50 protein-coding genes, 2 tRNA genes and 1 pseudogene are annotated in these 45,706 nt (G+C 61.7%); 9 read left to right on the top strand and 44 right to left on the bottom strand.

The window, feature by feature from the left end:
* Positions 1 to 123: 123 nt before the first annotated feature.
* Both PV762_RS11820 and ligD read left to right on the top strand, forming a co-directional pair.
* Positions 124 to 324, top strand: coding sequence for a DUF3606 domain-containing protein (locus PV762_RS11820; RefSeq protein ID WP_421035238.1), 201 nt, complete (start codon positions 124 to 126; stop codon positions 322 to 324).
* Between the two features lie 4 nt (positions 325 to 328).
* Positions 329 to 3,733 (top strand): DNA ligase D, encoded by a 3,405-nt coding sequence (ligD, locus tag PV762_RS11825; protein WP_421035239.1) that lies wholly within the window; start codon positions 329 to 331, stop codon positions 3,731 to 3,733.
* Positions 3,734 to 4,950: 1,217 nt separating this feature from the next.
* Here ligD and PV762_RS11830 read toward each other — a convergent pair.
* The 6 genes from PV762_RS11830 to PV762_RS11855 form a co-directional block, all read right to left on the bottom strand.
* A complete protein-coding gene (locus tag PV762_RS11830; protein WP_421035240.1) occupies positions 4,951 to 5,604 on the bottom strand; it encodes a glycosyltransferase in 654 nt (217 codons plus the stop codon).
* Positions 5,605 to 5,759: 155 nt separating this feature from the next.
* Positions 5,760 to 6,200 carry a PPC domain-containing DNA-binding protein gene (locus tag PV762_RS11835; RefSeq protein WP_421035241.1) on the bottom strand — a complete coding sequence of 147 codons (441 nt, stop codon included), beginning with the start codon at positions 6,198 to 6,200 and terminating at the stop codon, positions 5,760 to 5,762.
* Entirely contained in the window at positions 6,197 to 6,514 is a 318-nt protein-coding gene (locus PV762_RS11840; protein ID WP_421035242.1) for a hypothetical protein, read from the bottom strand. The genes PV762_RS11835 and PV762_RS11840 overlap by 4 nt, the downstream gene beginning before the upstream one ends.
* A gap of 830 nt (positions 6,515 to 7,344) precedes the next feature.
* Positions 7,345 to 8,364, bottom strand: coding sequence for a hypothetical protein (locus tag PV762_RS11845; protein WP_421035243.1), 1,020 nt, complete (start codon positions 8,362 to 8,364; stop codon positions 7,345 to 7,347).
* Positions 8,365 to 9,185: 821 nt separating this feature from the next.
* Positions 9,186 to 9,983 carry an SDR family NAD(P)-dependent oxidoreductase gene (locus PV762_RS11850; protein WP_421035244.1) on the bottom strand — a complete coding sequence of 266 codons (798 nt, stop codon included), beginning with the start codon at positions 9,981 to 9,983 and terminating at the stop codon, positions 9,186 to 9,188.
* Positions 9,984 to 10,011: 28 nt separating this feature from the next.
* Positions 10,012 to 11,190 carry a zinc-dependent alcohol dehydrogenase gene (locus PV762_RS11855; protein ID WP_421035245.1) on the bottom strand — a complete coding sequence of 393 codons (1,179 nt, stop codon included), beginning with the start codon at positions 11,188 to 11,190 and terminating at the stop codon, positions 10,012 to 10,014.
* 135 nt (positions 11,191 to 11,325) lie between these two features.
* Between PV762_RS11855 and PV762_RS11860 the strand changes: the two genes are divergently transcribed.
* Positions 11,326 to 11,691 (top strand): response regulator, encoded by a 366-nt coding sequence (locus tag PV762_RS11860; protein WP_421035246.1) that lies wholly within the window; start codon positions 11,326 to 11,328, stop codon positions 11,689 to 11,691.
* 74 nt (positions 11,692 to 11,765) lie between these two features.
* Here PV762_RS11860 and PV762_RS11865 read toward each other — a convergent pair whose 3' ends face one another.
* Positions 11,766 to 12,119 carry a hypothetical protein gene (locus PV762_RS11865; RefSeq protein WP_421035247.1) on the bottom strand — a complete coding sequence of 118 codons (354 nt, stop codon included), beginning with the start codon at positions 12,117 to 12,119 and terminating at the stop codon, positions 11,766 to 11,768.
* A 415-nt stretch (positions 12,120 to 12,534) separates the two neighbouring features.
* On the opposite strand from PV762_RS11865, the gene imuA reads away from it, so the two are divergent.
* The 3 genes from imuA to PV762_RS11880 all read left to right on the top strand — a co-directional run bounded on the left by imuA (position 12,535) and on the right by PV762_RS11880 (position 17,867).
* The gene (gene imuA / locus PV762_RS11870; RefSeq protein WP_421035248.1) at positions 12,535 to 13,386 is read left to right on the top strand and encodes a translesion DNA synthesis-associated protein ImuA; all 852 of its coding nucleotides are present in this window, start codon (positions 12,535 to 12,537) and stop codon (positions 13,384 to 13,386) included.
* The gene (locus PV762_RS11875) at positions 13,316 to 14,632 is read left to right on the top strand and encodes a Y-family DNA polymerase (protein WP_421035249.1); all 1,317 of its coding nucleotides are present in this window, start codon (positions 13,316 to 13,318) and stop codon (positions 14,630 to 14,632) included. Before imuA ends, PV762_RS11875 begins: the two co-directional genes overlap by 71 nt.
* Before the next feature lie 145 nt (positions 14,633 to 14,777).
* Positions 14,778 to 17,867 (top strand): error-prone DNA polymerase, encoded by a 3,090-nt coding sequence (locus tag PV762_RS11880; protein ID WP_421035250.1) that lies wholly within the window; start codon positions 14,778 to 14,780, stop codon positions 17,865 to 17,867.
* Between the two features lie 170 nt (positions 17,868 to 18,037).
* Here PV762_RS11880 and gmtX read toward each other — a convergent pair whose 3' ends face one another.
* From gmtX to PV762_RS11900, 4 genes are read right to left on the bottom strand one after another with little or no spacing between them, the layout of a single operon-like run.
* Positions 18,038 to 18,688, bottom strand: a complete 651-nt coding sequence (gene gmtX / locus PV762_RS11885) for a gamma-mobile-trio protein GmtX (protein ID WP_421035251.1) — start codon at positions 18,686 to 18,688, stop codon at positions 18,038 to 18,040.
* Complete coding sequence (gene gmtZ / locus PV762_RS11890) at positions 18,672 to 22,367, bottom strand: gamma-mobile-trio integrase GmtZ (RefSeq protein ID WP_421035252.1); 3,696 nt, start codon at positions 22,365 to 22,367, stop codon at positions 18,672 to 18,674. Before gmtZ ends, gmtX begins: the two co-directional genes overlap by 17 nt.
* Positions 22,368 to 22,377: 10 nt before the next feature.
* Positions 22,378 to 23,700 (bottom strand): gamma-mobile-trio recombinase GmtY, encoded by a 1,323-nt coding sequence (gmtY, locus tag PV762_RS11895; protein ID WP_421035253.1) that lies wholly within the window; start codon positions 23,698 to 23,700, stop codon positions 22,378 to 22,380.
* Between the two features lie 18 nt (positions 23,701 to 23,718).
* Entirely contained in the window at positions 23,719 to 24,273 is a 555-nt protein-coding gene (locus PV762_RS11900; protein WP_421035254.1) for a thymidine kinase, read from the bottom strand.
* Positions 24,274 to 25,034: 761 nt separating this feature from the next.
* On the opposite strand from PV762_RS11900, the gene PV762_RS11905 reads away from it, so the two are divergent.
* From PV762_RS11905 to selD, 3 genes are read left to right on the top strand one after another with little or no spacing between them, the layout of a single operon-like run.
* Positions 25,035 to 25,913 carry a ProQ/FINO family protein gene (locus PV762_RS11905; RefSeq protein WP_421035255.1) on the top strand — a complete coding sequence of 293 codons (879 nt, stop codon included), beginning with the start codon at positions 25,035 to 25,037 and terminating at the stop codon, positions 25,911 to 25,913.
* 7 nt (positions 25,914 to 25,920) lie between these two features.
* Positions 25,921 to 26,544 carry a tRNA-uridine aminocarboxypropyltransferase gene (locus PV762_RS11910; RefSeq protein WP_421035256.1) on the top strand — a complete coding sequence of 208 codons (624 nt, stop codon included), beginning with the start codon at positions 25,921 to 25,923 and terminating at the stop codon, positions 26,542 to 26,544.
* A 25-nt stretch (positions 26,545 to 26,569) separates the two neighbouring features.
* Positions 26,570 to 27,652 (top strand): selenide, water dikinase SelD, encoded by a 1,083-nt coding sequence (gene selD / locus PV762_RS11915; protein WP_421035263.1) that lies wholly within the window; start codon positions 26,570 to 26,572, stop codon positions 27,650 to 27,652.
* Positions 27,653 to 27,698: 46 nt separating this feature from the next.
* Here the strand turns inward: selD and PV762_RS11920 are convergent.
* The 33 genes and pseudogenes from PV762_RS11920 to PV762_RS12080 all read right to left on the bottom strand — a co-directional run.
* A tRNA-Met gene (locus PV762_RS11920) sits at positions 27,699 to 27,775 on the bottom strand.
* Between the two features lie 118 nt (positions 27,776 to 27,893).
* Positions 27,894 to 27,970, bottom strand: a tRNA-Met gene (locus tag PV762_RS11925).
* A gap of 67 nt (positions 27,971 to 28,037) precedes the next feature.
* On the bottom strand, positions 28,038 to 29,936 hold the full coding sequence (dsbD, locus tag PV762_RS11930; protein WP_421035257.1) for a protein-disulfide reductase DsbD: 1,899 nt from the start codon (positions 29,934 to 29,936) through the stop codon (positions 28,038 to 28,040).
* A gap of 190 nt (positions 29,937 to 30,126) precedes the next feature.
* Positions 30,127 to 30,516, bottom strand: a complete 390-nt coding sequence (rplQ, locus tag PV762_RS11935) for a 50S ribosomal protein L17 (RefSeq protein ID WP_421035258.1) — start codon at positions 30,514 to 30,516, stop codon at positions 30,127 to 30,129.
* A 92-nt stretch (positions 30,517 to 30,608) separates the two neighbouring features.
* Complete coding sequence (locus PV762_RS11940; RefSeq protein WP_067278809.1) at positions 30,609 to 31,601, bottom strand: DNA-directed RNA polymerase subunit alpha; 993 nt, start codon at positions 31,599 to 31,601, stop codon at positions 30,609 to 30,611.
* Positions 31,602 to 31,742: 141 nt separating this feature from the next.
* A complete protein-coding gene (gene rpsD / locus PV762_RS11945) occupies positions 31,743 to 32,366 on the bottom strand; it encodes a 30S ribosomal protein S4 (RefSeq protein WP_088404622.1) in 624 nt (207 codons plus the stop codon).
* 257 nt (positions 32,367 to 32,623) lie between these two features.
* Positions 32,624 to 33,028, bottom strand: coding sequence for a 30S ribosomal protein S11 (gene rpsK, locus PV762_RS11950; RefSeq protein WP_088404621.1), 405 nt, complete (start codon positions 33,026 to 33,028; stop codon positions 32,624 to 32,626).
* 26 nt (positions 33,029 to 33,054) lie between these two features.
* Positions 33,055 to 33,420 carry a 30S ribosomal protein S13 gene (gene rpsM / locus PV762_RS11955; RefSeq protein ID WP_421035259.1) on the bottom strand — a complete coding sequence of 122 codons (366 nt, stop codon included), beginning with the start codon at positions 33,418 to 33,420 and terminating at the stop codon, positions 33,055 to 33,057.
* Between the two features lie 36 nt (positions 33,421 to 33,456).
* Positions 33,457 to 33,570 (bottom strand): 50S ribosomal protein L36, encoded by a 114-nt coding sequence (rpmJ, locus tag PV762_RS11960; protein ID WP_058933616.1) that lies wholly within the window; start codon positions 33,568 to 33,570, stop codon positions 33,457 to 33,459.
* 118 nt (positions 33,571 to 33,688) lie between these two features.
* The gene (gene secY, locus PV762_RS11965; RefSeq protein ID WP_088404618.1) at positions 33,689 to 34,999 is read right to left on the bottom strand and encodes a preprotein translocase subunit SecY; all 1,311 of its coding nucleotides are present in this window, start codon (positions 34,997 to 34,999) and stop codon (positions 33,689 to 33,691) included.
* Positions 35,000 to 35,025: 26 nt separating this feature from the next.
* Entirely contained in the window at positions 35,026 to 35,457 is a 432-nt protein-coding gene (gene rplO, locus PV762_RS11970) for a 50S ribosomal protein L15 (protein WP_421035260.1), read from the bottom strand.
* 25 nt (positions 35,458 to 35,482) lie between these two features.
* Positions 35,483 to 35,665 (bottom strand): 50S ribosomal protein L30, encoded by a 183-nt coding sequence (gene rpmD / locus PV762_RS11975; protein WP_067278823.1) that lies wholly within the window; start codon positions 35,663 to 35,665, stop codon positions 35,483 to 35,485.
* Positions 35,666 to 35,681: 16 nt separating this feature from the next.
* Positions 35,682 to 36,200: a 30S ribosomal protein S5 gene (gene rpsE, locus PV762_RS11980; RefSeq protein ID WP_067278825.1), complete on the bottom strand. Its 519-nt coding sequence runs from the start codon at positions 36,198 to 36,200 to the stop codon at positions 35,682 to 35,684.
* 18 nt (positions 36,201 to 36,218) lie between these two features.
* Positions 36,219 to 36,578, bottom strand: a complete 360-nt coding sequence (rplR, locus tag PV762_RS11985) for a 50S ribosomal protein L18 (RefSeq protein WP_067278827.1) — start codon at positions 36,576 to 36,578, stop codon at positions 36,219 to 36,221.
* Positions 36,579 to 36,589: 11 nt separating this feature from the next.
* A complete protein-coding gene (rplF, locus tag PV762_RS11990; RefSeq protein ID WP_421035261.1) occupies positions 36,590 to 37,123 on the bottom strand; it encodes a 50S ribosomal protein L6 in 534 nt (177 codons plus the stop codon).
* Between the two features lie 18 nt (positions 37,124 to 37,141).
* The gene (gene rpsH, locus PV762_RS11995; RefSeq protein WP_058933609.1) at positions 37,142 to 37,537 is read right to left on the bottom strand and encodes a 30S ribosomal protein S8; all 396 of its coding nucleotides are present in this window, start codon (positions 37,535 to 37,537) and stop codon (positions 37,142 to 37,144) included.
* A 23-nt stretch (positions 37,538 to 37,560) separates the two neighbouring features.
* On the bottom strand, positions 37,561 to 37,866 hold the full coding sequence (rpsN, locus tag PV762_RS12000; RefSeq protein WP_067065192.1) for a 30S ribosomal protein S14: 306 nt from the start codon (positions 37,864 to 37,866) through the stop codon (positions 37,561 to 37,563).
* A gap of 8 nt (positions 37,867 to 37,874) precedes the next feature.
* The gene (rplE, locus tag PV762_RS12005; protein WP_067278833.1) at positions 37,875 to 38,414 is read right to left on the bottom strand and encodes a 50S ribosomal protein L5; all 540 of its coding nucleotides are present in this window, start codon (positions 38,412 to 38,414) and stop codon (positions 37,875 to 37,877) included.
* A gap of 10 nt (positions 38,415 to 38,424) precedes the next feature.
* Complete coding sequence (rplX, locus tag PV762_RS12010) at positions 38,425 to 38,742, bottom strand: 50S ribosomal protein L24 (RefSeq protein ID WP_067278835.1); 318 nt, start codon at positions 38,740 to 38,742, stop codon at positions 38,425 to 38,427.
* A gap of 25 nt (positions 38,743 to 38,767) precedes the next feature.
* A complete protein-coding gene (gene rplN, locus PV762_RS12015) occupies positions 38,768 to 39,136 on the bottom strand; it encodes a 50S ribosomal protein L14 (protein ID WP_058933605.1) in 369 nt (122 codons plus the stop codon).
* 258 nt (positions 39,137 to 39,394) lie between these two features.
* On the bottom strand, positions 39,395 to 39,904 hold the full coding sequence (locus PV762_RS12020; protein WP_421035262.1) for a peroxiredoxin: 510 nt from the start codon (positions 39,902 to 39,904) through the stop codon (positions 39,395 to 39,397).
* A 160-nt stretch (positions 39,905 to 40,064) separates the two neighbouring features.
* Positions 40,065 to 40,334 (bottom strand): 30S ribosomal protein S17, encoded by a 270-nt coding sequence (gene rpsQ / locus PV762_RS12025; RefSeq protein ID WP_067278841.1) that lies wholly within the window; start codon positions 40,332 to 40,334, stop codon positions 40,065 to 40,067.
* Complete coding sequence (gene rpmC, locus PV762_RS12030; protein WP_088404614.1) at positions 40,331 to 40,528, bottom strand: 50S ribosomal protein L29; 198 nt, start codon at positions 40,526 to 40,528, stop codon at positions 40,331 to 40,333. The genes rpsQ and rpmC overlap by 4 nt, the downstream gene beginning before the upstream one ends.
* Positions 40,529 to 40,542: 14 nt before the next feature.
* The gene (gene rplP / locus PV762_RS12035; protein WP_067278848.1) at positions 40,543 to 40,959 is read right to left on the bottom strand and encodes a 50S ribosomal protein L16; all 417 of its coding nucleotides are present in this window, start codon (positions 40,957 to 40,959) and stop codon (positions 40,543 to 40,545) included.
* Positions 40,960 to 40,971: 12 nt separating this feature from the next.
* A complete protein-coding gene (gene rpsC / locus PV762_RS12040; protein WP_088404613.1) occupies positions 40,972 to 41,781 on the bottom strand; it encodes a 30S ribosomal protein S3 in 810 nt (269 codons plus the stop codon).
* A 15-nt stretch (positions 41,782 to 41,796) separates the two neighbouring features.
* Positions 41,797 to 42,126, bottom strand: a complete 330-nt coding sequence (rplV, locus tag PV762_RS12045; RefSeq protein ID WP_067283213.1) for a 50S ribosomal protein L22 — start codon at positions 42,124 to 42,126, stop codon at positions 41,797 to 41,799.
* Between the two features lie 11 nt (positions 42,127 to 42,137).
* Positions 42,138 to 42,416: a 30S ribosomal protein S19 gene (gene rpsS / locus PV762_RS12050; protein WP_058933599.1), complete on the bottom strand. Its 279-nt coding sequence runs from the start codon at positions 42,414 to 42,416 to the stop codon at positions 42,138 to 42,140.
* Positions 42,417 to 42,429: 13 nt separating this feature from the next.
* Positions 42,430 to 43,254: a 50S ribosomal protein L2 gene (gene rplB, locus PV762_RS12055; RefSeq protein ID WP_088404612.1), complete on the bottom strand. Its 825-nt coding sequence runs from the start codon at positions 43,252 to 43,254 to the stop codon at positions 42,430 to 42,432.
* Positions 43,254 to 43,568: a 50S ribosomal protein L23 gene (gene rplW, locus PV762_RS12060; protein WP_067278857.1), complete on the bottom strand. Its 315-nt coding sequence runs from the start codon at positions 43,566 to 43,568 to the stop codon at positions 43,254 to 43,256. Before rplW ends, rplB begins: the two co-directional genes overlap by 1 nt.
* Positions 43,565 to 44,185, bottom strand: a complete 621-nt coding sequence (gene rplD, locus PV762_RS12065) for a 50S ribosomal protein L4 (protein WP_088404611.1) — start codon at positions 44,183 to 44,185, stop codon at positions 43,565 to 43,567. Before rplD ends, rplW begins: the two co-directional genes overlap by 4 nt.
* The gene (gene rplC / locus PV762_RS12070) at positions 44,185 to 44,856 is read right to left on the bottom strand and encodes a 50S ribosomal protein L3 (protein ID WP_088404610.1); all 672 of its coding nucleotides are present in this window, start codon (positions 44,854 to 44,856) and stop codon (positions 44,185 to 44,187) included. Before rplC ends, rplD begins: the two co-directional genes overlap by 1 nt.
* A 308-nt stretch (positions 44,857 to 45,164) precedes the next feature.
* Positions 45,165 to 45,479 carry a 30S ribosomal protein S10 gene (gene rpsJ, locus PV762_RS12075; RefSeq protein ID WP_067278868.1) on the bottom strand — a complete coding sequence of 105 codons (315 nt, stop codon included), beginning with the start codon at positions 45,477 to 45,479 and terminating at the stop codon, positions 45,165 to 45,167.
* Between the two features lie 134 nt (positions 45,480 to 45,613).
* A pseudogene (locus PV762_RS12080) lies at positions 45,614 to 45,706 on the bottom strand (elongation factor Tu); the annotation flags it as partial.

Below are 45,706 nucleotides of genomic sequence, written 5' to 3' on the forward strand. Positions count from 1 at the left end.
GAGCGTCTGGGCGACACCCAGTCTTCTCTTCGCCACTTCAGCGCCTACCGTCGCCTTCATCGAGAAGAAAGTGTCTAGCCGAAGCGCTTGCCAAAGCCGTTCACCACCCAAAAGGAGTTCCACATGTCTGATGACAAGAGTAAGTCCGGCGGCCAGGACCGCACCCGTATCAACGTCAACGAGGATTACGAGCTACGTGACTGGTCCAAGAAGTTCGGTGTGACGCCCGAAGAGCTGAAGCGCGCGGTGAACGCGGTCGGTACCAGCGCTGCAGATGTCGAGGCTCATCTGAAGCGCAGTCAATCCGGCGACAAGACGCGGTGATGCCGTGCTGGTCGCGACCTGGAACGTCAACAACGTTCTCAAGCGGCTCGACCAGCTCCTGGCTTGGTTGGATCACCGCAAGCCGGACGTCGTGGCCCTTCAGGAGCTGAAAGGGACGACGGACAGCTTCCCCGTCGAGGCTCTACGCGCGGCGGGATACGAGGCGCTTGTCGTCGGACAGCGCACCTGGAACGGCGTGGCGCTGCTGGCTCTCGGGCACGACCCGCTATCGGTCGCCATCCAGCTGCCCGGGGATCCCAAGGACAGGGAAGCTCGCTACCTTGAAGCGGCGATCAACGGCGTGTTGTTCGCTTGCTTGTATCTGCCAAACGGCAACCCCCAGCCGGGCCCGAAGTTTCAATACAAGCTGCGGTGGATGGAGCGACTCCGCCAGCGTGCAGAAGCCCTGTGGGCCACGGGACAGCCGGTGGTGATGCTGGGTGATTGGAACGTCGTACCCACGGACCAGGACATCTACAAGCCCGACACCTGGCGAGACAACGCCCTGCTGCAACCGCAAGCTCGTGACGCGTTCGCCGCCATCCTCGATCAGGGGTGGGTCGACGCGCTGAAGAAGCTTCATCCGGACGAAAAGCTGTTCACGTTCTGGGACTATCGCCGCCAGCGGTGGGAGCGCAACGCAGGGCTTCGCATTGATCACATCCTGGTCGGTGGCGCACTGAAGGTCGTCGACGCTGGCGTGGATCGCGACGAGCGTGGCCAGGAGAGCCCCAGCGACCATGCACCGGTCTGGGCCGAACTCGCGCCAGCGAAATCTGGGAAGACGGCGAAGGCGGAGGGGACGAAGGCCAAAACCGCCTTGGTGGGCAACAAGCCGAACGCTGCGCCACCGGTCGCGGTGGTTGCGCCACTGGCACGCTACAACCAGAAGCGGGACTTCAAGAAGACGTCGGAACCTCCTGGCGCGCTGCCGGTGTCGGCCACCCCCATCTCACGGAGCAAGGCGCAGCCGCTGGGCTTCGTCATCCAGAAGCATTGGGCGAGCCGCCTTCACTACGACTTCCGACTGGAGCTTGACGGTGTGATGCTGTCGTGGGCCGTGCCCAAGGGCCCATCCTTCGACCCTGCGCGCAAACAGATGGCCATCCACGTCGAGGACCATCCGGTCAGCTACAACGAATTCGAGGGCGACATTCCGAAGGGCGAGTACGGCGGCGGAACGGTCATCGTCTGGGATCGGGGCTCCTGGGAACCGATCGGGGACCCACGCGAAGGCATGAAGGTGGGCAAGCTGCTCTTCAAACTCCATGGGCAGAAGCTCGCTGGTCTCTGGGAGCTCGTGCGAATCTCCAAGCCAGGCGAGAAGAAGCAGGACCAATGGATCCTGTTCAAGAAGCGTGGTGACGCCTGGGTCAGAGCTGCGGCGGACTACGACGTCATCACAGCGCTACCGGATAGTGTCGTGGCCAAGCCGCTAGGTCTGCTGGAAGAACGCGAGCCGCGGGAGGTTGCGCCACTTCCGGCCACGCGGGCTGCGGACGAGGACATGCGGGCAGCGAAGCAGGCCCCGCTGCCGTTAAAACTGGCGCCGCAGTTGGCCACCTTGGCGTCCTCGGTGCCAGACGGCGACTGGATCGTCGAGTCCAAGTTCGACGGCTACCGACTCCTCGCTCGCGTCGAAGCCGGCGAGGTGCGGCTGTTCACGCGCAACGGAAACGACTGGACTGCCAAGTTCAAACCGCTTGCGGCGGCTATTGCGGATATCGGTGTGGACAGTGCTTGGCTGGATGGCGAAATCGTCGTCATGGGCGATGCAGGAGTACCGGACTTCAACGCGCTGCAGAAGGCTATCGACAACGCGCGGAATGAGGACATCGAGATTTTCCTGTTCGACGTGCCGTTCCTAGGCGGGATGGACCTGCGCGATGTGCCGTTGGCAACGCGCAGGCACCTGCTCCGGGAGCTTCTTCAAGATCGATCATCCGACATGATTCGCTTCAGCGAATCCTTCGAAGCGCTGCCGCATCAGATGCTCAACGCGGCGTGCCGGATGGGGCTGGAGGGCGTCATGGTGAAGCGCGCCGACTCGCCGTACGCATCGGCCCGCACCGAGACCTGGTTGAAGCTCAAGTGCCAGCAGCGGCAGGAGTTCGTCGTCATCGGCTTCACCGATCGCGCCGGATCCACGGCGGAAGTGGGGAGTCTGCTTCTCGGCTACTACGACGAGGGGCAGCTGCGAAGCGCAGGGTCGGTCGGCACGGGTTGGAGCGCGTCCACCGGCAAGGAGCTCCACGCGATGCTCAAGAAGCTGGAGTCATCCACGCCGACGGTGGATCGCGCCGAGATCAAACCGGGTCGCTGGTCGAAGCGCTCACCGGGAGCCGAGCGATGGGTCAAACCGAAAGCCGTTGTAGAGGTGGCGTTCTCCGAATGGACGCCTGACGGGCAGATTCGTCATGCCTCATTCCGCGGCGTGCGAACCGACAAGCCGGCCAGTGCGATCGTACGAGAGCGTCCGAAGGAACTCGCTGTCAGCTCCACCGCAACTGCTGCGCGCAGCAAAAAAAGGATTGCCCCGGCCATCAAGGTCACCAATCCGGAGCGGGTAATCGATCCTTCAACCGATTTCAAGAAGGTCGACCTGGTACGGTATTACGAATCGGTGGCCGACTGGATCCTGCCTCACCTCAAAGGTCGGCCGATCTCGTTGGTTCGAGCGCCCCAGGGCATCACGGGCCAGCTGTTCTTCCAGAAGCACCCGGAGACCAAGATGCCGGGTCTCACCGAGCTTGCCGTCGAGCTGTGGCCAGGCCACGCCGCGCTCATGAGCGTGGATACACCGGAGGCATTGCTTAGCGCGGCCCAGATGAACACCGTTGAGTTCCACACCTGGAACTCCCTGGCGAAGAACATCGACCATCCGGATCGCGTCATCTTCGACCTCGACCCTGGCGAAGGAGTGAACTGGGCGATGCTTCAGGAGGCCGCGGTGTTGATGCGCACGCTGCTTGGCGAACTGCAGTTGGAGAGCTGGCTCAAGACCAGCGGCGGCAAGGGTCTTCACGTTGTTGTGCCACTGACGCCCAAGCTCCCGTATGACGAGGTAAAGCGCTTCTCCCAGATCGCCGTGCAGCACATGGCCAAGACAATCCCCTCGCGGTTCGTGGCGAAGTCAGGCGGCGGTAACCGCGTCGGACGCATCTTCATCGACTACCTGCGGAATGGACACGGTCAAACCACCGCCGCAGCGTTTTCTGCCCGCGCTCGTCCCGGCATGGGCGTATCGATGCCTGTGGCGTGGGAGCAGCTCAAGGATCTAAAAGGCGGCGCCCAGTGGACCATCGCCACCGCACGCGAGTACCTGTCATTCCAGCGAACCGATCCCTGGGCAGCCTATTGGAAGAAGCGTCAAACCTTGAGCAAGGCGATGAAGGCGCTCTCGCCATGAGCGCTCGGGAAACTGTCGGTGCCGGGTATCCGGTGACGCCAGATGGCCGCTACTTCGTCGTCCGTGGAAGGCTGTGGCGCGCGGCAGATCCCGCACTTCGCGAGGATCAACGGAGCATGCTGGTCAGCGCCTTGATGTCGGCGCGCAGCATGCTTCGAACGAGCGCCGCAGGCTCAGATGCGCGCGCGTCTGCCCGGACGGCGATCCACTCCGCAAAGGTTCATCTCGGTGAACGCGGACCCGTGTGGTGGACGGACGGCGCACCCGACTACAACAGGCGCATGGTGAAAAATACGCCTTATGCCAGCTGGTACGAAGGCCTTCCCATCGAAGCTCGGCGATAGTCCCCGTCGGCTGCACTGCTCCGGCGGTAGTGACTACTCCCGACTGCGGAACGAGTCCTGTGCTGATCGGCGGCACATGGATGCGTGGATGCCCCCCCAAAGGCAAGCACCGGCGGCTTGCGCCGCCGGCGTTGCACGCGATTGACCAACGTCCAGTTGATCGCTTTGCTCCCCATGCCGCCGTGGTGGTGGGGTGGTAAAGCGGCAGTGGTAGAGCGGTCAGGCGGTGGCAATCGCCGTACCTGAATGAGTGGTCGACAGGACGGAGATGAGGCGGTGTCGCGCCCGCAGTGAACGTGCGGTATCGAAGCAGTCAGATGAAGCGAGCTGCCGCAGCCTCTCCTACACCTAGCTTCGCGGCGGCCTTCGGCTCACCCCGTGAGGCACCATCCCGCTTGCTCCAGTCACGTTGTTCAAACGCCTCCCGCCGCGCGTCGTCGCGCCGCCTCTCAACAGGCTTCGCCCACTCCAACCAATCCTTGCCCTGATTGCCGTACATATCCACTCCTAACGATTGCTGGACAGTGCAAGGCAAAAGCGCCTCCTTCAACTCCCTCGGACCGGAAGCTGCTACTCATGTTGTAGATGGCACCAGCACGGATCTTGCCAATGTTTGGACGAGGAGTTCCAGTCCAATCTCGATCGATGCCTCGGTCTCGGTCTCGGTCTCGGTCTCGAACGAGTGAAGCAAACCAAAAGGGGTATCCATGAAGGTCGAGAAAGACGTGCGAGCGTTGCGGCGGGAAAAGCGTAGGCCGTTGAGCCAGCAGGTGTCGCATCAGGAGCGTCATGTTGAGAGAGCGGCCGCGTTCTCCGAACGAGATCGAGAGCTCGCTGAGCGCACGCGACGAAGTGCTAGGACCTGAGCGTCGATCAGGCGGATCGCAGGCGACCCATGTGCGCGGAGAATCCATCCGGTGCTCGGCCGTCCTGCCGAGCACTCGTCACCACGCGTACGGTGTTCGTCCAGGCGATACGCATGCCTAGCGCGCAGAGACGATCTACGAATGCCACGTCCTCGCGTGTGCAGAGGTTGGGGAAGCCCCCTGCCTGCTGGTAGGCGATCGCACTCACGCCGAGGTTGGCGCCGTGGATGTGGCGGTGATTGTCGGAGTCGTTGTAGCCCCCCTCGTAGGCGGCACGTTCCTCGTGCGTGAAGCCTGCCCAATCGTCTATCTCGACCACACCGCAGACGGCCTCGCTGCGCAGTGCGAGCTGGCGCGCGAACCAGCAAGGCGCCACCACTGAATCCGCATCGGTGAACGCGAGCCAGCGCGCACCTTGCTCGATCAGTGTCTTGGCTCCCGCAGCACGTGCGAAGCCGACATTGCGCGCATCAACGGTGAGGCACTGGACGCCGAAAGCGCGGGCGACTTCACCGGTCCGATCGCCGCAGGAATCCAGCACCACCAGGATGCGCACCTCTTCACCTTGCAAGTCCGGATGTTCCGCAGCGACCTGCAGTGCCTTCAAGGCGCGGCCGATGAGCGCTTCCTCGTCGTGGGCGGGAACTATTGCGCCGATCACGACGGTAGGCTCTCGGCTTTGAGCAAACCAACGGTCTTCCGCATTCCAACTTCCGAGAGGGCGTTCAGTTTCCTCGCTGGCTCAACGCCGCCCGCCTGCTCTTTGCGCGAGCTTTCGGCGAAGCTATCTGCACCGGATAAGCGAAGCGGCATGGCTCAGCTCGCCTTCGGGTCGATGAGGCTGATGCCTGAAGCGGCGTCGAAGCGCCGACGCAGGTGAACCGGCGCGTCGTTGGCAATGACCTCAAGCGTAGGACGCACGAACGCCTCAAGCAAATGCCCGCCGACGGTGGATCCGTCGCGTCGCCCGAGCACGGCATGGAGATGGACCTTAGGCATTTCCCCGTCCAGTGCAATGTCGCCTAGGAGCGAGAGCACCTCGACCTGCTCATCTACGGGGATGCGCAGGTACTCCTTCTTCTCCCAGTCGAAGTAGCCCACGACGGCGTGTTCGAATGCGCCGATGGCACGGAGACTGCAAGCCGTCAGAGAGTTTTCTTCCGCAAAACGCTGCAGTACGGACATCACCTCGTCGCCGGTCTCAAAGACCAGCGCGAAACTCCGTTCTGGGAGATCCGTCAGCTTCCTCGATTTCATCGTGTACTCCGCCAGGTATTGAACGCCGACCGATAGAGCAAGCCAGAAACCCGTAGGTACAACGCGCTACCCCCTCTCGAATCCTCTTCGTTCTTGCGCACGCCCCGCAGATTCAGCACGAACAAGCCGACCTGCAGCACGATCAAGGCGTAGGACTGGGTAGATGCACCCCAGATGCACCAGAGCACATTGCTGAAGACAAACATCCAGAAGCCCCAGGTCCTGCGTCGAGCGCTTCGAGCGCCGACCAGCCAAGCCGCAACAAGCGTGATGACCATCGCGGGCCATTGAAGTGCATTGAGCAGGTCATCCATGCCTCGCTGAGGCAAGCGGACTGCCCTCGGCTGACGATCACACGCCGCGAGTGCGCTTTCGAAGTTAGCCGCGCGCACAACAGGAGACTGTGCGCAGGCCGTTGACCGGTGCCTCATCCGCCGCCGATCGCTTCCTCCGAGTCTCCCGGAAGCAATGACTGAGGAATTTGGCTGAAGCGCCCTGATCCCCGCGCAAAAGAGATCGACCAGGTCACGTCGAAACGGTGGGCAGGCCACTGGGCGGGGATTCGGTCGTCGGGCAGGAGCTCGCTTGCCAGACGCGGGAGCTGATCATGTCTCCAGCACACCAGGACGGTACCGTCGAGGCTTCGCAGCGCATGGGCTAGAGCCTGGAGATCATCCCCATCGGACCAGCTGTCGTCTATCGTCAGGCCAAGGAAGCCGGCCAACGATTTGACGGTGTCCCGAGGTCGCGTTGAGGGATGCCGGTTCGTCGGCCGGGCGGCGACGATGTGCCGAGGGCAGTGGACAGGCCCGTCGCCACTATCGACTGCAGTTCCGAAATACCGCACCAAGGCTCCGGCCCGGCGCCAGCCGGGCACGCTGAGCGATCGAGAGTCATGCATGCCAGCTTCATCCACACCGCCAAAGTTGGCGGAGGGCTTCTCCGCATGTCTGATCAACATGATGCATGTCGACATCGCCCGACCATTTCATATCGCGCCTGCGATGGTCCTGCCTGCGACGCGTTGTAGACGTGAAATCCGCAGCCCCGCATCGCTCTCCCTTCCGGCAAGGAATGGGCGATGCAGATGACTGCGGACTGCGCAAAGCGCCGAATGCTGCCTGTTGGGGCAGCAAATCGATCACTACTTCGTCTTGCTGGACGAGGTGTCCGAAGAGCCGCTCGCGGCGCCAGGTAGGGTACCGCTCGATGCACTGGACAGGCTTCCGCTGCCCGACGCCGTCAACCCGCGATCATCGTGGGCGCCGGTTCCACTGCCGAGCGAGTTTCCGCCCTGGCCGTAGCGGGTCGCATCTTTGGTGTCCTGACCAGCTTGCTGCGAGACGCTGCCGCTTGATCCAGCGCCGCTACCTCCGGCGCCCTGGCGCGTCGAGCGTTCCGAGCGCCACTTGTTGAAGTCCTCGCTGAACTTCTGGTATCGCTCCTGACGCCAGCCGTGATAGTCGTTGTCCAGCGTGCGCATCTGCTCGTGGCGCCACTGTTCGTAGTCGGGGTCGTAGTGCTGTTGACGTCCTTGCGACTGCCATTGGGACTGACCATATCCGCCCTGATGGCTTCCTCGATAGTTGCGCTCTTCGTGGGTGCCGCCGTAGTGCTCACCCAGCGAGTTGGCATAGCTGTCCGCGCCGGAGGCGGCCATGCGCCCGTAGTCGCCTCGCCCGCTGTCTTCACGCCAGCCTTCATGACGAGGCCCCTGGTCGCGATAGCGACCCGAACTGCCCTGACCATAACCACTGGAAGTTCCATAGCTCGGGCTGCCATAGTTTCCGGACCCGCTGTAACTGTCCTGTCCACCGAAGCTGCCACCGCCGTAGTTGCCGCTCATCGAGCGATCGCGATCAGCACCCCAACCATCGTTCTGGTAGCCACCGCGATAACCGCCCTGGCTTTGCAGATCGCCATGGCTCCGGTAATCCCGGCGGTAATCACCACGGTATTCCTGGCCACCGCCATATCCGCCGTAGCCGCTGCCACGCGGTTCATCGCGGTCGGCCTGGAAGCTGCTGCCCTGATAGGCCGGCTCGTTCCGGTCGCGCGACGGATCGGATCGATAGCTTCCGTAGTTGCCGCGATCGCGGTCTTCATCGTCCCAGGCATTTCCCGGGCGTTGGTCTTGTCTTCCTCGTTGTCCATACTGGTTCATGGCGACTCCTTTAAAGCCTCAAACCGGTTGTCGAATCCGGCGGCGCCCGCCGCCGGCTCCGTGGTTCAGCTGGCAAGGAATGTGCCGCTTCCGTTTCTGCCCTGCGCATGAACAGCATCTTCAGATGCGGCACTGCAGCGCAAGTGTCTTCTGTGGGATCGCAGCCCTCTCACCTTGAGGCATCTTCGGTCACATGTCAGTTGAGGCGGGATGAAGATGTCTACCGTCCTTTATGAAAGGTACAGGCTGTAAGGCTTGCCAGCTGTACACATCTCGTACGCTGGATAGGATTTGCAGGACATGTCAGCGCAACCATCAGTTCTTGTTCTAGATGACTATCCAGACGCAGCGGAAGCGGTGGCGGCGTGGCTCTGCCTAGCCGGGTGGAACGCCATCTGTACCACCACCGTCGAGGATGCCCTCTCTCGCTTGCGCCTGCAGCGGCCGTCCGCCGTCATCATGGAACCATATCTTCGGGCTGGAAGCGCTTTGCCTGTCGCAATGGCTGCCAGAAAAGCCGACGTCTGTCCGTTGTTAATCGCGCTGACATGGAGCGCTCGTACTGGCGATCACACCGCGTATGAGCCAACTCTTTTCGATTTCAACTTTCCCAAACCCGTGTCGATGCAGAGGCTAGCTGCTGCGCTTGAATCCATCCAACGGCCCAGCGGTCGAATTTGTTAGCGCGCTGGCGTTCGGCAGCTCGCTTGTTTGAATAGGCCGATGTCGCCGATATTGTTGACACTCTCGAGACGCACGACGCTGTGGTGCCTCGGCCGCGTGACTCTTGGGCACTCCGCTCGCAGCGATGTCGCGTATGTCTAACTGCTCGTCGCGCCTCCCGGCTCTGCCATCTTCCGGTGCTGCTCGGCCAAAATTTCAGCCGGCGTGACGTTGGCAAGCACCGCCTGGACCTTGTTCTTCCAGCCAGCAACCACGGAACTCTCTCCCTCCTCCATCGCGTCAAAGCCCGTCTTGGCGACTTCTGCAGGGGGCTGCTTCTTGTCGCTGCCAACCTTGGTATCGGTCAGGTCTGCGCGACGGAAAAACTCCGTGTCGGTCGGTCCGGGCATCAGCACTGTGACAGAGACATTGGTGTCCTTCAGCTCGTTGCGAAGTGCGTACGCAAAGGAATCGATGAACGCCTTCGTACCGTTGTACACGGCTTGGAACGTACCCGGCATCAAGCCAGCGATGGATCCGGTGATCAGGATTTTTCCGGCGTTTCGCTCGCGCATGCTGCGCCCGATGCGCTGAATCAAATCCAGTGTCCCAGTGATGTTGGTATCGATGACATGCCGCACCGCCTTGAAGTCCTGATCGAGGAAGGCGTGGCCCAGTCCGTGTCCAGCATTGGCCATCAGCGCCGCCACTTGGCTACCGCCGATCGCTGCATGAAGCGCGTCGACACCGTGCAGGGTGGACAGATCCGCATCGACCGTCTTGACTTCGGCGCCCAGTGCGCGACATGCCTCAGCAGTCTCCTCGAGAGGACGGTCCGCCGCGATCAACAGGTTGTAGCCATGACGTGCGCATTCCAGCGCGAGCTCCCGGCCGATGCCGCTCGACGCGCCAGTGACCACGGCCAGCGGCCTTCCAGGGATGTCGTTGATGTTCATGTTGGCTCCATGGTTGAGGTGAGAGCGCTCAAGCTCCGCTGAACGGCGTCAGCACAACCTTTCGGCAGTTTTCTTCCTTCTTGTTGAAGATGTCGTAACCGCGCGCAGCTTCCTCCAGAGGTAGGCGATGACTCACGATCAGCTCCGGTTTCAACTCCCCGCTCTCGATGTGACCAAGCAGCCCTGGCATGTGGCGTTGCGCGTGCGTTTGGCCGCTCGCGAAGCTCAGCCCCTTCTCGAAAGCATCGCCGAATAGGAAACCATGGATGAAGCCAGCGTACACCCCGGGCACACTCACGATTCCGCCGCGGCGCGTCGCGGCGATCGCCCACCGCAGCGCCGTTCCGCTCGAGCCTTCCAGCTTCAGCGTGGACAGCACCGTTTCGACCGTGCTCCCCTTGGCCTCGAAGCCGACTGCGTCGATTGACGCGTCTACGCCGCGGTGGTCGGTCTGCTCGATGATGAGCTGCGCAGGATCATCGATCTGGTCAAAGTCGATCGGGAGAACGCCGTACGTCTCTTTCGCAAAGGCCAGACGATAGGAGTGATGGTCCACCATGAAGATGCGGTCCGCTCCGAGCAGGCGCGCGCTGGCCGCTGCCATCATGCCTACGGGCCCGGCACCGAAGATCGCGACGCTGGAGCCCGGGGTGATCTGCGCATTCAGCGCGGCTTGGTAGCCAGTTGGCAAAATGTCTGAGAGGAACAGGACCTGCTCGTCGCTCAACCGCGTATCGGGAATCACCAGCGGTCCGACATTCGCCTTGGGAACGCGTACGTATTCGGCTTGCCCTCCTGCATACCCGCCATAGAGATGGCTGTAGCCGAAGAGCCCGGCGCCAGGCCGGATGTCCTTTTTGTTGAGGATTGCCCCTCGTCCGGGATTGGTCGTCTCGCAAGCGGCGAAGAGCTTTCGTCCGCAGAAGAAGCAGTCGCCACATGAGATTGTGAAAGGCACAACCACGCGGTCGCCCCGCTTGACGTTCACAACGCCTCGTCCCACCTCCTCGACGATGCCCATGAACTCGTGGCCCAGGATGTCCCCGGACTTCATGTCAGGGATCTTGCCGCGGAAGATGTGCAGGTCGGATCCGCAGATTGCAGTCGCTGTGACGCGAAGCAAGATGTCGTCGTCAGCGGCAAGCACGGGGTCGGGGACGTTGTCGACACGCACGTCGTGTGCGCCGTGGTAAGTAAGAGCGCGCATGGCAGGCCTTTCACCGGGAGGATTGTTTGTGCGGCTCTCCGAGGCAAAGTTGGCGCCCGAAACTTGTCCGATACAGTTAGCCGATGAGCAAAACGCTGCTGCTGGTGGACGACGCGATGGTTCAACGCGAACGCGTTGCGAGAGGCCGTGCGGGAAGTCCGGCCGGCGATCACCGTCCTGGTCGCCGAGAATGCCGCGCGGGGCCTACGGCTGCTGCAGAATGACCGCCATGATTTCGCAGCGGTTCTTCTGGACTTGGCTTTGCCTGACTTGCCTGGTCTGGAACTCTTGATGGACCTACGTGCTGCAGCGGAAACGAAACGAATTCCTGTGGTGGTGCTCACACGGTCGGAACTCGACGCGGACCTTTGGGCCAGTTACAAGGCCGGCGCCAACGCGTATGTCGTCAAAGCGCTCCCGGGCGAAGCACTCGTACGGCAGCTACGCCTCACGGCGGAGTTTTGGTGCAACCACAACGTAAGAGTGCCCGGCTTGCGCTGAACGTCGCCGGTGCATCCACCTTGGCGGCGCAACGCGCCTGCTGGTTGCGTTGGAGCTCTTGCGGGAAGGCCGATCTACTGCATATAGGTCGACTTCGGATGTTCCCCATGCTGGTCTAGATCCCGCGACTCCAAGAACTGAACTCGCCGACCGATCCGGTTCAACCATGCTTGAGTCTGGTCATTGAGTGCCTTTAGTTGGTGAGGCTGGATCTGCCGAACCGAGTGCTCGATCTGCTCCTCGAAGCACCTTTGCAACTGCAACGGTTGAGGGTGGGTGTCCACGGCCGCGCAGAGCAATGCCTGAAGGTTGGTAGCCTGCAGATGGAGCGCGTACAGCGCTTCGGTCATCGCCTCCATCTGGCGGTGCATTGACTGCAACGCGGCAAGGACCGAATCATCTTCGGTAGGTTGATTCGCTTGTTCCATCAGAGCCTCCGTCCAGATCCGTTTGGTAGCTGTTTCTGGCAGGCCGGGTGCCTGCCAGATTGGCAACTCGGAGCGGGGTCATAGGCTGCCGGGAAGACTGCGTTTGCCATCAAACCACGAGGTTGTTAAAAGCGCGGCGGCCTGATCGCTGCGATTCAAGGAGGCACTCTTCATCGGAACCGTCCCCTGTCAGCTTCCGTCGGACTTTTGCGGCAAGGCTCTTTCCGACTTGGTGGTCTGCCGGAGCCAGACGCCCTGACCGGTAGGCGCGCCACACCTTGCCCTTTCAGGCCGTCCGCTTCTGTGATCGATCTCGCACCGAACCCCAGCTGAGCTAGAGCGTCCCCCACCCTGGCTGGACATCAGCTAGGCTTGCATATACTGTATGCATATACAGTCTTGTTGCCGAAGAACGATGTCACCCGCACCGCTCGGGCTGGCGGGAGCGTCGCCTCCCGTCGCCCTGACCTCCCCCAGTCAGAACACGATCGCCGGTGCCCACGCCACGGTTCATGAACCTTTGGCGGCCACAGTCGAAGCAGCGCTGTGGCGAGGGAATCAACTCGGAGGTTTGGGCGCTGGCGTGGAGCCCTCGGGGTTTGCGCAGCTGGATGTCGTGTTGCCCGGTGGGGGCTGGCCGTGTGCAGCGCTGACCGAGGTGCTGGTCAGTCAGTTTTCCGTCGTGGAGTTCCGTCTACTCGCGTCCATGATGGCGGCCATTACCCAGCGAGGTCGTACCGTTGCGCTAGTGGGACCTACGCTTTGGCCGCATATGCCCGGCCTTCGTCACCATGGGGTGGACGATCGCCATCTGGTCTGGGTGGATGTCGATGCCCCGAAGGATCGCTTGTGGTCGACCGAGCAACTGGTGAAGGCCGGCAGCTGCGGTGCGGTCATCGCCTGGCTGCCGCTGGTGCGTGCAGAGCAAGTCCGCCGGCTGCAGGTGCTCGCTGCGCGCTGCACAGGCCCAGTGTTCCTTTGCCGGCCGGAGTCGGCGGCACGGGATTCTTCTGCTGCGCCGCTGCGCGTCGTGTTGCGGGTGGCGACCGACTGGCAGATCGCCGTTCAAGTACTCAAGCGCAAGGGCTCTCCCGTGGAGGGGCAACTTCAGTTGCCGTCCATGCCCGGCGGCTTGAACAAGATCATGACCCCGAGGCTGCGCTACCCGAGTCGCCTCGTTGCCGTCGAGCCAAGCCATGCTGTGGACAGCCCTGTTGCTGCCGCCGTGCGCCAGCCAGAACCCGTCCTTGAGCCTTCCCAGTCCTGACGCACTTCGAGCCGTGGCCGTCTGGGCGTTGCAGTTCACGCCCCGCGTCGCCATCTCTGAAGATGCCGTCCTGATGGAGGTCGAGGCTAGCACTCGCCTGTTCGGCGGCAAGCGAGCATTGCGCGACCGTGTCGTGGCTGAAGCTCAGGAGCTTGGAGTCGTACAGGTCGCTTGGGCGGCCACCAGCTTGGGCGCTCACGCCTTGGCTCGCTCACGCATCGAGAACGGCTTCAAGAGGCCGCTTGAAGAAATGCTCGACGCGCTGCGCATGGAATGCCTCACCGCGGTCCGGCCGCATTCGACGACCCTCGCGCAGACGGGCTGCAGGAGTCTGGGCGACGTGCGCGCTCTGCCGCGCGGCGGCCTCAGTCGGCGGTTCGACAAAGAGCTTCTGCAGGCCCTCGACCGAGCTTACGGCCGTGCGCCGGAGGTGCACGTCTGGGAGGTGTTGCCGGACACCTTCAATGCCAAGCTCGAGTTGCCATTCCGGGTGGAGCATGCGCCGGCGCTGTTGCAAGGCGCGCGACGGCTGCTTGTGCAGATGTGCGGATGGCTCGCCGCGCGCCACGCTGGCGTGACCGGTTTCACCCTGCGCTGGTGGCACGACGCAATGCGGTCGAAGGATGCGGGCGAGGGCGGCTCGCTGAGCGTAGGCACCGCCGATCCGAACCGGGACGTGGAGCACCTGTGCAGGCTTCTGGCAGAAAACCTGACCAAGGTCGAACTGCTGGCGCCAGCTGGCGACTTGGCGCTCATCGCCGATCAAGTCCACGACCTGACCGGCAGCAGCGGCTCGCTGCTGCCCGACGCAGTGCAGGACGGGGAGTCGCTCCATCTCGTGCTCGAACGGATGGCGGCCAGGCTAGGCCCGGACAAGGTGCGACGCTGCGTCACGCGTGAGGACCATCGCCAGGAATGGATGGGGCACTGGCAGCCCGCCATGGCGCCGCAGCCGCGCAAGCTCAAAGCGAGCACGTCGCTGCCACAGCCCACCTGGGTGCTGCCCGAGCCGCTGAAGTTGGCCGTACGCAAGAACCGCCCGGTGTATCAGGGCGAGTTGCAGCTCCTGGCTGGGCCGCAGTGCGTCGAGGCCGGCTGGTGGGATCGCGACGAGACGACAGATCAAGGTCGGCTCGTCGTGCGTGACTACTGGTTGGCCGAGTCCCGGCACGCCGGGCTGCTCTGGATCTTCCAGGCGAAGTTGGACGACGGAACCGCGTGGTTCCTTCACGGCGTGTTTGGCTGAGGGCACGCATGGGTTACGACCTGGCTCCCCCGGGCACTGCCGCAATGTTTAGGGATCATCCTGCGCATCGCCACCCCACACAGCGTTGCGTCACGCTCGGATTTCCCTGCATGTTCTCCTCCCGATGTCTGGCGGAAGTCTTGCCATGATCCCGGAATACGCGGAGTTGCGCTGCGCCTCGAACTTCACGTTCCTCAAGGGTGCGAGTAAGCCTGAAGAGTTGGTGCAGCGAGCCAAGGCGCTGGGGTACAGCGCCATCGCGATTACCGACGAATGCAGCATGGCCGGCATCGTGCGTGCGCACGTCGCGGCCAAGGAAGCTGACATCAAACTGCTTGTGGGCAGTCAGTTCAAGGTGGCCGGTGCTGCGACTTTCACCCTCGTTGTGTTGGCCACGAATCGGAACGGCTACGGCAACTTGTGCGAGTTCATCACCCGCTTGCGCCGGCGCTCTCCCAAGGGCACCTACACCCTTGTCCTTGACGAGGTCGACAGCAAGACCCTCTCCGACTGCGTCGTGGTGGCCGTCCCTGACCGTGAATGCAGCCTGCAGCAGATGGAAGGCATCGCTCAATGGTTGCTAGGGAACTGGGTGGGTTGCTGCTGGCTGGGATGGGAACAGCTCCGCCGTATGGACGACGAGGTGCAGCTCTTCAAGCTGCGCGAGTGCAGCGATCTCACCGCGGTGCCGGTGGTGGCAGTGGGAGACGTGCACATGCACGTGCGCTCGCGCAAGGCGCTTCAGGATGTGCTCACCGCCACCCGGCTGGGCCTGCCGCTCACCGACTGCGGTCTGCAACTCAAGCAGAACGCCGAGCAGCACCTGCGCACGCGCAGGCGCATCGCCGAGCGGTGCCCGGCTGAACTCATGGAAGAGACGCTGCGTGTGGCAGCGCGCTGCGATTTCTCGCTCGATGAGCTGAAGTACCAGTACCCCGAAGAAGTCGTGCCGGCCGGTGAAACACCCCAGAGCTTTCTGCGCCGCATCACCTACACGGGCGCGGGACGGCGCTGGCCGCGCGGCATCCCCGCCAAGGCTCAAGACCAGATCGAGCACGAGCTAGGGCTCATCAGCGAGATGAAGTACGAGCACTACTTCTTGACGGTCTACGACATCGTCGCCTTCGCGCGCTCGCAGGGCATCCTGTGCCAGGGGCGAGGCTCAGCAGCCAACTCGGTCGTCTGCTACTGCACTTTCATCACCGAGATCGATCCGTTGCGCAGCAGCATGCTGTTCGAGCGCTTCATCAGCAAAGAGCGCGGCGAGCCGCCCGACATCGATGTCGACTTCGAGCACGAGCGGCGTGAGGAGGTCATCCAGTACCTGTACCGCAAGTACGGGCGAGAGCGCGCGGCGCTGACCGCGATCGCCACGAGCTACCGCCCGCGCAGCGCGCTGCGCGACGTGGGCAAGGCCCTCGGGTTCGAAGAGACGACGCTGGACCAGTTGAGCAAGGGCCTGAGCCACTGGGACCTGGACATCAGCGAAGAGCTGCTCGCGGAGGTAGGACTGGACAAGGAAAGACTGGACGTTCGGCAGTTGCTGCTGCTGAGCGAGCAGCTGATGGGTTTTCCGCGTCACCTGAGCCAGCATCCCGGCGGCTTCGTGCTGACCAACGGCCCCCTGTCGCGCATCGTCCCGATCGAGAACGCCGCGATGGAGGATCGCACGGTCATCCAGTGGGACAAGGACGACCTGGACCTGATGGGACTGCTGAAGGTGGACGTGCTAGCGCTGGGCATGCTGACCGCGCTGCACAAGGCGCTCGACTTCATCGGCACGCGCAAGGGTCACGTCTTCGAGATGCAGGACATCCCGGCCGAGGATCCCGCCACCTACGACATGATTTGCAAGGCCGACACCGTGGGCGTGTTCCAGGTGGAGAGCCGCGCGCAAATGAGCATGCTGCCGCGCCACCTCCCCCGATGCTTCTACGATCTGGTGGTGCAGGTGGCCATCGTACGCCCTGGGCCGATCCAGGGCGGATCAGTGCACCCGTACCTGGACCGGCGCAACGGCAAGGTCCCCGTGGTCTACCCAAGCCCGGAGATCGAACAGGCATTGGGGCGCACGTTGGGCGTGCCGCTCTTCCAGGAGCAGTGCATGCAACTGGCCATCCTGTGCGCGGGCTTTACCGCCGGCGAGGCAGACGGGCTGCGCCGAGCGATGGCGGCCTGGCGTCGCACGGGGAGCCTAGACAAGTACGAGCCCCGCATCATCAGCGGCATGCTCGAGCGTGGCTATACCGAACCCTTCGCCAAGAACGTCTTCGAGCAGATGAAGGGCTTCAGCAGTTACGGCTTCCCGGAGAGCCATGCGGCGAGCTTTGCACTTTTGGTCTACGCCTCGTGCTGGGTCAAGAAGCACCACCCGGCAGAGTTCCTGGCGGCGATGCTCAACAGCCAGCCGCTGGGCTTCTACAGCCCCAGCCAGTTGGTGCAGGACGCGCGTCGAGCCGGCGTTGAAGTGCGCCCGGCCGACGTCCTTCACAGCAACTGGGACTGCACGCTGGAAAACATCGAGCATCACCCCGCCGTGCGACTCGGCCTGCGACTCGTCCAAGGCCTAAAGGAAGAATCGGCGAAGCGCATCTCCACGGCCAGACAGACCGTCTACTTCGAGAGCGCGGAGGAGCTTGCCCGCGTGGCAGAGCTTGAGCAGCACGAGATGCGCCAGTTGGCGGCGGCCGACGCGCTGAGATCACTCAGCGGTCATCGCCGCCAGCAAGTCTGGGACGCTGCGGCGCTCAGGCGTGCTCCGCAGCTGCTGCGCCAAGCGCCCGTGGACGAGCCCGTGCTGGACCTCGTACCCGCAGCCGAAGGTGAAGAGGTGATCTGGGACTACCGCGCGATGGGGTTGACGCTGCGCAGTCATCCGCTTGCGTTGCTGCGGCCGCTACTGGCCAAGCGAAATCTGTGTACGGCGAAGGACTTGGCGGCGATGCCAAATGGACGCTCGGCGCATTACTGCGGCATTGTGACCCTCCGCCAGCAGCCCGGCACCGCCAAGGGCGTGGTGTTCCTCAGCTTGGAGGACGAGACAGGCAATGTGCAAGTGATCGTCTGGCCCAGCGTCAAGGACAAGCAACGCAAGGAGCTGCTGCGGGCGCGGCTGATGGCGGTGCATGGCACATGGCAACGTCAGGGGGACGCTTGCAGCTTGATCGCGGGCCGACTGGAGGATCTCTCCGACCTTTTAGGGCAGTTGGAAACCAGTAGTCGGGACTTCCGCTGAACGACAGTTGCGAACTAGCGCGCCGAAGGCTCACAACGTTGAACTGAGCAGATAGAAAGCGCCAGACCCCTGTATTGGCCGCCCGCGACGTTGGGGCTGGAGCAGCAGAGAGCCTGCGCGACAGACCCACGACACTGAACCATCGCCGGAAGTGCCGAGGAGTGAGGCGGCTATAAATTCCTATCCGTCTCGCCAAGCAGCTTCCTGAGGCCAACCGCAAATCCCGGATCAAAAATCGTCCGGCCGCGCTCGTTTACGATCTCGCCGAACTTCAATTCTTCCCAGCCGTGCCGCCGAAGAAACTCAGGAGCGATCGCCTTGAGCAATGCCTTTCGCTCAGAGTCAGTCAGCGAAGCAGATGCGTGCGCCCCCTGCTGCCCTGTATCCGAAATAGGACGCCTATCGACCGTAACTGTCTTTGCGCCCTTCAGGGTATTGAGTTGCGCCTGAAGTCGGTTCCTCTCGGCGATCACAGAACGAAGGAGCATCCGAGCAGCCGGATCAGCGACTCCTTCAACGTAGTCCTCCGCAGCACTGGACTTCGTAGATGCTTTCGCAGGCGCGGGCCCTGCAAGTCGACCCCAAGAGTCGATCAGGCGGCGATAGTCTGCTGCAGGCTCGTTATAGAGCCCCCGACCCTTCATCACCTCCTGGGCCTCTAACAACTTACCAATAGTGGAAAGCGAGAAATCACGTGCCCCAGCGTCATATTGCGCACGACAAAGTTCGTGAATTGTTCGCAGATTCCGAATCTTTTGTGGTCTCGCGCCCGCTGCAAGGATTTCGCGCAGGACCGCTTCAGGATCATTTGAAGGAGTCATTCTTGCCAATTCGGAAAGTGCGTGGGGGCGTGGCCGACCCTGGGGTCAAATCAATTATGGTTCGAGAGAGATCAAGGCCGAGTGCCTCGCCCAGTTTTCCGCCAGCGTCCATGATTCCGACTACAGCGCGCTGTCCCAGATAGAGATCCGAAGGCTCCGCCGCTTGCGAAAGCCTGCGCATGAAGGCATTGCCCACCTTCAATTGGTCTTCTTCGTTAAGTCTGAGAAACATCGGGGGAAGACCATCATTCAGGAGCGCGGAATCTAGCAGCTGACTACGGCGGATTACCGCTTTACTGGCGTCAAGGTCTGGGTATAGCTCGACGCTGTCGCAAACGCCACACAGCTGCAACAGTTCCGAATCTGTCTCCTCAAACAGCGCCTTCACGTCAGTGATAGCGCCCTGCAAAAGGAGTTGAGCTCCGTCGGAGGGGGCTGCATTTAATAGATCTTTGCAGCGCTCGATCAAGCGCCAACAGGCGACCAGATCTTCGGCACGGTCACTGAAGTTCTTCATACTGGTTTCGCTTATCCGCTCGGCTTGAAGGAAACGCTGTAACTCAGTGAAGACATCACCAGCGGCTTCCTGACTCGCTTTCTCACGGCGAAGCTGCTGGAGCCTGTGCTCGTTATCCATGGCACTGTTCCTAGCCTCGTCGAAGCGGTAGGCTGCGGTATTGAAATGAGCCGCCAGAGCTGGAAGATAGTGCGGCTCAGTGACAAACCATCGGCAGCGGATGCAGTTGCGACTACCACCGGGAACTGCGGCGAAGTCGCCCTCACCGGGTCGTCCAAACTCGGGGCCTCCGTTATAGCAACCGCCAATTTTTCGGTTGTCTTCTATTTCACTGACATTCCCACCGACGAGACATATCCCATGGTGCATGAGCATCCAACCCGCCGCGTTTCTCTGCGAAGGATGCACTGGAACTGCGATTGCCAAAGCGCCAGCGCTGTTGGAGATAGCCCTCTCAACCAGCACGGCATGCTCCGTATTCAGCAGGAAATCGTAAATGCTTGCCGCTCCCTTACCGCGGAGACGATCCGCAGCCTCCGACAGCACTTCCGAAATTCGTGTCGCGCCCGGCTTGGTGTAGTAGAGCGTCATGAGAAGCCGTGAGTGGCCCACGAGCTTTTGAAGAATCGGGAATGGTACTTGGCCGTCTAGGGCGAACGCTGTGATGAGCGATACGCGCAGGCTGTGCAGCGGAAAAAGAGCGTCATTCCTACCTTTTTCACTCAGTTCAACGAGCTCGATAAGCGCGCCTCCGGGATGGGTCTCTCCGCGCGCAGCTATTTTCTCCTGAAGTGCTTTGAGCAGACAGGCCCAAGCATGACTCAGTACACCATCAGAAACCGGAAACAGTCGTTCGGCCGAGCCATTTTCAGGCATACGAAACAAAAAACAGCACTCAGGATACTCTTCCAACTGTGCCGAAGTCTTCGCATTGATATGGCGACCGTCGAGTTCTCGCCAATGGACTCTTCGAGGGGTTGGATTGTACTTAGACTGCCAGTTCCTGATCTTTTCAAGCCAGTAGAAGACATCTTCAGTTTGCCCCGGAGCCCGGAACCAAGGCATTACATAACCTTTCTCCGGCCCTGACTTTTCTTGATCTGCAGTCTTATTAGTATTGATGAAGAGGAGACTTGATATTGCCACGCGATCCGCAGGATCTTGATTGCGTCTGAACACACCTTGCTGCCAACCATTCGGACCACTCTTCGCCAGTTGACTGACGTTCTCGACCCATTCTCCTTGAACATAGTTGATAGTGTCGGACTCGCCCGAATCCAAGAGGCGCACTTGTCCCGTTCTTAGGGGCAATAGGAGCTTTATGAGGAGAGCGACCCAGCGAACAGGGCTCCACATCTGAAAGACGCTGTGTCTACGCTTATTCCTAGCGAAAACGCGCTCTCTCCAAACGCAATCTGGATCAGATTCATCGATCTCAGACCATTCGACGTCATACCAATCTCGAGAAGGCTTTCCGAGTTCACCCAACACTGCGCCTTGGGCATTCTGAGCAAAGGTCCAATCTCTGAGATGCGGCCCCTGAGCCAGCATGCTCCTCAGTTCGTGGATGTATCCATAAGGCAGCGGCGTCCTTACTGTTTGCCAGTGCCGACTGGCTCGCCCCTGCTGCATTCGCGATCCCGGATTTCTAAACTCCGGCGAGATTACTAAAGTATCGTCATCGGCGTCAATGCTAAAGTCGCGGAGCAAAACCCAGTCGAAGAAACTGTGCAGTTGATTGCTCCGTGAATGTCTAGCTGTGGACGTGCCAATGACCTCGCTCAAATCAGGCAATTGCGAGCTTCGTCGAAAGAAGTCAACCGGCTTCCTGAGAGCATCTGGACGGCGCAGATAGAGGTCAAAGAACGAATTGATCGTTCCGATGCGAGACTGTAGCCCCTTCTTCGTAGTCGCGAGCCACTCAACTGCAGCTCGCCGCCAGTCCTCAAGCTCTGGAAGGTCTCTTCGTACCCACTCCAGTGAAGGGTCGTGTGATTTTTGGCGTCTTGCCTCAGTCAACGGTGGCACTTGATCAAGGTTGCGTAGCCACGGGCGCGCATACTCATCCCAGGCTGCGACGATATTGCGCAAATCTGGAGATATCGAGCGTCTCAATGTGGTCTCTGCGATAATCCCCTGAGCCGCAAGCTCTTTACCGATGGTCTTGATCGAAAAATCAAGCAATCCTTTGGAGTGCTGTAGGAAGCAAACACGATGAATCCTGAGCGCAACGCGCAAAGTATCGGCTCGATCAATCTTTCCTCTGACGCGGCGAAATACTGCGTGGGGATGCGTTATCGATGTCCCCTCCGCTTCGCTGATCCACAGTGCGTCCGATTTTTGCTGCCAAGTCCTCAGTAGTGCTGCGATCTTTTCGTTTGAGCTTAGCCGGTTCGCGAGTTTTCTGTCAGTCGACACACCAGCCTCAATGAGATCAGCTGCGACCGAAATTGTTCCAAAGTCGATTTCCCCCCGAGCGAATCTTGCCTCACAAACAATCTGAATTTGCTTGAGATAATTCGTGAATTCAGTGGATATCTGCGGACTTCGAAGCACTTTGGCCAGCTTGTCCTCGGGCGGCATCAAATCGTCGTCAGTATTCACGCTATGGCCGCGCGCGGTTGCCAGCGCTCCCCATGCCGCCGTGAGTTCATAAAATGCACGCGGCATTCGGACAAGATTTAACGGAAATCTGGTCGCCTGGTTGATGCGGCCGATGGCCTCGGTCACTACCGAACGCCCCGAAAAATTTACATCACCTCTATCAAAACGCTCTTTACAAATTCTGTGCACGGAGCGAAGTACTGCTGGCTGCTGCCACTTACGATGTACTTGAAGTAGTCTACGAAAAACTCTGTCTGGATGGTTTTCGGGAGCATCTGGGCAAGGCGGAAAGTCCAACGAATCAGCGAAATGCTGCCATGCGTTGACTAGCGCCGGATACTCTGGCCCGTCCGCGCTGTCGAAAGTGCGGTTGTTCGCAATTCCAACGCTCTCCAATTCTGTGCGCATGACAGCAATATTAAATTCATGATTCCCTTGGGCGAATCTATCGGAACAGAAAGAGTGAATCTTCCTTAGGCGATCTCGTTTGGGAGATCGTATCTTTGGATCACTAATAATGCGCTCGAATACGACGTCGGGGTGAATTTCGCTAGCCATGGGTTAAAGCCTAGCTTCGCGAGCTCTCAGCAAGTCGTTGGGCGCCTGCTTTAAGCGCGGCGGCGATTTCGGCACCGGTTGGCTGGGTATAAACCTCTTGACTCTCAACCGATATGTGATGCATGCAAATCTGAATAAAGTACGGACTGATTCCGGCGTTCTTCAGACGTTGCCCGTACGCATGACGGTGTCCGTGAGGAGTGGTGCCTAATTCCTTAGCGACCGCCAGGCCTATGCGACGGCAAGCCCTCGCGTGTGCGTCATTGAACTGACCTAGCTTATACATCTCACCCCTGGGCTCTCTTCCGAGGTTCGCAAAGGCAAAGGGATGGTTTCTTTCCACCTGCACAAGCTTTTGCAAGTAAAGCTTCCAGTGGTGCAAAAAAAGTCGCCCATATTCTGGCTCAAACCAACGGACTTCCATGTAGTAGGGTTCATCACACCGAACGCCCTTCCAGCCTGCATTACTTTCCGTGGTCAGTTTGTCGCGGGGCTTCAGACCGAAGCGCTCCATTAGATAGGCGGCACGCGTCAATCCAACTTTCGGCGATTGTCCATCAGAGGGATGATGAATCCTGACCAGAGCCATTGAAGCGTCGCGTGGGTCACTTATTACATCTTCGACAAACAGATGAAATGGCTCACACGGCCTAACCCCGGCGCCATGTAAAAGAAGCGTGATACAGATTCCACGATGATCTTGCCGGTTGCCTACACGAAAGCCCGATTTGATTAGCTCCTCGAATCTGTCCTCTGGAAACGCCGGGGGATCCGCCCTTCGAGTTGGGGGGGGCGGCTTAGGTCGCACTCGTCGGGTCTCGTGGCTAGAGGCGTCGGCAGGGGACCATAGATGTCCAAGTAGCCGTCTTTCCCTTCGATAGCGTTGAGCAGCTTCGCTCCATCGCGCCTCGACGCTATTCGCAGGCACTAATGGGTTTAGCTCTGCAGCCAGGGGGCTGTTTGCGCCAATCCAATCAAAGAAATGGGTGAGATTAGTGATGATTGAAGCGGCCTCTGTGGCCCTACGCGGCTTCCAATACAGTTGGGAATCATCTACACCGGTCGTTCCATCCACAGTCCCAGAGTAGAGCCGTTTCGCGAAGTTCTCGAATAACGTACGGCCATCCTCACACGGATTGGCATGCATATATTCCAGAAAGAGCCTGACTGATCTCTCTACCTTGTCCATCCAGGACAAGCTTCTGGCGATATATCGGGCTAAAAAGTAGTCAACCAAAGGGGAAAATGGCCCTTTAGGGGTAAGTAACCCAGGGATATCTATCGTATTTCCCGAGTTATCCAGAGCCACCTTCAACTTGACTGAAACGAACATTTGACAGTCGGGTTGTATTTAGTTGTAGAAGCAGCGCGCACAAACCTGCCTGTATCGACCATTACCTCCAATTAGAACTTGACTACCCTCTTGAACTCTCTCACCGTTTTCATTAATTCGAATATTCATTGTCGCTTTCTTGCCGCATCGACAGGCAGTGCGAATCTCTTCCAAATTGTCAGCCAAAGTCAGCAAGGCCGCAGAGCCTGAAAATGGTTTCCCTTGGAAATCGGATCGCAAACCGAAGCACATCACCGGGATGCCTCTGGTATGCACCCACCTATGGAGCTGATGAGCCTGCTCGACTGTCAAAAACTGGGCCTCGTCAATCAGGACACAAGCTACATTGACATGCATCAAACGCTCGAGGAAATTCGTCCGTGGGCTGTACGTCTCTGCGTTTCGCTTTAGGCCTATACGAGAAGAAATAACTCCATCGCCATCGCGATCATCAAGCGCCGAGGTAAGAAGAAGAACGTTCTCACCGTTCTCTTCATAGTTGTGAGCGACCTGCAATAACGAGCTTGTCTTGCCGGCATTCATGGCGGCATAGCGGAACCAAAGGCGGGCCAAGGCAACTCCTCATAAGGTGGCGGGCGGCCTATCCTGGCAGGAGGCCGCACAAATGTTTGCACCTTAGCACCCCGCAATGCTTCGGCGCGGCGATCCGTGGCCCGCCGCGCAGCCGGATGACTCCCATCGGCGCTGATCGAGGCTCGCGAAATGCATCAGACGACGCGAAACTTAGGTTAAGTACAACACCTAACAATCGCGGCGTAGCGGAAAAACAGTTTGGCCATGGTTCTCGAACGCCCGGGCTGCCGGGCAAGCGGGCGATTGTCGGCGCAAAAGCCGCCGTTCGTCGGGCGGTGCTTTCACCCCCGGGCAAGCGATGTAGCGGGGCGTCACACGCCCCACCTACTATCGTTGGAGAGGGAATCGATGCGCCGACGGGACACGAGCCCGCCGGTGCGAACAAGAGCGCCAAGCGAAGCGAGACCATGAGCAAAGACACCTGCACCGCCGTTCGGGATGACGGCTTGCGCTATGCCTCCAAGCTGGGGGGGTCGCCGTTCCAGGGTAGCGGCCAGACGCGGTCCTGCTTCAAGTGCGGCCGACACCGGCCGCCAAGCAGCCTCCAGTCGAAGCGGATCCTGGGTCGGACCGAACTCGTCTGCAAGCCCGCCTGCGAACCGAAGACCTGATTTCATCCCCGGAAGTCGCCTTCAGGCAGGACGGACGACTTCCGTCGATCAGCGCGAATTGCCACGCCCGCGCGGCTATGGGCACAATCCCCCCTTTTCCCCGAAGGCCGGCCCCGCGCCGCTTGATGCATGTCCTCCAGCACCCCGCCGCAAGGCGAAGTGACCTCTCCCGAGTTCCCCGATCAGAAGGTCCCCGCCAACGAAACGACTGACGCCGCGCCGACGGCACCAGCGTCGGAGGCGTTGTCGTCCGCCTCTGAAGCGGTCGAGGCCTCTGACGAGGTCAGCGTGAGCGCCGACGCCGACGATGCCTCTCCCAGCGAAGCGGTGCCCGGCCAAGCGAAGGCGGCCGACGGCGGCCGAGTCGATGTCCAGGCGGTCGCCACCCAGCTGAAGGCACTGTTCCCCGCGTTGTTCGCCGGCGGCGCCAAGCCGCTGAAGCTGCGCGTGCAGTCCGACATCCAGCAACGCGCGCCTGGCCAGTTCACCAAGGCTCAGTTGTCGGCGTTCCTGCGTCGCTACACCGGCGGCACCGGCTATCTGATTGCGCTGACCCGCGCCAAGACGCGCTTCGATCTGGACGGCCAGCCGGCCGGCGAGCTCAGCGATGAACACAGAGTCGCCGCCCAGGAAGAACTGACACGTCGCCGCGGCATCTCCGACGCTCGTCGCGCCGAGGAGGATCGCGGCCGCCAGGAACGTGCGCAGCTGCTGCGCGACTTCTCGCGCACCACGCTGACGCCGGCGAACTTCTGCGCGTTGAAGGGCCTGAGCCAGGAACAGCTGGATGCCCAGCTGAAGCTGGCACGCGAGGAAGAAGCGCAACAGCCGCCGCGCCCGGAACGCAATGACCGCCCGCCTCGCGGCGGTGAGCAGCGTCGTGGCGGCGGACCGCGAGGTGACGGCCATCCTGGAGGTCCGGGCCAAGGTCCGCGCGGCGACCGCCCGCGCCGTGACGGCCCAGGACGTCCGAACGACGGACGCAGGCCCCCGCGCCAACCGCGCTGACCCTCCGATGTCCGCCACCGACGGTGGCCTGAGCGGCCGACGCCCCCTCTGCGAGGGATGCGGACGGCCGCTCCTCGCTTGCTGGTGCGCCTGCGTGCGCCGGGTCGAGAACGGCACAGCGCTGCTCATCCTCCAGGACGCCGACGAGGCGGGACATGCGAAGGGAACCGGCGCGCTGCTGGCGCGTTGCCTGTCGCGCGTGGAGTTACGCGTCGGTGAGCGCTTCGAGCCACCACCTTCCCTCGATGGACTGGTCCTGCTCTATCCACGGGCACACGGCGAGGCACCGATACGTTCGTCGAACCATCAGACAACTTCGGTGGCTGCGGAGGCCGCAACGACAACGCTGGTGGCGCTCGACGGCACCTGGCGCGGCAGTCGCCGGCTGCTCGCCTTGAACCCTTGGCTCAAGGCGCTGCCGCGACTCGGCCTCGATGCGCCGCCGCCTTCGCGCTACACCATCCGCCGCGCCCACGCGGACACACAGCGCAGCACACTCGAAGCCTGCGCCCTGGCGCTGGCAGCGCTCGACGGCGACGAGTCCCGCTATCTGCCGCTGTGGCACGCCATGGAGGCCTTTGTCGCCCTGCAGCGCCGACTGGCGGGTCACCCTACACCCTCGCTGGTTTGAAGCGCCAGGGGTAAGCTGCGGCGCCATGACGTCCCTCGCCACCTCGCCCACTCCAGCCCCGGCCTCTGAGCCGCGATTGACCTCGCTCTCCCACGGCGGAGGGTGCGGATGCAAGATTGCACCCGGCGTACTGTCGGAGATCCTCAAGAGCACGAACGCCCTGCCGGTGCCCAAGGAGCTGCTGGTCGGCATCGAGACCTCGGACGACGCAGCGGTCTATCGGCTCAACGATGAGCAGGCGCTGGTGGCGACGACCGATTTCTTCATGCCGATCGTCGACGACCCGTACGACTTCGGCCGCATCGCCGCGACCAATGCGATCAGCGACGTCTACGCGATGGGCGGGCGTCCCATCATGGCATTGGCCCTCGTCGGCATGCCGATCGCCGTGCTGAGTGCAACGACGATCGGACGCATCCTTGAGGGCGGCGCTTCCGTCTGCCGTCAGGCCGGCATCCCGATCGCCGGCGGGCACACGATCGATTCCGTCGAACCGATCTACGGACTGGTCGCGCTCGGATTGGTCCACCCTTCGCGCGTGAAGCGCAACGCGGACGCCAAGGCCGGCGACGTGCTCGTGCTCGGCAAGGCGCTCGGCGTGGGGGTGATGTCGGCAGCGCTGAAGAAGGGGAGGCTCGACGACACGTCCTACCAGCGGATGCTGGAGACGACCACCCGGCTGAACACGCCTGGGCCCGAACTGGCGGCACTCGACGGCGTGCACGCGCTGACCGACGTGACCGGCTTCGGCCTCGCGGGGCATGCGCTCGAGATCGCACGTGGCTCAGGTTGCGGGATCGAGATCGACTGGGGGGCGGTGCCCTTGCTCGACGGCGTCCGATCACTGGCCTCCGAGGGCCTGATCACCGGAGCATCCGGGCGCAATTGGTCCGCCTATGGCGCCGAGATCGCACTTTCCGCCTCGCTGCCGGCGGAGACACAAGCATTGCTCAGCGATCCGCAGACCAGCGGCGGCCTGCTCGTGTCATGCGCACCGGAAACCGTCGACAACGTGCTGGACGTCTTCGCGCGACACGGCTTCGGCGCGGCCGCCGTCATTGGGCGCCTGATCGCTCCGGATGACGGCGCGCGGCTGAAGATCAGTTGAGGCGCGGAAAAAACAAAGGGCCCTCGCGTGAGGGCCCTTGTTCGATTGGTTGCGGGGGCAGGATTTGAACCTACGACCTTTGGGTTATGAGCCCAACGAGCTACCAGACTGCTCCACCCCGCGGCTGTACCGCGCGGCGACCAGCGATGACGCTGATCTGCCGATTTGTTGAACGATCTCAAACGCCTGATCGGCCTTCGTTCCGTTCAACCACGCTGTCTTCCAACAGCGTTCAATATTCTGGTTGCGGGGGCAGGATTTGAACCTACGACCTTTGGGTTATGAGCCCAACGAGCTACCAGACTGCTCCACCCCGCGACTGAAGAATGAGAGTGTAGCACGGAAAGGACCGCCGCTTCAACTTTCGGCGACAGTCTTTCCTAAGTCAAAGGCCGGCGGCCTGCAGCGATTGCAGGAAACGATCGGCATCCTGGAAGCCGATCACGCGCACGCCGGTCAGTTCCTCGCCCTTCGCGTCGAAGAAGATCGTTCCCGGCGGGCCGAAGAGCTTGAAGCGCTTCAGTAGTTCCCGGTCGCCAGCGTTGTTCGCGGTGACGTCGGCCTTCAGCAGCAAGGCACCGTTCAACTTGGCCTGCACGCGCGCGTCGGTGAAGGTGAAACGCTCCATCTCTTTGCACGAGACGCACCAGTCGGCGTAGAAGTCGAGCATCACCGGTCTGCCGGCGCTGCGCAACGCGTCGTCCAGCTCGGCGACCGTCGCGATCTTGCGGAAGCTGACCGCTGAGGATTCCGAAGCGGATGCGACACCCGTGACCTTGCTGGCGCCCACGACGCCGGCCAGTGGCTTCAACGTATCGGTCCCGCCGGCGGCGACGCCAATGAATTGCGCCACGCCGAACACCATCGCAGCCACCGCCACACTCTTTCGCAGCCAGACGCGGGGAGTGCTTCCCTCTGTGCGTTGGAAGAGCCCCAGAAGGGCCGCTACAGCGACCAGCAGCGCACCCCACAGGAGCTGAGCAATCACCGGCGGCAGCACCGGTTGCACGATCCATAGCGCCACCGAGAGCAGCAGCAGGCCGAAGAAGTACTTGACCGTGTCCATCCAAGCGCCTGCGCGCGGCAGCAGCGTGCCGGCCGAGAGTCCCAGGAGCAGCAGCGGTACGCTCATGCCCCAGGCGAGCGCGAACAGCGCCAGGCCGCCCATTGCCACATTGCCGGTCTGGCTGATGTAGAGCAACGCGCCGGCCAAGGGCGCGGCCACGCAAGGACTGACGATCAATGCGGACAAGCCGCCCATGACGAACACGCTGACGAACTTGCCGGCGGGCAGGCGCTGCGTGGCGTCAGAGACGCCGCCGGTGAAGCGACTGGGCAACTGGATCTCGTAGACGCCGAACATCGACAGCGAGAACCCGACCAGCAACAGCGCAAACAGGGTGAGCACCCAGGGCTTCTGCAGATAGGCCGCCAGACCGCCCCCAACGAGCCCCGCCGCCACGCCCAGCGCCGTGTAGAGCAGCGCCATGCCGAGCGAATAGCTGAACGCCAGGAAGAAGCCGCGGGCACGTGACGGAGCCTCGCCCTGACCGACGATGATCGAGGACAGGATCGGCAGCATCGGCAGGACGCAGGGCGTGAGCGACAGCAGGACGCCGGCGCCGAAGAACGCGCCGATGACCAGCCATAGCCGGCCAGACGCGAGCACCTCGTCGAGCGGCGATCCGGCCGGCGACTGCGCGTTCGACGCCTGCGCATCTTCCGCCGCTTTCGCCGGAGACGCGTCGGCAGGCGTGGCCGCCACTGCATTGGCAACGCCGAAGCCGCTGAGCGCATCCGGCGCCGCGCCGACCTTCACGGCCCCATCGCCACCGAAGCCCTTCAGGCCGAGGGTCAGGTGACTCTTCATCGGCGGGTAGCACAGGCCCTTGTCCGCGCAGCCCTGTCCCGTCAGCACCAGCTTCAGCGGGCCAGCGGCCAGCGCCTCAACCGGCACCTTGATGCTCAGGTGATCGCGATAGGTCTCGACCTCCTTCTGGAAGGTTTCGTCGAACTTGCGCTTCGCGGTCGGCCAGGCGATGTCGCCGAACTTCGCGTCGGTCGCGTCCAGCTTGAACTGGTCGCGGTACATGTAATAGCCGGGTGCGATCGTGAAGTTCACCTGGAACTCGCGATCTCCGGTCAATTGCACATCGATCTTGAAAGCCTGTTCAGGATCGAGGAAATCGTCGGCGCGCGCCGGTCCGGCAAGGAAGGCCGAGGCCAGCGCCAGCAGCAGGAACAGCGCCGGCAACAGGCGTCGGATCAGGGCAAAGGGGGTCATGAACGCGGGGCGCATGCAGGCCGGTGGGCTCGCGTCGCCGTGAGGTCGGAAAGGCGCGAAGCTTAGCGCCAAGCGGGCCCGCATGACGTTGGACAGACGCCATGCACTGCCCGCGTTGCGCGTATCGCAGACACACAAGAAAAAAGGCCAGCATTGCTGCTGGCCTTCTGAGCGGAACGCGAGTCGCTGCTTATTCAGCAGAGCCTTCGCCTTCAACGGCATCAGGGCGATCCACCAGCTCGACATACGCCATCGGCGCGTTGTCGCCGACGCGGAAGCCCATCTTCAGGATGCGGGTGTAGCCGCCCGGACGGGTGGCGAAACGCGGGCCCAGTTCGTTGAACAGCTTCACAACGATGTCGCGGTCGCGCAGGCGGTCGAACGCCAGACGGCGGTTCGCGACGGTCGCTTCCTTGGCCAGGGTGATCAGCGGCTCGACGATGCGGCGCAGTTCCTTCGCCTTGGGCAGCGTGGTCTTGATCGCTTCGTGCTTCAGCAGCGAAACCGCCATGTTGCGGAACATCGCAGCACGGTGTTCGCTGGTGCGGTTGAGTTTACGGAGGCCGTTACGGTGGCGCATGGTGCTTTCCTTCCTTCAGTTATTGCCAGCAGCCGGATCAGGTACTGCCGGGGGCACCGGACGGGTCGTCAGACCCGTCCACTTTCAAAAAATCAACGCTTGTCGAGACCTTGTGGCGGCCAGTTCTCGAGACGCGAACCCAGGGTCAGGCCGCGAGAGGCGAGCACTTCCTTGATTTCGTTCAGCGACTTGCGACCCAGGTTCGGGGTCTTCAGCAGCTCGGTCTCGGTACGCTGGATCAGGTCACCGATGTAATAGATGTTCTCGGCCTTCAGGCAGTTGGCCGAGCGCACGGTCAGTTCGAGCTCGTCGACCGGACGCAGCAGGATCGGATCGAAGCTGCTCGAACGGGCCGCCGGGGCCTGGTCGAACACGTCGACCAGATCGGTGCCCTGCAGTTGCGCGAAGACGGCCATCTGCTCGACCAGGATCTTGGCCGAAGCGCGGATCGCTTCCTCGGGCGAGATCGCACCGTTGGTCTCGATTTCCATGACCAGCTTGTCCAGGTCGGTACGCTGCTCGACGCGAGCGTTTTCGACGGCGTAGCTGACACGCTTCACCGGGCTGAACGAGGCGTCCAGCACGATGCGGCCGATGGCCTTCGTCGGCTCGTCGCCATAGCGGCGCATGTTGCCGGGCACGTAGCCGCGGCCCTTCTCGACCTTGATCTGCATGTCCAGCTTGCCGCCTTGCGACAGGTGGGCGATGACGTGATCCGGGTTGATGATCTCGACGTCGTGCGGGGTCTGGATGTCGGCGGCCGTGACCGGGCCTTCGCCTTCCTTGCGCAGGACCAGGGTCACTTCCTCACGGTTGTGCAGACGGAACACCACACCCTTGAGGTTCAGCATGATGTGGACCACATCTTCCTGAACGCCGTCGATGGCGGAGTACTCGTGCAGCACGCCCGCGATCGTCACTTCCGTCGGCGCATAACCCACCATCGAGGACAGCAGCACGCGACGCAGGGCGTTGCCCAGCGTGTGGCCATAGCCGCGTTCGAACGGCTCCAGGATCACCTTGGCGCGATGACCGCCCAGGGGCTCCACAGTGATGGATTTGGGTTTGAGCAAATTCGTTTGCATGAGGTCTTTCTTTCAATACCCTCGGTTCGTTACACCGATAAGGCTGAGGGACCAACCAGGCACGCCCCTAAACAGCTGGCGAGCCCGGACGAGGAAAAGCCGAGCAGGCCCTTGCAGGGCCGCTCGGCAGGCACGAAAGAATTAACGCGAGTACAGCTCAACGATCAGCGACTCGTTGATCTCGGCGCCGAACTCGTCGCGATCCGGCGTCTTCTTGAAGATGCCTTCCAGCTTCGTGGCGTCCACGGCCACCCAGGCTGGCAGACCGATCGACTCGGCCAGCTTCAGGCTGTCGATGATGCGCAGCTGCTTCTTGGACTTCTCACGCACGGCGACCACGTCACCGGCCTTCACCAGGTAGGAGGCGATGTTCACGACTTCGCCATTCACGGTGATGCTCTTGTGCGAGACCAGCTGGCGGGCTTCCGCGCGGGTCGAGCCGAAGCCCATGCGATAGACGACGTTGTCCAGGCGCGATTCCAGCAGCACCAGCAGGTTGACACCGGTCGAACCCTTGCGGCGCTCGGCTTCAGCGAAGTAGCGGCGGAACTGACGCTCCAGCACGCCATACATGCGCTTGACCTTCTGCTTCTCACGCAGCTGCAGACCGAAGTCGGACGTGCGCTGACCCGAGGTGCGGCCATGTTGGCCAGGCTTGGTGTCGAACTTGGCCTTGTCGCTGATGGCGCGGCGGGCGCTCTTCAGGAACAGGTCGGTGCCTTCACGGCGGGAAAGTTTGGCCTTCGGGCCGAGATAACGTGCCACTTTGCGTGTCCTTCATCAATCTGACGCGAGCTCGGAGACATTCCGGGCAACGCGCGAGTCCGGCCAGTGTTTTTGTAGGCTCGGACGGTGGGCTTCAAGAAGTCGGAGACTTCAAACGGGTCGGCGTTTCCGCCGGCACCCGCCGAGGTGCGTTTCAGCCCCTCAGCAAAACGGCCGGCTGGCGCTCTCGCACCAGCCGGCGTGTTCTGAACGAACCGGAGATTATCGCACTAATCGCGACCGTTCAGCAGCACCGCTTAGATGCGGCGGCGCTTCTGCGGACGGCAACCGTTGTGCGGCACCGGCGTCACGTCAGAGATCGAGTTGATGCGGATGCCGAGCGCAGCCAGAGCGCGCACCGACGATTCGCGACCCGGGCCGGGGCCCTTGATCTTGACGTCCAGGTTCTTGATGCCTTGCTCTTGAGCAGCGCGGCCGGCCACTTCAGCAGCCACCTGGGCAGCGAAGGGGGTCGACTTGCGCGAGCCTTTGAAGCCTTGGCCGCCCGACGACGCCCAAGACAACGCACCGCCTTGACGATCAGTAATCGTGATGATGGTGTTGTTGAACGAAGCGTGCACGTGGGCAATACCGTCGGCGACGTTCTTGCGAACCTTCTTGCGAACGCGCTGGGCAGCCTGGTTATTGGGTGCTTTTGCCATGGTTAGCTTTCTTCAGATGCCGCGGGTTACTTCTTGCCGGTCGCCGCCGACTTGCGCGGACCCTTGCGGGTACGGGCATTCGTGCGGGTACGCTGGCCGCGCACCGGCAGGCCACGGCGATGGCGGAAGCCACGATAGCAACCCAAGTCCATCAGGCGCTTGATGTTGATGGACATCTCGCGACGCAGGTCGCCTTCGATGGTCAGGCGGCCGACTTCCTCACGGATCTTTTCCAGATCGGAGTCGTTCAGGTCCTTGACCTTCTTGTCCAGCGGGATGCCGCAGTTGTTGCAGATCTTCTGCGCGGTCGTACGGCCAATGCCGTAGATCGAAGTCAGACCGATCTCCGTGTGCTTGTGCGGCGGAATGTTGATACCAGCAATACGTGCCATGTGCGTCCTCTAATTCGCTTGCAGTCGTTAGGCCAATCAGCCTTGGCGCTGCTTGTGCCGCGGATCGGTACAGATCACACGCACCACGCCATTACGACGGATGATCTTGCAATTGCGGCACATCTTCTTGACAGATGCCGAAACTTTCATGGTCTGCTCCTTGACCTACTCTGTTCGCTCAATCAGCGTTGATCCGGGGGTTGCTAAAAAGCTCACTTCGCCCGGAACACGATGCGAGCACTACACAAATTCTGTTTGCCCAGCGACTTCAGTTGGCCTTGAAACTGGCCTTCTTCAGCAGCGACTCGTACTGCTGGCTCATCACGTAGGACTGGACCTGGGCCCAGAAGTCCATCGTGACGACCACGATGATCAACAGCGAGGTGCCACCGAAGTAGAACGGGACGTTGTACTTCAGCGTCAGAAACTCAGGCAGCAGACACACGCCGGTGATGTACACCGCGCCTGCCAGCGTCAGCCGGGACAGGATCTTGTCGATGTGTCGAGCCGTCTGGTCTCCAGGACGGATCCCAGGGATGAACGCACCACTCTTCTTCAGGTTGTCTGCGGTCTCACGGCTGTTGAACACCAGTGCCGTGTAGAAGAAGCAGAAGAACACGATCGCGGCCGAATACAGCAGCACGTAGATCGGTTGCCCCGGACGCAGAGCGTCAGAGATGTCCTTCAACCAGCGCATGCTGTCGCCCGTCGCGAACCAACTCACCAGCGTGGTCGGAAGCAGGATGATCGACGACGCGAAGATCGGCGGAATCACACCCGACATGTTCAGCTTCAGCGGCAGATGCGAACTCTGGCCACCGTAGACCTTGTTGCCAACCTGCCGCTTGGCATAGTTGACCAGGATCTTCCGCTGACCTCGTTCAACGAACACGACCAGGTAGGTCACGCCGATGACGATCGCGATCACGAGCAAGCAGGAGATGACGCTCATCGCGCCGGTACGAACCAGCTCGAGCAGACCACCGATGGCACCCGGCAGACCTGCGGCGATACCGCCAAAGATCAGGATCGAGATGCCGTTGCCCAAACCACGTTCCGTGATCTGCTCACCCAGCCACATCAGGAACATCGTGCCAGCGACCAGACTCGTCACCGCAGTGATGCGGAAGCCGAAGCCCGGGCTCAACACCAACCCAGGAGAGCTCTCCAGCGCGAAAGCAATGCTCAAGCTCTGGAAGATCGCCAGGCCCAACGTGCCGTAACGGGTGTATTGCGTGATCTTGCGACGCCCCGCTTCGCCTTCCTTCTTCAGCGCCTCCAGGCTCGGCACCACGTACGTCATCAACTGCATGACGATCGAGGCCGAGATGTAGGGCATGATCCCTAGCGCGAAGACGGTGAAGCGCGACAGCGCACCGCCCGAGAACATGTTGAACAGGCTCAGGATCCCGCCCTGCTGACCCTTGAACAGCTGCTGGAGCTGCGTCGGATCGATGCCGGGCACGGGGATATGAGCCCCGACACGGTAGACGACCAGCGCGAGCACCAGGAACACAAGCCGACGACGCAGGTCGCCGAACTTGCCGCTCTTGGCCAACTGTGATGCGTTGCTTGCCACTGCTGCCTAGTCCTGTGCTTGGATGATCAAGCGACGGAGCCGCCAGCGGCTTCGATCGCCGTCTTCGCGCCGGCCGTCACGCCCAGACCCTTGATGCTCACCTTGCGGGTGATCTCGCCGGACTTGATGACCTTGACAGCCTTCGCCAGCTCGGACACCAGACCAACAGCCTTCAGCGTCAGCAGGTCAATCTCTTCGCTCGTCAGCAGGTTCAGTTCCGACAGCGTCACTTCCGCATTGAACGGACGAGCCAGCGACTTGAAACCACGCTTGGGCAGGCGACGTTGCAGCGGCATCTGACCGCCTTCGAAGCCGACCTTGTGGAAGCCACCGGCACGCGACTTCTGTCCCTTGTGGCCACGGCCTGCGGTCTTTCCCAGACCGGAGCCGATGCCACGGCCCACGCGACGCTTGGCGTGCTTGGCACCAGCGGCGGGCTTGATGGTATTGAGTTGCATCTTGTGTTCCTCGTCGATGCCGTGCTTACAGCACCTGCACCAGGTAGGCGATCTTGTTGATCATGCCGCGGACCGCCGGCGTGTCTTCCAGCGTCTTCGTGCTGTTCAGCTTGCGAAGACCCAGGCCGACCACCGTCGCGCGATGATCTTCACGGCAGCCGATCGGGCTACGAACCAGCTTGACCGTGAGCGTTTTCTTTTCAGACATCTCGATCTCCTGGCGCTCAGTTGAAGATTTCTTCAACCGTCTTGCCGCGCTTCGCCGCCACTTGGGCAGGCGTGGAGCAGCGCTTGAGCGCGTCCAGCGTGGCACGAACCATGTTGTAAGGGTTGGTCGAACCGTGGCTCTTGGTCACGATGTCGGTCACGCCCATCACTTCGAAGACAGCGCGCATCGGGCCGCCGGCGATCACGCCGGTACCAGCCGGAGCCGGTGCCATGATCACGTGCGCAGCGCCGTGCTCACCCACAACGTTGTGCTGGATGGTGCCGTTGCGCAGCTGGACCTTGACCATGTTGCGGCGGGCCGATTCCATCGCCTTTTGCACGGCGACCGGAACTTCCTTGGCCTTGCCCTTGCCCATGCCGATGCGGCCATCGCCATCACCGACCACGGTCAGCGCAGCGAAGGACAGCGTGCGGCCGCCCTTCACAACCTTCGTGACGCGGTTGACCGCAATCATCTTTTCCTTCAGGCCGTCGTCGTTGCCTTCGGTCTGAGCGCGGGGTTGAAATTTTGCCATTTCCTAATCCTTTGAGCGTCAGAACTGCAGGCCGGCTTCGCGAGCGGCTTCAGCCAGGGCCTTGACACGGCCGTGGTAAGCGAAGCCCGAACGGTCGAAAGCCACCTTCTCGACGCCAGCGGCCTTCGCCTTCTCGGCGATGCGCTTGCCGATCAGGCTTGCGGCGGCCACGTTGCCGCCCTTGCCGGACAGCTGCGTGCGCACTTCCTTCTCGGCCGTCGAAGCGGAGGCCAGCACGCGCTGACCGTCTTCGGAGATGACCGAGGCGTAGATATGCAGGTTCGAGCGGAAGACCGTCAGACGGGCCACGCGCTGCAGGGCGATGCGAGCACGCGTTTGACGCGAACGACGCAGGCGTTGTTCCTTCTTGTTCAGCATGGCGCGGCTCCTTACTTCTTCTTGGTCTCTTTGAGGGAGACCTTTTCGTCGGCGTAGCGGATGCCCTTGCCCTTGTAGGGCTCCGGCGGACGGATCGCGCGCACTTCAGCGGCGATCTGACCGACGACCTGGCGATCGGCACCCTTGATCAGGATTTCCGTCTGGGTCGGGCATTCGACCTTGATGCCAGCCGGCATGTCCTTGACGACCGGGTGCGAGAACCCGATCTGCAGGTTCAGCTTCTGACCCTGGGCTTGGGCGCGGAAACCCACGCCGACCAAGTTCAGCTTCTTTTCGAAGCCCTTGCTGACACCGTTGACCATGTTGGCCAGCAGGGCGCGCATCGTGCCGCTCATCGCATCGGCTTCTGCCGATTCGTTGACGGGAACGAACGTCAGCTTGCCGCCTTCGAGCTTGACCGTAACCAGAGGGTTCACGGCCACGAACAGGGTACCTTGGGCACCCTTGACGCTGATCTTCTCAGCGCTGATCGTCACTTCCACGCCTTGCGGGAGGACGACCGGCATTTTTCCAACGCGGGACATTGTCTGTCTCTCCTTGGCTTATGCGACGTAGCAGAGCACTTCGCCGCCGACACCGGCTTGACGTGCTTTGCGGTCGGTCATCACGCCCTTCGGGGTGGTGACGATCGCCACACCCAGGCCATTCATGACCTGGGGAATATCGTGGCGGCCCTTGTAGATGCGCAGGCCGGGACGGCTCACGCGCTCGATGCGCTCGATCACCGGACGGCCGGCGTAATACTTCAGCGCGATCTCGAGCTCGGGGCGGGCGGCATCGCCACGCACCGCGAAATCATCGATATAGCCTTCATCCTTCAGGACCTTGGCGATCGCGACCTTCAGCTTCGACGAAGGCATCACGACGCTGGCCTTCTCAACGCTCTGGGCGTTGCGAATGCGGGTCAGCATATCGGCGATAGGATCACTCATGCTCATACGAAATCTCCTAAACCTGCCGATTACCAGCTGGCCTTGACGACACCGGGGATGTCGCCCTTGAAGGCCAGCTCACGAATCTTGTTACGTGCCAGGCCGAACTTGCGGAACGTGCCACGGGGACGGCCGGTCAGCTCGCAGCGGTTGCGCTGGCGGGTCGGGTTGGCGTTGCGGGGCAGCTTCTGCAGCTCCAGGCGGGCCAGATAGCGCTCTTCGTCCGACTTCTTGCTGTCGTCGATGATGGCCTTCAGTTCCGCGTACTTCTTTGCGTACTTGGCGACCAGTTGGGCGCGCTTCAGCTCACGTTGCTTGATCGAGAGTTTTGCCACGGGTCACCTCAGTTCTTGAACGGGAACTTGAACGCAGCCAGGAGTGCCTTGGCTTCGTCGTCCGTCTTGGCAGTCGTCGTGATGCTGATGTTCAGACCACGCAGAGCATCCACCTTGTCGTATTCGATTTCGGGGAAGATGATCTGTTCCTTGACGCCGATGTTGTAGTTGCCGCGACCGTCGAACGAACGACCCGAGATACCGCGGAAGTCACGGACGCGCGGCAGGGCCACGGTCACGAAACGATCCAGGAATTCGTACATCGTGGCGCCACGCAGGGTCACCATGCAGCCGATAGGCACGCCGTCACGGATCTTGAAGCCGGCGATTGCCTTCTTCGACTTCGTCACCACGGGCTTCTGGCCAGCGATCTTGGTCAGGTCGCCGACGGCGTGATCCATGACCTTCTTGTCAGCGACCGCCTCGCTCACGCCCATGTTCAGCGTGATCTTGGTGATGCGCGGCACTTCCATCACGGACTTGTAGCCGAACTTTTCGGTCAGACCGGGGACGACCTTCTCGCGATAGAACTCTTGCAAACGAGCCATGTCTTACCCCTTAGGCCTTGATCTCTTCGCCGGTCGACTTGAACACGCGCACCCGCTTGCCGTCGGCGCCGAGCTTGATGCCCACGCGATCGGCCTTGCCGGAAGCGGCGTTGAAGATCGCCACGTTGGATTGATGGATGGGCATGGACTTGTCGACGATGCCGCCGGTCGTACCCTTCAGCGGGTTCGGCTTGACGTGCTTCTTGACGACGTTGATGCCGTCGATGACGACATGGTCAGCGTCCACGCGCAGCGTCACGGTGCCGCGCTTACCCTTGTCGCGGCCGGTCAGGACGATGATCTCGTCGCCTGTGCGAATCTTGTTCATGGCAATACCTTTGTCTGAGCGGGGCTTAGAGCACCTCAGGCGCCAGCGACACGATCTTCATGAAGCGCTCGGTACGCAGTTCACGCGTCACCGGGCCGAAGATGCGGGTGCCGATGGGCTCCAGCTTGGCGTTCAGCAGCACGGCGGCATTGCCGTCGAACTTGACCAGGGAGCCGTCTTGGCGGCGCACACCCTTGGCAGTGCGCACGACCACCGCGTTGTAAACCTCGCCTTTTTTGACGCGGCCACGCGGCGCAGCTTCCTTGATGCTGACCTTGATGATGTCGCCAATATGCGCATAACGACGCTTGGAACCACCAAGCACCTTGATGCACATGACGGACTTGGCGCCAGTGTTGTCCGCGACATCGAGTCGCGATTGCATTTGGATCATGTCTGTCCCCAACTTTTCCCGCTCAGGCAACTGCGACCATCGCAGCCATCCAGAGAGCGGTCAGTCTTGGGCCCGTAAGCCAATCACCTGTCACCTTGCGGCGACCCGCGTCTGGCCTAAATGGGCAAGAAACCTAGAACCGAAGGCTGCTGCCCTGTGCGCTGGTCACAGGACCCGTCGAGCGACGGAGCCACCATTCGGCGAAGCTGCGGATTATGCGGCAAGCACAATCCGCCTGTCAACTGATGTTGTTGCGTGTCAGAGCGACTGCGCCTGCTTGAGCAGCGTTCCGGCGTCGCTGACCTCGAACTTGCCCGGCGCTTCGATGTTGAGGCTCTTGACCACACCATCCTTCACCAGCATCGAATAGCGCTGCGAGCGCAAGCCCATGCCGCGTGCGACGAGGTCCAACGTCAGTCCCGTCGCCTGGGTGAAGGTGGCACTGCCGTCGGCCATCATCCGAACCTTGCCAGCCGTCTTCTGCTCACGACCCCAAGCACCCATCACGAACGCATCGTTGACGGACACACACCAGACTTCATCCACACCCGCAGCCTTGAGCGCATCAGCCTGCGCAACATAGCCCGGCACGTGCTGGGCGGAGCAAGTCGGCGTGAACGCGCCAGGCAGCGCGAAGATGGCCACGGTCTTCCCTGCGGTCAGCTTCTCGATGTCGAAGCTGTTCGGCCCCAGCGAGCAGCCTTCGCCCTCGACTTCGATGAATTCCTGCAGATTGCCGGCCGGCAGTCGATCGCCCACTTTCAGCATGTCGCGCTCCTGATTCTGTTGTCGGTGAATGAAAGCGGCAGAGTGTGCCGCGAAAAACGAAAAATGGCTGGACACCGGGAATTCCGATGTTCCAGCCATTGACAGCCATGGGTGGTCACCCACCCCTGACCACGTCGCGCTCAACGCGCGACATCGGCGATCAGACCAGCTGAGCCTTCTGGACCAGACGGGTCACGACCCAGCTCTTGGTCTTCGAGAGCGGACGGCCTTCGGCGATCTCGACCACGTCGCCCATCTTGTACTCGCCATTTTCGTCATGGGCGTGGTACTTGCGGGAACGGGCCACGATCTTGCCGTAGAGCTCGTGCTTGGCACGGCGCTCAACCAGCACGGTGATCGTCTTGGCGCGCTTGTCGCTGACGACGCGACCGATCAGGGTGCGGGTGTTCTTCTCTTGAGCTTGCGTCATTTCGCGGCTCCCTTCTTCTCGGCCAGGATGGTCTTGGCGCGGGCAATGTCACGACGCGTATTGCCCAGCACCGAAGTGTTGGTCAGTTGTTGCGTCGCCTTTTGCATGCGCAGACCAAAGTGGGCCTTCAGCAGATCGGTGACTTCCTTCTTCAGGGCAGCCACGTCTTTCGCGCGCAGTTCAGATGCTTTCATGGGGTGTTCTCCAATCAGGCGCCGAGCTGGCGCGCCACGAAGGTGCAGCGCAGCGGCAGTTTGGCAGCGGCCAGCGTGAACGCCTCGCGCGCCAGTGCCTCAGGCACGCCGTTGACTTCGTAGAGCACCTTGCCGGGCTGGATCTCAGCCACGTAGTACTCCGGGTTGCCCTTACCGTTGCCCATACGGACTTCAGCAGGCTTTTGCGAGATCGGCTTATCCGGGAAGATCCGGATGAAGATCCGGCCACCGCGCTTGATGTGACGCGAGATGGCGCGGCGAGCCGCTTCGATCTGACGAGCCGTGATACGGCCGCGCTCGGTGGCCTTCAGGCCGAAGTCACCGAAAGCGACGGTCGCGCCGCGGGTCGCAACACCAGTGTTGCGGCCCTTTTGCTCCTTGCGGTATTTGCGACGAGCGGGTTGCAGCATGTTGAGTTCTCCTTACGCCTGGCCGCCGTCAGCGGCGGGCTTGCGCACCACACGCTTCGCAGCAGGCTTGTCGCCGCCTTCGGCAGGCTTGTCGCCACGACCACGACCACCCGGCGCGCCCGGACGGGCATTGCGACGGGGACGGCGGTCATCTTCGGCACCCGGGGGGGTGTTGATCACGGGAGCCTCGCCATTGGCCAGGCGGTCACCGCGATACACCCACACCTTGACGCCGATCACGCCGTAGGTGGTCTTGGCTTCGGAGAAGCCGTAATCGATGTCAGCCTTCAGGGTGTGCAGCGGCACACGACCTTCGCGATACCACTCGGTACGAGCGATTTCGATGCCGTTCAGACGGCCGGCGGACATGATCTTGATGCCTTGGGCACCCAGACGCATCGCGTTCTGCATCGCGCGCTTCATCGCACGGCGGAACATGATGCGCTTTTCGAGCTGCTGGGTGATCGAGTCGGCGATGAGCTGGGCATCGATTTCGGGCTTGCGCACTTCTTCGATGTTCACAGCGACGGGCACGCCCAGACGCTTGGCCAGCTCGGCCTTCAGGTTCTCGATGTCCTCGCCCTTCTTGCCGATCACCACGCCCGGACGGGCCGAGAAGATCGTGATGCGGGCGTTCTTGGCAGGACGCTCGATCAGGATGCGCGAAACGGCGGCGTTCTTCAGCTTGGCCTTCAGGAACTCGCGGACTTGCAGATCCTCAGCCAGCATGCTGGCGAAGTTCTGGTTGTTCGCGTACCAGCGCGACGCCCAGTTACGGGTGACGGGCAGGCGGAAGCCAGTCGGATGAATTTTCTGTCCCATAGTCTTCCTTCAGGCTCAGTGGCCGACGGTCACGTAGATATGGCAGGTCGGCTTGCTGATGCGATTGCCGCGGCCCTTGGCGCGCGCGGAGAACCGCTTCAGCGTGGTGCCCTGCTCCACGTAGATCGAAGTGACCTTCAGCTCGTCAATGTCGGCACCGTCGTTGTGCTCGGCATTGGCGATGGCCGATTCCAGCGCCTTCTTGATGATCAGCGCGGCCTTCTTCTGGGTGAACTCCAGGATGTTCAGCGCTTGATCCACCTTCTTGCCGCGGATCAGGTCCGCCACCAGGCGGCCCTTATCAAACGACAGGCGGACGCCACGAACGATTGCTTTGGTTTCCATCGTCGTCATCCTTACTTCTTCCCGGCCTTCTTGTCGGCCGGGTGGCCCTTGAAGGTGCGGGTCAGAGCGAATTCACCCAGCTTGTGACCGACCATCTGGTCCGACACATAGACCGGCACGTGCTGCTTGCCGTTGTGCACGGCGATCGTCAGACCGATGAACTCGGGCAGGATCGTCGAGCGACGCGACCAGGTCTTGATGGGCTTCTTGTCCTTGATGGCAACGGCCTTGTCGACCTTGGCCATCAGGTGGTGGTCCACAAAGGGACCCTTCTTGAGGGAACGAGCCATGTGGGTCTACCCCTTACTTCTTGCGACGCGAGACGATGAAAGTCTGCGTGCGCTTGTTGTTGCGAGTGCGGTAGCCCTTCGTCAGGGTGTTCCACGGCGACACAGGGGCCTGACCTTCACCCGTACGACCCTCACCACCACCGTGCGGGTGGTCGACCGGGTTCATGGCGGTACCGCGCACGGTCGGGCGGATGCCCTTCCAGCGGATGGCGCCGGCCTTGCCGTACTGGCGCAGGCTGTGCTCTTCGTTGCTCACTTCGCCGATGGTCGCGCGGCAGTCGATGTGCACGCGGCGGACTTCGCCGGAGCGCAGACGGATCTGGGCGTAGGAACCATCACGCGCCATCAGCACCACAGAAGTACCGGCGGAGCGGGCGATCTGGGCACCCTTGCTCGGCAGCAGTTCCACGCAGTGGATCGTCGAACCCACGGGGATGTTGCGGATGGGCAGCGTGTTGCCGACCTTGATCGGGGCTTCCGCGCCGCTCAGGATCGTCGAACCGACTTCCAGGTTGCGCGGAGCGATGATGTAGCGACGCTCGCCGTCGGCATAGCACACCAGCGCGATGTGAGCCGTACGGTTCGGGTCGTACTCGATGCGCTCGACCTTCGCCGGGATACCGTCCTTGTTGCGACGGAAGTCCACCACGCGGTAGTGGTGCTTATGACCACCGCCCTTGTGGCGCATCGTGATGTGACCGTTGTTGTTACGGCCAGCGTTCTGCTTCTGGGGCTCCAGCAGCGAAGCCTCGGGAGCGCCCTTGTGCAGGTGCTTGTGCACCACCTTCACCACGCCACGACGGCCAGGCGAAGTCGGCTTGACTTTAACGACGGCCATTACGCAGCCTCCCCGGAGAAGTTGAGCTCCTGGCCAGCCTTCAGCGACACGTACGCCTTCTTGACGTGGTCGCGACGGCCTTGACGGCCACCGAAGCGCTTGGTCTTGCCCTTGACGTTGACGACGTTGACCGCGTCGACCTCGACCTTGAACATCAGTTCAACAGCGGCCTTGATCTCGGGCTTCGTCGCGTCGCGCAAGACCTTGAACAGGACTTGGTTGTGCTTTTCGCCAGCCATCGTGGCCTTTTCGGACACGATCGGAGCGAGCAGCACCTTGGCCAGACGGCCATCAGCAAACTTGGGCGCGCTCATGCCAGCATCTCCTTCAGTTGCTCGATCGCAGCCTTCGTCACCAGGACCTTCTTGTAGAAGACCAGCGACAGCGGATCGACATAACGCGGCTCGACGACCAGCACGTTCGGCAGATTGCGCGAAGCGAGCAGCAGGTTGTCGTCCACCAGGTCGGAGATCACCATGACGTGATTCAGACCCATGCCCTTGAGCTTGGCAGCCAGCAGCTTGGTCTTCGGGGCTTCGATCGAGATCGAGTCCACGACGGCCAGACGACCTTCACGGGCCAGCTGCGACAGGATCGCGGCCATGCCAGCGCGGTACATCTTCTTGTTCAGCTTGTGCGAGAAGTTCTCGTCAGGCTTGTTCGGGAAGATGCGACCGCCCCCACGCCACAGCGGGGAGGACGTCATACCAGCACGCGCGTTGCCGGTACCCTTCTGACGGAACGGCTTCTTCGTCGAGTGACGGACTTCAGCGCGGGTCAGCTGGGCGCGGGTGCCTTGACGGGCGTTGGCTTGATAAGCCACGACCACCTGGTGCACCAGGGCTTCGTTGTAATCACGAGCGAAAAGGGTGTCGGGAGCGTCGACCTTCGACGTCGCCTGACCCTGCTCATTCAGGAGCTCGAGTTGCATCAGTTGGCTCCCTTCTTGACCTTGACCTTGACGGCCGGACGGATCACGACGAATCCTTCCTTCGCGCCAGGAACGGCACCACGGACCAGCACCAGCTGGCGGGCTTCGTCGATGCGGACGACATCCAGGTTCTGGACGGTCACGGTGACGTCGCCGAGGTGGCCCGACATCTTCTTGCCCGGGAACACGCGCCCCGGATCCTGGGCCATCGAGATGGAGCCAGGAACGTTGTGCGAACGGCTGTTACCGTGCGAAGCGCGCTGCGAACTGAAGTTGTGGCGCTTGATGGTGCCTGCGAAGCCCTTGCCGATCGAGGTGCCTTGCACGTCGACCAGTTGGCCGGCGGCGAGCAGCGTCACGGGGACTTGAGCGCCAGCCTTGTATTCGGCGGCGACCGCGGCATCAACGCGGAATTCTTTGATGATTTCACCGGCTTCAACACCAGCCTTGGCGAGGTGACCCGCTTGCGGCTTGGTAACGCGGGAGGCCTTGCGGGCACCGTACGTCACTTGGATGGCGCTGTAGCCGTCGGTTTCTTCGGTCTTGACCTGGGTCACGCGATTGTTGGACACGTCCAGCACGGTCACGGGGACGGTATCACCGTCGACCGTGAACACACGCATCATGCCCACCTTGCGGCCCAGCAATCCGAGACGATTGCTAAGACTCATGGTTTTCTCCTGACCCCGAACGCCTCGACGGAGACACCGCCGCGCGCCTGAAGTCATTTCACACACCCGACATCGATTGGCCGGGCCGACAAGCATCGCTCCTTCGATGAGGACAGGGGTAAAGGCCCCAAACCCCTTCGACGGCGATGCGACGAAGCCGCACCAGGGAATCCCGGCGCGGAAAAGCTGCGGAGTATAGCGTCAACCCTGACCACACCGCAAGCCAAGCGCCATCGGCACCCAAAGAAAAAGGCGACCCGAGGGTCGCCTTTCAGGGAGCGGCCGGATCGCGCCGGCGCCCGACTGCATTACTGCAGCTTGATCTCGACGTCCACGCCAGCCGGCAGGTCCAGCTTCATCAGCGCGTCGACCGTCTTGTCGGTCGGGTCGACGATGTCCATCAGACGCTGATGGGTGCGGATTTCAAACTGGTCACGCGACGTCTTGTTGACGTGCGGCGAACGCAGGATGTCGAAACGTTCCTTGCGGGTCGGCAGGGGCACGGGACCCTTGACGATCGCGCCGGTGCGCTTGGCGGTTTCCACGATTTCCAGGGCCGATTGGTCGATCAGCTTGTAATCGAAGGCCTTCAGCCGGATGCGGATCTTTTGCTTGGTAGACATGACTTTTCCTTCAAAGAGCGACGCAATGCGCAAGGCATCGCGGAGGCAGCGATGGCGCCGCCGAGTGGGGGACGCACCACCCGCCGAAGCGGGCAGCGCGCCTCACCGGTACCCGACGGGTACCAGCAAAAGATTTACTCGATGATGGTGGCCACGACGCCCGAGCCGACGGTACGACCGCCTTCACGGATGGCGAAGCGCAGACCTTGCTCCATGGCGATCGGAGC

This window comes from Mitsuaria sp. CC2, from assembly GCF_048957715.1.
Taxonomy (GTDB): Bacteria; Pseudomonadota; Gammaproteobacteria; order Burkholderiales; family Burkholderiaceae_C; genus Roseateles.

Coding starts and splice junctions, on each gene's coding strand:
- PV762_RS11820 (WP_421035238.1), top strand. CDS start 124: ATGTCTGATGACAAGAGTAAGTCCGGCGGCCAGGACCGCACCCGTATC.
- PV762_RS11835 (WP_421035241.1), bottom strand. CDS start 6,200: ATGAAATCGAGGAAGCTGACGGATCTCCCAGAACGGAGTTTCGCGCTG.
- PV762_RS11840 (WP_421035242.1), bottom strand. CDS start 6,514: ATGGATGACCTGCTCAATGCACTTCAATGGCCCGCGATGGTCATCACG.
- PV762_RS11845 (WP_421035243.1), bottom strand. CDS start 8,364: ATGAACCAGTATGGACAACGAGGAAGACAAGACCAACGCCCGGGAAAT.
- PV762_RS11850 (WP_421035244.1), bottom strand. CDS start 9,983: ATGAACATCAACGACATCCCTGGAAGGCCGCTGGCCGTGGTCACTGGC.
- PV762_RS11855 (WP_421035245.1), bottom strand. CDS start 11,190: ATGCGCGCTCTTACTTACCACGGCGCACACGACGTGCGTGTCGACAAC.
- PV762_RS11865 (WP_421035247.1), bottom strand. CDS start 12,119: ATGGAACAAGCGAATCAACCTACCGAAGATGATTCGGTCCTTGCCGCG.
- imuA (WP_421035248.1), top strand. CDS start 12,535: ATGTCACCCGCACCGCTCGGGCTGGCGGGAGCGTCGCCTCCCGTCGCC.
- PV762_RS11875 (WP_421035249.1), top strand. CDS start 13,316: ATGCTGTGGACAGCCCTGTTGCTGCCGCCGTGCGCCAGCCAGAACCCG.
- PV762_RS11880 (WP_421035250.1), top strand. CDS start 14,778: ATGATCCCGGAATACGCGGAGTTGCGCTGCGCCTCGAACTTCACGTTC.
- gmtX (WP_421035251.1), bottom strand. CDS start 18,688: ATGACTCCTTCAAATGATCCTGAAGCGGTCCTGCGCGAAATCCTTGCA.
- gmtZ (WP_421035252.1), bottom strand. CDS start 22,367: ATGGCTAGCGAAATTCACCCCGACGTCGTATTCGAGCGCATTATTAGT.
- gmtY (WP_421035253.1), bottom strand. CDS start 23,700: ATGTTCGTTTCAGTCAAGTTGAAGGTGGCTCTGGATAACTCGGGAAAT.
- PV762_RS11905 (WP_421035255.1), top strand. CDS start 25,035: ATGTCCTCCAGCACCCCGCCGCAAGGCGAAGTGACCTCTCCCGAGTTC.
- PV762_RS11910 (WP_421035256.1), top strand. CDS start 25,921: ATGTCCGCCACCGACGGTGGCCTGAGCGGCCGACGCCCCCTCTGCGAG.
- selD (WP_421035263.1), top strand. CDS start 26,570: ATGACGTCCCTCGCCACCTCGCCCACTCCAGCCCCGGCCTCTGAGCCG.
- dsbD (WP_421035257.1), bottom strand. CDS start 29,936: ATGACCCCCTTTGCCCTGATCCGACGCCTGTTGCCGGCGCTGTTCCTG.
- rplQ (WP_421035258.1), bottom strand. CDS start 30,516: ATGCGCCACCGTAACGGCCTCCGTAAACTCAACCGCACCAGCGAACAC.
- PV762_RS11940 (WP_067278809.1), bottom strand. CDS start 31,601: ATGCAAACGAATTTGCTCAAACCCAAATCCATCACTGTGGAGCCCCTG.
- rpsK (WP_088404621.1), bottom strand. CDS start 33,028: ATGGCAAAAGCACCCAATAACCAGGCTGCCCAGCGCGTTCGCAAGAAG.
- rpsM (WP_421035259.1), bottom strand. CDS start 33,420: ATGGCACGTATTGCTGGTATCAACATTCCGCCGCACAAGCACACGGAG.
- rpmJ (WP_058933616.1), bottom strand. CDS start 33,570: ATGAAAGTTTCGGCATCTGTCAAGAAGATGTGCCGCAATTGCAAGATC.
- rplO (WP_421035260.1), bottom strand. CDS start 35,457: ATGCAACTCAATACCATCAAGCCCGCCGCTGGTGCCAAGCACGCCAAG.
- rpmD (WP_067278823.1), bottom strand. CDS start 35,665: ATGTCTGAAAAGAAAACGCTCACGGTCAAGCTGGTTCGTAGCCCGATC.
- rpsE (WP_067278825.1), bottom strand. CDS start 36,200: ATGGCAAAATTTCAACCCCGCGCTCAGACCGAAGGCAACGACGACGGC.
- rplR (WP_067278827.1), bottom strand. CDS start 36,578: ATGCTGAACAAGAAGGAACAACGCCTGCGTCGTTCGCGTCAAACGCGT.
- rplF (WP_421035261.1), bottom strand. CDS start 37,123: ATGTCCCGCGTTGGAAAAATGCCGGTCGTCCTCCCGCAAGGCGTGGAA.
- rpsH (WP_058933609.1), bottom strand. CDS start 37,537: ATGAGCATGAGTGATCCTATCGCCGATATGCTGACCCGCATTCGCAAC.
- rplE (WP_067278833.1), bottom strand. CDS start 38,414: ATGGCTCGTTTGCAAGAGTTCTATCGCGAGAAGGTCGTCCCCGGTCTG.
- rplX (WP_067278835.1), bottom strand. CDS start 38,742: ATGAACAAGATTCGCACAGGCGACGAGATCATCGTCCTGACCGGCCGC.
- rplN (WP_058933605.1), bottom strand. CDS start 39,136: ATGATCCAAATGCAATCGCGACTCGATGTCGCGGACAACACTGGCGCC.
- PV762_RS12020 (WP_421035262.1), bottom strand. CDS start 39,904: ATGCTGAAAGTGGGCGATCGACTGCCGGCCGGCAATCTGCAGGAATTC.
- rpsQ (WP_067278841.1), bottom strand. CDS start 40,334: ATGACGCAAGCTCAAGAGAAGAACACCCGCACCCTGATCGGTCGCGTC.
- rpmC (WP_088404614.1), bottom strand. CDS start 40,528: ATGAAAGCATCTGAACTGCGCGCGAAAGACGTGGCTGCCCTGAAGAAG.
- rplP (WP_067278848.1), bottom strand. CDS start 40,959: ATGCTGCAACCCGCTCGTCGCAAATACCGCAAGGAGCAAAAGGGCCGC.
- rpsC (WP_088404613.1), bottom strand. CDS start 41,781: ATGGGACAGAAAATTCATCCGACTGGCTTCCGCCTGCCCGTCACCCGT.
- rplV (WP_067283213.1), bottom strand. CDS start 42,126: ATGGAAACCAAAGCAATCGTTCGTGGCGTCCGCCTGTCGTTTGATAAG.
- rpsS (WP_058933599.1), bottom strand. CDS start 42,416: ATGGCTCGTTCCCTCAAGAAGGGTCCCTTTGTGGACCACCACCTGATG.
- rplB (WP_088404612.1), bottom strand. CDS start 43,254: ATGGCCGTCGTTAAAGTCAAGCCGACTTCGCCTGGCCGTCGTGGCGTG.
- rplW (WP_067278857.1), bottom strand. CDS start 43,568: ATGAGCGCGCCCAAGTTTGCTGATGGCCGTCTGGCCAAGGTGCTGCTC.
- rplD (WP_088404611.1), bottom strand. CDS start 44,185: ATGCAACTCGAGCTCCTGAATGAGCAGGGTCAGGCGACGTCGAAGGTC.
- rplC (WP_088404610.1), bottom strand. CDS start 44,856: ATGAGTCTTAGCAATCGTCTCGGATTGCTGGGCCGCAAGGTGGGCATG.
- rpsJ (WP_067278868.1), bottom strand. CDS start 45,479: ATGTCTACCAAGCAAAAGATCCGCATCCGGCTGAAGGCCTTCGATTAC.